Origin of the sequence: Plebeiibacterium sediminum (genome assembly GCF_026013605.1) — a bacterium.
Classification (GTDB): Bacteria; Bacteroidota; Bacteroidia; order Bacteroidales; family Marinilabiliaceae; genus Saccharicrinis; species Saccharicrinis sediminus.
In genome coordinates this window covers 1-57,671 of record NZ_JAPDPJ010000028.1, presented here as the reverse complement: position 1 = coordinate 57,671, position 57,671 = coordinate 1, and the positions used below count along the sequence as shown (strand labels likewise).

Below are 57,671 nucleotides of genomic sequence, written 5' to 3'. Positions count from 1 at the left end.
CATCTACCATTTCGTCAAGACTTTTCCTTCTTAATCTATCACTTTTCATTGCCTTTGTTTTTTTGTTCAAAATATTCTTTTCTAATTTTTCTAGTTTTTTATCAAAGTAACCAACCTTTTACTTTAAAAATATATAGTTCGCCCCTACTCTCCCTTATTGTTTTCAGATAATTTTGGTACTAAATATAACGACAATATGTGACTGTAAAAACAAGCTATTAACAGATTAATAATACGTATATCTATTCTCTCTATTTAATAGTTGAAACCAGCCTTAATAACGGGTTCTTTAAATTGACTTTTAGCAGTAAATGAGTTAAATTTAATTAACATTTTTCAATGCCCGGAATTCAATTATCGCTGACTTATACCTCCCATAAACTTCAACTCATACATCTTTACCACTCCCCCAAAAACCATTCAATAAACTATTAAACTTTATGGTATGAAAAGGTTTTTACTTTTATTTTTGTCACTAATCTTTACTTTTCATTTATTTGGAAAAGAGATTACAATTGAACAAGCCCGACAGTTTGCTGAAAACTACTTACGTACTTCATCCAACCCAATTCTAAAAAGCACTTCTAACCTTCAATTAACAGATGCAGGTGATATATTTAACAGAATAGCCTTCAATGCTTCAATTCTAAAAAGTAGCACTACTGATGCCAACAGGGATATTTATATTTTTAATATTGGTGATGATAATGGATTTATTATGATTTCCGGTGACGATGCTGCTATCCCGGTTCTTGCTTATTCTCTTTCAGGTGAAATAAGTGCTGATAAATCTCCTCAAAATGTTTTGAAATGGCTGGAAGGCTATAGACAACAAATTCGTTATATCAAAACAAATGCAATTCAACAAACCGAAAAAATTAAGTCGCAATGGGAAGGTACTGCTTATACCTTGAAATCAACAGAAGTTACCAGTGCTGTTACCCCTCTGTTATCAACCAAGTGGAACCAGGCGCCCCATGTAAATGATATGTGTCCTTACGACAATACCTATCAGGAATTAACCGTAACAGGTTGTCCGGCAACAGCTATGGCACAAATCATGAAATACTGGAACTATCCGAATAAAGGAATTGGTTTTCATACTTACCAGCACAATAAATACGGATCACTCTCTGCAAATTTTGGTAATACCACATACAATTGGGCTGCCATGCCCAACGAGGTAAATAGTGCAAATGAGGCTGTTGCTACACTCATGTATCATTGTGGTGTGGCTGTTGAAATGAATTATAATGTGGCCTCTGAAGGTGGTAGTGGTAGCTATGTTGTTAAAGATCCTTACACTCGCTATTCCGATAATCAAACCTGTCAAAATGCTTTTGTGCAATTTTTTGGTTACTCTCCTGGTATCGAAGGTCTGTTTCGTGAGAGTTATACCGATGAAGTCTGGATCAGTAAATTAAAACAAGAGCTTGATGCAGGCAGACCAATACAATATGCAGGCTATGGTCAGGGCGGACATACTTTTGTATGCGATGGTTACGATGATAACGACTATTTTCATATGAACTGGGGATGGGGAGGTTATTATGATGGTTACTTTTTAATTGATGCCCTTAACCCCGGCGAAGGTGGAATTGGATCAGGCGCCGGAACATATAATGACGGACAGCAAGCTTTAATAGGAATAAAACCAGCTCAGGAACAAGAAGAAGGTGGTAATACTACTGAAGAATACGGATTAACTTTATATGGAGATGTTATAGCTGATTACAATACCATTGGATATGGAGAAGGTTTTACAATCAGTACCTATATTGCAAACGGTGGAACAACTGACTTTACCGGCGATATTTGTGCTGCTATATTTGATGAAAGCAATACGTTTATAGATTTTGTACAGACTTACGAAGGATTTACCATAGAATTCAATTCCTATTATGGATACTCTTTTACATCGCAAGGATCGCTGGAAATGCTTCCGGGAAAATACAATATCTATATTTTCTCTAAAACAGGTAATGGTGACTGGAGTATTATTTCTGAGAGCTATGGATCAAACACGTATACTTATGCTGTACAAATGAGTGTTGGGAATGATCAGGATATTGCACTATATAATCCTATGATTATTAATACAGAGAACATCATAACAAATGAACCATTGGATGTTACTGTTGATATTGGTAACTGGGGTTATGATTTTGATGGAATTGTTGATATTAACTTGTTTAACCTTAATGGAGAACATGAATTAACCATTGATCAGACAGCCACAAGCCTCAGCTATTACACTTATAATACTTTTAACTTTTATACCAGTAATTTAAATGTTGCCCCGGGTACCTATTTATTAGCTGTATTTCATCAACCTTACTATGGCGATTTTATTTTAACCGGTTCAACAGAAGGTGCTCCTAATCCAATAAAAATTATAGTACAGGCAGCCCCTTATGCTGCAGATATCTATGAAATGAATGATGATGTTGACCATTCATACACATTAACGCCATCGTTTACTGATAACTCCAGTAGCATCACAACAACAAATTCAAACTTCCATGTTGGAAGCGATTGGGATTTCTTCTCAATAAATCTTGAAGATGGATACAATTATGATATAGATATAAGACTACATGATGCATACAATAGTGGAGATGGTAATACCTATACCGTGGATGCTTTATTTTTATATTCATTGGATGGAGAAAACTGGACAGGTACCTACGATGACATCATGCCTTCTACAATTTCAACAGCAGGAAACACAACTCTTTACTGCGTTACATCTCCTTATTTCCTTGGCGAAACAGGAACATATCTTCTTGATATTAATATTGACAGATCAAGTACTACTGCTATTGAAACATCTGAAGTAGGTAATGAAATATCTATATCTCCAAATCCATGTTCTAATTATATTGAAGTACTAGGTACGGTTAACATTGATATGTATTCCATTTATGATATAACAGGTAAACTTCAATTGGAAAGCAATGTGGTTAATAATTATATTGATGTTTCTTCTTTATCAAAAGGAATATATTTTATTAATATTAAAACAAGTAACAAAAACTATATTCGAAAATTCATAAAAGAATAATTTAACAAGTACATTGTAATCTTTTAATTATACAGTTAGCAATGAAATATATAATCACAATAGTAATGGCATTATTGTTTTCTATGTGTAATTCAAATAAACAGATTATGCAAAGTAGTAATATGCAAGCTCCATTGATCATTTATAAAACAACAAAAGATTATTCAAATCATATTCCTATTGTTTTAAATGAATCCAGAGATAGAATTGTTTCATATCCTGCTATGACAGATATATATTTCAATGGAGCCTTTGCAAAACCAACCCGTTTAGCCAGCGGCTTTTTACTGGATAATTTTGGTGTGTCGGCCAATAGTGTATATACATCATTTACCTTTGAAGAATATGCTAAACTTGAAAAAGTTCCATCGCTTCAGGAACTCATGGAAAGTGTTATTGATTATAATCCATTCATAGAAATGTATCATTGTGGAAAAAGAGATGATTTTGAAACTACAAATGATATAAATAATATAATCAGGAGCAAGTTTGAAAACTGTAAAAGGATTAGGTAAGCTTCTTAATTGCTAAATGATCCTTATCCTACAAATTTGGATATGTTAAATCCCCTTTGAATCATATCAAAGGGGATTTAACATGAATGCTTATATCATAAAAAATTAGCTTCACACCCTCAGTTTGTACAGATGTTATTCCTTGTTCGTTACCCTTACAATTTCACCAGCTTTTGCGTAATCTTAGTTTGAGCTGTTGAAATTTGCAATAAGTACACTCCACTCGGCAAATCATTTATTGGCCAATCGATAGCATTCTCACCTGCCACTTTATTTTCAGAAACCAAGGTTTTAACTCTGGTTCCATTTTGATTGAACAATACTAATTCTACTTTTGAGGCTACGGGTATATCAAATAAAATATTTACAGTTGAAGTTGCCGGATTTGGATAAAGGCTAAGCGTTGTATTAGCAGCATATTCATTTGATTGAACAGAAAGAGCAGTAGGAATAAGTGCGGGGTATAAATTGTATTTGATACCACCATTACAATCAGCTATTATATAAGCCCCTCTGGTATAATTAACAATAGGCCTGTCGTATATTACACTTCCATAATATTCATCGTTTTTAAATATACTTCCCTGAGCCATCCAGTTGTAATTTTCAATAACTTCGTTGTAAACACCTTCATAAGCATCTTCATACAGGGAGGTTCCTCCTACCCAGAAGCAATCTACATTGCTATATTGATAGGTTCCGAATGTTCCAGAAGCTGAATTACTATTTTTTATCTGCCTTGATTGCACATAAATTCCCTGGTTACTGTTATGCCCTATCTGGGTAAAGTAACTTTCATTAATATTATAAGTAGTAGTTGATTCCATAACAGTTCCAGATGTTTCATTATAAAAATCACCAAGTGCAATGCCATGTTCATTAACCACATTTTTATATCCATCATTTACAATATTCACTGTAAAGGATGTGTTATCAATCGTTGTGGTTCCGGTTATTACCCTGCTCCATTCTATTCTGTCGTTTTGAGGTCCTGTCTGACTTTGAATACGAAGGTTCATTTGTCCGGAAATGTATGACGTGAAATCCATGGCGTGTGATAGCTTAAAGTCTTCCTCATCTCCATTTACAAAACCATCTATTTCAGTAAAAATAAACTCAATAACATCTCCATTGGCATAGTTTAACACCATTTTATCATTGGGACTTGCCGAATAAGTCCATAAATCATAATTTGAAGTATTTTGGGTTAGCGTTCCTGTGGTAGTTGTATAACCAGTAACACCACTGGCATACCATACAGCATCAACTGATAAAGAAATCAGTTCTTCGGATTGTTTTACTAATTCTTCTGGACCAATAAATAATCGTTTCAGAATATCTGATTCTGCTTGAGAAAAACAAAAAACAGAGGTAAATACCATTAAAAGGACAAGTAAAGATCTTTTCATAGATTATCATGATGGTTTATTATAACAGTTCACACGCAGCGCTATAAATAAGAAAGTCTTTATGTATCCATGATACTAAGAATGATCAAATCATAATAAATAGTTTTTGATTAGGCTGATTTCTTGGAAAAAGCAAAAATCACTGCTTGGGGTTAACAGCTCAATAGCAATAGTTATATAGCCTGAAGTAACTTTGTATTACATAAAAATTGTTACCTCGCAATTATTTAAGTTACGATAATTGTGATTTTTTGTCAACCAATAAAGGAAAACTATTCCTGGGGAGGCAGAGGTACATACATACTATCCCGATCAACTACAAAATCAGTTCTGATTCTTGGTATGCTTTTACAAAAATGTATGGAGTCGTTTACAATGTATTCGGTAGTATAGGTTTCATAATATTTAGTTGTACGCCTAACATCTGCTTTAACTACTTCATTAACCTTTTTATTATTTACTATAATTTGAAACTCTCCAAGATCAATAATCTTACATACCATTTCCTGTATATAAAATCCAATATCATATAATGTGTCCTTTGGCGTATTTTCTTCTTGTATATCTATATCATAGTCAATACTAAAATAAGGAAAAGCTAACTGCTTGTACTTTTTCACAAACTCAAGATATTCTTCTGATCGTTTATGTTCTTCAATTAGCCATTCTTCCGGATTTGTATTTTCTTCAAGTTCTTCTTCAATTAAAGCCAGTTCATTATCCCAAGTTTCAATTAACAGCGCTTTAGTGATATAAATATTTCCATAAGGTATTCCAAAACTTATTTCTTTTGTTGGAATATTTTCTGCCTTAATAACAACTATGGTATCTATATGGATTGTGGTATCTATTTTTTGCCCGTATACACAAACAGAAAAGAGAATTCCTTCCAGAATAAACATTATGATCTTAAACATATGGTTGGCTTAAATTACTGTAAGAGGTGCTATATTATTATATACAATTTACTGTTAGAAATATAAAAACTCCCATATAAATTATGAATGCAGTATAGTCAAGGATACTCAACTTTCTACAGTCAAAATAATCATAATAACTCCCTCTCATGGGTGCTACTAATTCCATTTTAGTTATCTTATAATAAATCACGCGTAAAAGTTGCCATAAAATTAAATATACAATAGTGTATTGCAATCCATTTGCTGAATGACCTCCATGTGTACTTAAACTTTCAAATCCTTGCAATTTATTATACAGTACAAGATGAAATATTGAAATAGTAATCCATATTAAATAAATACGAATATTTCTCAATGACTTATAATTAACTATATATAAAAAAAGTGGTGTACCAAATGAATAAGCAATAAGCCATTTTCCTGTACTTTCACTACTAGATTTATAAACACCCTTATAGGCTATAAATACTATTAATAATATATATACTATAATACTGATGACATCATATAAGGAAAATCTTGTAGTTTTAATTCTTCGTCCTTTTATTTCATAGTTATTAAAATTTCTATACATCCTCTCTTATAATTTTTCTTTTACGGCTTTTCTCCAATAGTATATTCCAAAAACAAAAGTTACAATTGCAAACATAATCCCGTTTTCTCCTATCCAATGTTCTGTTCCCTCATTTTTAATGGTTAACTCCGGTAATATTTTTTGAATATACACATTACTTACTGCGTGAAAAATTACTGCCGGCCATAGGCTTTTTGATTTAAAAGTGTAGTAAGTCATAATAAATGACATGGACACAATAACAACATAAAATGTAGCCAATTCTAATAGTACATTATTGCCGTAATAAACGATTAAAGGCCAATGCCAGGTAGCCCAAATAATTCCGCTAAAAAGTGCGACGCCTGTAAATGAAAGTACTTTCCTTAATTCGTAAATAAAAAACCCTCTCCATCCGATCTCTTCTCCTAAGGTTGTTGCTGCCGCTCTTATTACTTCAATAGTTCCTAATAAGAAAATGGCTACGATTATTATCGATGTTGGATTTAATGATCCTATTCCAACCAAACCTAGTTCTTTTGCCCAATTTGTAATGGCTTCTACATTGGCTAAACTTCCAAAACCAAAAATCCAGATCAGTATATAAGTGATGACGCCATATAAAGCAGGAATAAGATATGATATTCGGATATACCTCCAGTCTCCCCAATTCCAGTTTAAGGAAGAAATTGGTCTTTTCTTCAGTTTTAGGGTTATAATGGCAGCTATGGCAGGACACCACATTAAACCACCAATATAAATGCGTGAAGGATATAGATTAACGATTGCATAATGAAATAAGGAACTTAAAACTGTAACTATCAAAAGGAAAATTATAATTGAATTCCATGCTTCTTTGCGCTCCGATAAATTTGCCGGCATATAGCTTTTATGTTTTGTTTGTTTTTGAAAAATGAAAAGGTATTAATTTTTACTCAATCGGAATATAAAAGTCTACAATTGCTTTGCCATCAGGATGATCATTAAAATTATTATGATATATCTCAAAAGGTTCTCTATCTGCTTTTTTATAGCCGTTCTGGTTCATCCACACAAATAAACCGGTCCATGCTTTTTCAAACTCACTTAAGTCAATTTCAAAGCTTCCTACAATAAATTTTCCTGCCTCTATTGTTGTCAACCCTATTTCGCCTTCTGTTTTAACCGGTTTATTTAATAATAAGCATGCGCTCATTCTTACTTTATCGTGCGCTGTTACTTTAAAACTATCATGATAAATGGTAACTGGTTTTGTTTGCTCTGTCATCAACCCTTGAGGCGTTGCCCATTGAATGAGTTTTCCATAAGCCTGCTCAAGGTTTTGTGGTCCCAAACTTGAAACATATGCCAAATCCATTTTTGGCATTTCTTTAATTTCGATTTTAGCATTCATTTGTATCCAAATTTTAAGATGATTAATGATGCAAATATATTTTTCGTAATCAGGATATTCTTGTCCTATCTTGCTTTTAAGTTGACGAATCTTGCTAAACTTGTTTGGGTTTTGCTTTTTAAACTGAGTAGGACTAATTCCATAGTATTTCTTAAAGGTTCGTGAAAACGAGGAAATATCACTAAAATCAAATTTGTGAGCTATTTCTGTTGTTGTTATATTTTTATGTAACAAGTCCAATGCTGATTTTAGTCTTGTTTATTCTGTTTAAAAATTTTCTTCAATTTGAATAGATGCAACGGTTATTCCTTACTTAAACAATAAATATCCATATCAATCTCAGCATTTATATCCGCTAAAATTTTCACTTGTTTTTTTTCAAATGCAAATCCTGGATTACAGCCTGTATAATAATATTGAACAATTATCAATTGAGTTATATCGCTTTTACGACTAATCTCTTTTATCAATTCAAGTCTTGGTTCAATAATATTTTCAAAGAATTCAGTTATTGTTTCGCCAATGAAAGCATTGGTCTTTGTTTTTAGTTCATAGTCCCAATGATTGTATTCCCAAGTTTTTTTAACCTTCCTTTTCCCGACAAAATAATCTTCTCCTTTCCGTGCTATTGAAAGCGGTTTCAATTGTAACCTTTCTGTAATTTCATTTGGATCAAAATCAAAACCAATAAATCTAAGAATCACATGATTTTGATTAACCTCCAAATCATTATCTGAACCTTGTAGTTTTTTATAATCGTCTTTATCAAGTCTTTTTATATTCATTATTTCAATTTTGCAGGATATTTTAAAAATGAACTACCTGTGGTAAATAATAAACAAAGTACGCTTTTGAAAGCTTCATTATCTAACCAACTGTTGAAATGAAAATGTAATGCTTTTTGGCCAGATTACGCACCTCTTTGTGCATTTTTGCATATTTAGTCTGTCGTATTGACTAATTATTAATAACATTGAAGGGTAAATTCATTCCGTTTAGTTTCTTTGTCATAAAATACGTAGATAAGTCCAGAATCGCCCCACATTATATCAGCGTTTTCTTCTGAATCAATCTGAAATAATAAATCCATTGCTTCTCCATCAGGTTTGTTTGGAGTACTTTCACCCTGAACCCATTTGGGGTACCCACCAATCTGACTTTGAAAGTCCAATTCACCGATCAAATCTTCGCAAACCTTTCTATAATTCTCCCACGGTTTATCTTCATTTAAAATGCAGGAAAGCTTATTAGCATTGAAACTATGAACCTCAATCCCTTCCCAATCAGGTAGTGATTCAATTTGTTGGAATGTTAGATCACAATATTTAGATTTTTCAAGTTCTGATGGTCGAGAAATCATTTTTATGTTTTCTTCATCTATAGCATCATAGGTCTTCAACAACCAACCATCAGAGTCTGAATCCCATGTAAATTCCTCAAAGTCATAATAAAATTGAATCAACTTAAGATTATCAGGAAGACCATTGTCTCCAGTATTAAAAACTTGAAAAATAAAATCTAAGTGCTTTCCCTTTTTATTCTTGGGCCATTCTTCATTTCTCTCAAAGTATGGCTGTCCACCAAAATGTGATTTCAATTGAGAATTTTCTGGTTGTATTGAAGGTTTCTGAACAATCAGTTTTGTTGCTTTCTTAATCAATGGTTTGACTAATATAAGTAAATCATTATATGTCGATAAGTTTTCTGTTATCAATTCTGCTCGATACTTATCAAAATGAGATTCAGCTTTTTTCTTTCCTTTTCCTCCAAATAGATTCTTAAATATATTACTCATGATTTATAATTAGCAGTACGTTCTTGACATGTGCCCATAACATAACGTTAAAAACATTGTCTATATCGTTCTTATATGGTACTGTTTTTATTTCTTTTTAAATATCCGAACGAATATACATCATATTTTAAGGAGTAAAGCAGTACATCCTAAATTCTATGTTATTTCAATGGGCATAAGCATTACTCAACTCCAACAACGAGCAAGAAATTTAATTACAGACTTTATATGTAAAAACCGGAATACAATGTCTTTCATAATACAAAAAGAGCCACAACTTTTTAAATTGAAGCTCTTGTATTTTATTTCCTACTTGTTTAGTGCACGGTTTGCAAAAACTAACGAACAGCTCCGATGAGTAATTCATATTTGCGTGCCTACTGGAGTCTTCCTCCATTATTTATAAAACCAATTAATAAATTATGAATTCTATATATTTCTTTAATAATAGGTAATATACAGATTTGCTTTTCTAAACATATGAATTTGAACTCATTCACCACATACGCTCGAAAAACAAAAGTAACATTATCTAATTCTTGTGCGTCAAAAACAACTCTAGATGGGATAAAATTTCCTTTAATTGGTTTAGATAAAAATATATCAAGCTTTTCATCAAAGTGTTCTGCATAATCTCGCACAAAACGATGTTCCAAAGGACTATTTTCACCAACATGAAGAAATTCTCTTAATTTTTCCCCTCGTAGTTTGTGTATTCTATTTCTTGTTCCTTTGTAACGAGCAGGAAATAGATATCTTGAAATTCCAGCTCCCTGATTAATAATATTTTCAGATAAGTCTATTAGTATATTAGGATTTTCCTCAAATAATGTTGGAGTGGTAATTACTTTATCCAAGAGTTCGTAATCCCCAATAGCAGATTTTGTTTTGGTCAATAAACTTTCAATATAGAATACTTCATATGGTGGCCATATTTTCCATTGTTCTTGTTCTTCCTGTAGCTCACGTATCATAATAAATTTTAATTATAATTATTTACTTGGATTCAATTCATTACTTAATTTAACTGATACTATTTCACCAACCCTCAAATACTGCGACTTATTTAACCTTTGCATTTAGGCTAACGGCTAGCTAAAATAGTTATTATTTTAAACACTGATGTTATATAACGGATTTTTATCTTATTATAAATGAATCCAAATACTAGGATTTATTTTTAAGAAGAAATAGGTAAAGAATGAACTATATGTCATTATACAAAAACAGGAGCAGTATTTCCACTGCTCCTGCTGATGATCTCATATTTATAGGCTGATATAAAACGGATCTCTTTTTATGTCGTAATAAAATCTATACTATCTATTCAACCGGAATTTCATAATAGGGAATTGTATTTTCAGGATTCACGGCTATTTGATCTATGACAATACCTGTTTGATTTACGCCAAGTTTTAAAGTATATTTTCCTGCTTCTATATCTGATAATTTGTAATGTACGGCAGTGTAATTTCTCAAAACATTATCTTTCCAGGCATTGCTTCTCCCTTTTGTATTTAACAGGAAGTTTTGCTTTTCAAAAGTACCTACCTGAACAGATAATTGATGATTGAACTCGTTAGAATGTGTTGGCAAACATCTGATTTCTATATCGTAGTTACCGGTTTCAGGTATTTCTATATCATAGCTTACATAAGCCGCTGAATCATCAAATGTATGGTTGTTGAATGGATAAACTGTAATAGCTTGCTTACTATACCCCAGTCCTTCAACCGAAATCCAATGATATGGTGTTGGAGCCACAGCTTTTGTATATGTTGCCGACTGGATAAACTGAGGCTTTACAGTACGCTTTGGAGCTGCAACATCTTTAGTCAATGATTCTGGTTTTAATGGCATTTTAAAGGCTGGTAAATTTCTGGGTTGCATATCCATCATATTCATCCACTTACCATTTGCAAGTTTCTGATTATAATAGTCGGTAATAACCTTAATTTCATTATATGCATCTGTTGATTTTTGATAATATGCATCCTGAGCCTTTTTTGTATCTGCTTCTGCAGCTAATTGATAATACAGAAACTTTTCATTCATTAACGATGCTGCTTTCACCGGATATTCTACCAACTCAAAAAATGCATCTTGCTTCATTTCCGGAATGTATTGTTTTATCTTATCCACCCCCCTCACTATAGCCGTATAACGATCTATCCTTTTTTGCAACTCGTTTCCGTTTGCCCGGGTATTAAATTGCGATAGATAGGTTTGTGTGGTTGGCTCTGTCCTGCTCCATCCCATAAACTCTGGTCTGCGCAAAAAAGCCAAATGGTAATATTCATCCATAATATGACTAATGGCAGAAGCATTTTCTGCTCCAAACTCACGTTTTGCCCATTGGAACATGTGATCCGACAGGTTATTTTCAGTTACAGAATTGATATCCCAGGCCATGTCTAAAAACAACTCCATATTGTACTCTGTTGGCTTAATATCACCAACATTGGCAATCCATATTTTATCTGCTCCGTTTTGATAGGCACGATTCATTTCGTACCATGTTAAAGCCGGTGATGTTGTGCTTAACCACAAGTAATCATGAGGACGCCCCCAATAACTCAAATGGTAATAAACTCCACTTCCACCACTTCTTTTTTGTTCTTCATCATTACTAAACCTGCGGATATAACCATAATTGTCATCGGTCCACATTAAGGTAACATCATCAGGCACTCGGAATCCTTTATTATACAAATCCAACACTTCCTTGTAAGGAATAAATAACTGAGGAACACTATCTTCTGCACTATTAAAGCTATTCGCCATAATTTTACGCTGTGTATCCACAATTTCACCAAGCATTTCTATTTTCTGTTCTGTGGTGGCATTCCCTTCCATTTTACCATCGTGAACACCACGCATTCCAATAGTTGCAATAAAATGATCTTTGCCTGGAATCAGCTCATCAATACGTTCCTGCCAGTATTGCTTTACATTGTTGCTATTGGTAAAATAATTAAAATCACCTCTTTCATCGTGTTTCCACTCATCCACATTATTTCGCATCATAGGTTCTGCATGCGAAGTACTGACCATAATATGATATTTTCGGGCTATTTCCTTGTTTCCCTCAATGGTGTAAAAAGCTTTAGTGCAAGGATGCATGGCTGGCCAAATGGTATTGGCTTTGAGCTTTAACAACAACTGAAATATCTTTTCATAGGTTTTAGGTCCGATATCATTGGTTTCCGGCTCAAATGTTTTTGCTGCCCAGGGATGCAATCCCCAGTCCTCATCATTTAAAAAGATCCCTCTGTATTGTACCGAAGGTGATTGAGTGATGCCTTCTGCAGGTAATTGAAGCGCTAGTTGTTTTTGAGGCGTTGGTTGAACATCGGCCCACCAGATCCAGGGAGAAATCCCTATTCTTTCGGCCATATCGAAAATACCATATACAACACCTCTCACGTCACTTCCAACAATAAATAGCTGGTTATCTATGTTTTTAATTTGAAATTGTTCCCACTTATTTGTAAAATCCTCTGCTTTATAACAACCTGATTTCTGAATTAATGAATCCGAAAACTGTCCTATAATCAAACATGGTTCATTGTTTTTTTGAGTTGGAATTATGCTGGTTTCAACAAGAGTGATTTCACTTCCTGTAATACTTTTCATAGATGCTGCAACATCTTCAATGGCCCATCCAATAAGAGAATCACATTGATTACTTATTACAATCCTCGTTGATTTTGAAGATTCTGACACCACAAACCCCTCTGATTCTTTTTGCGTACAGGATTGAAATATTACCAATAAGGCTAACGCCCAAAAACATAACTGTCTCATAAAATTCACTTTTCCATTTTAAGCAAAGGTAGTTTGTGTACTGTTTGTGTACCTGTATTTCTGTACAAATACATATAATTATCGGGTAACAGATAAATATATTCCAGACCTTCAGTCTGATATGTGAGGGAGGTAATGCCAAGGGGCGGATGCCCCTTGTTATGATATTAAAGGCCTTCAGCCTTATATTTTTCACATTGTTCTTTTGTCTAGGTTCTTTTAACTAAGTACTTTCTACTTTCCAAAACATATCGGATCCCGTAGTAAAATATTATAAAATGATACTTTTGTCAATTAATTTTGAAATTGCATTTATAAGTTCTTTTGATTTAGGTAATAATCTTAATACGGTATCTTCGTCATAATCAAAAAAATCATTATAGTCTCCTTTATGACGTTTTTCAAATAATTCTGAATAATGCTTTCCTAAGTCTCTATCTATTTCTCCGGTCTTAACAAATAACTGACCTAATTTTTGCCTCATACCTGAATGACTTGCAGTCTCAATGCCATTTAAAACTAATAGTGCTCCAACTGCATAAAAACAGGCATAATACATTCTATTTATAGCTGAATTCCAAAATCTATTTTCGATTAATACTTCAACTTCCTTTATGGTATCATGTGCTCTTTGAAGTCTATACTTTGAATAATCCTCTGGTCTGTAATCCATTATATTTGTTGTCTTTCTCTCATTACATTATGATAAAATGGAGTCACACTGTATTTATTATTCCATTCTTCTTCTGTATAAATCATTGGGCTAATTACTTCTCCCGTATCTATTTCTAAATCATATAGTGGATATGTTATTTCTCTTTCTTCTGTATCTGTTATTTTGGACCTTTTCAATAGAATAAGAATGTCCCAATCTGATTCAGGAGTACTTGTTCCGCGTGCTCTTGAACCATATAAGTAGACTTCCGCCTTTGGAGCTTTTTCTTTTACTATCTGCTTAATCTTCTGTTTTATACTTTCATTCTTGTCCATATTTCAAAATTAAGCATTTTCTATATATTATTTTTTCTTACCTAATATTTTTCTATCGAGGATGACAAATGATTATGTTTCAAACCTTCAGCCTGAAATATGAGGGTGGTAAAGCCAAGGGGCGGATGCCCCTTGTTATGATATTAAAGGTCTTCAGCCTTATATTTTTCACATTGTACTTTTGACTTCATTTAGGAGCTTTCGACAAGACACTTCTACCCTGGCACTTTCTGACCGTATTTTGATGGAGCGCAGCCAAACTGAGCTTTGAAACACTTACTAAAATAGAACGGATCTTCAATACCTACCTTCCAGGATACTTCTGACACATTATATTTTCCTTCGAGCAAATATTCCGCAGCCTTTTTCATCCGTTTCACCTTAATCAATTCATTAGGTGAATAGCCTGTTAGTCCTTTAACTTTTTTATAGAAGATCGTCCTTGATAAATTGGCCTTTTCAGTAAAATCAGCAACTGAGAACTCCGGATTACTTAAATTTTCGTCCACAATAGTATTGATCAACTCATAGAATTGCTGATCTTTCTTATCCTCACTTAAAGCCCCTTTTTTCACTTCTATATCCACAGAGAATCGCTTCTTCAACCTTTCGCGCTGTTCAATGAGTGCATACACTCTCGAAAGTAAAAACTTCATGCTAAAAGGCTTCATGATATAAGCATCAGCACCAACCTCTATCCCCTGAAGTTTAATGGTTTCCGATGACATTGCTGTAAGCAAGACAATAGGAATATGACTGGTTTCAAAGTTATCCTTTAATCGGCGGGTAACCTCTAAACCATCCATCTCTGGCATTTTAACATCACAAATAATCAACGATGGATTCAATTCGATGGCTTTTTCTAAACCCTCTTTACCATCCACAGCTACTTCTATGTTAAAGTGATGTTTCAGTTCATCGCTCAAATACTCTCTGATTTCATAGTTATCATCAACTATTAAAACTTTCCAGTTATGCGGCACGTTTGGGCGTTTTACATCCTCTTCGGCATTTACACCACCATCATCTTTCGATACCACAGTAACCTTTTCTGAGTCCACATAACGAGCATCATTATAAATTTCATCGTTAGTTGGTAACTCAACACTAAAGATAGAGCCTCCATCTTCATTTGCCCTGTAGCTTACCTTACCTTTATGTGCTTCTGCAAATTCTTTCACCAACTCCAACCCTACTCCGGTGCCTTCAGACGAAAAATTAATTTGCATAAACCTGCTGAACAGTAATTCCTGCTTGTCTTTTGGTATTCCTATACCCGTATCTTTAACCTCAATAATACAATTTCCACTTTCTTCATCCTTTTCAATACTAAATACAATCGATCCATTTGCAGGGGTATATTTAAAAGCATTAGATAACAGATTAAACAAGATTTTCTCCACCTTATTTCTATCAATATAAAACTCCCAAGCCTCTTTTATTCCTTCAAAATCATAGGTAATTTTCTTTTGAAAAGCGGCTTCTTTAAAAGTATAGTAAGCATCTAACGCAAAAGATCTAATGTCTGTTTTTTCCAGATTCAGTGTCATAACATTATTCTGTAACTTCCTGAACTCAAGGAGCTGATCAATCAACCTTGACATCTGTTGCGTATTCCTACTTAATAAACTCACATTATGCTCTACTTCCTGAGGAAGCTGCTTAAAGCTATTTAATCGCTCAATAGCACCACGAATCAAGGTTAATGGCGTACGGAACTCATGCGAGATATTGGTGAAAAAGCGCAGTTTATAATCCGTTAATTGTTTTTCCATTTTAACAGCAGAATTCAACCGATGTATCTTCACTGTAAATTGAATGACAACTATTGTTAAAATGATAAATATGATAAAGTATAATATGATGGCATAAACCGTTTTCCACAGTGGAGGCTTTACAATAAACTTACAGGTGGTTACCTCATTGCTCCATTGACCATCCGCATTAGCGCCTTTAACCATAAACTCATACTCTCCGGGAGGCATATTTTTATAGGTTGCCCAATTGTTAGTACCCGGCTGACTCCAATACTGATCATAGTTATCCATTTTATACGAATACTTGTTCTGATCAGCATCGGTTAAATCCAGGCAAGCAAAATTGATGGTAAATGTTCGTTGCTCATATTTAAGGGTAACTTCTTTTGCCTTACTTATAGACTCTTTTAAAGGACTGTTTTCCTGATAGGTTTCAATACGCTGATCGAAAATAAAGAAATCAGTTAATACCACAGGAGGCACATCCTCATTCAGCTTAATTTCGCTGGGATCAAAGGCAATCAACCCATCCAATGTTCCCCATAACATAGAACCATCATCACATAGCAAACTCGCATTCTCGCTATAATAATTAGGATAAGTTTTATCTGTAAAACGGTAGGTTGAAAAGGTATTTTCATCTTCATCAATATGAGCCAGTCCATTTTCTGTACTCACCCATATCACACTATCTTTACTCTCTAAAATGGAGGTTACAATATTTGAAGGCAAACCTTGCTCTTTGGTATATTTTTTAAATTGACCTTGCTTGTCGGGACTATCCTTAACAAACACATTTAATCCACCGCCTGCTGTACCTATCCATAACTGTCCTTTACTATCCTGATATAAAGATTTGATATCATTGCTATTCAATCCATCAGAATGACCTGGATTGTAGGTGTAAATGGTGTATAAATTAGGATCTTGAATAAAGTCATCAGGATTAAAACTAATCAATCCAAAATAACTACCTACCCACATCATGCCTTCATCATCCTGCAACAAACATCTCAGGTAACTTAAGTTTCCTTTATCATTAAAGTAATGCTTAAAGGTTACACCTGAATGGGATTCTTGTACTAATTCCAAACCTCCTGAAAAAGAAGCAATCCAGATACGTTTCTTGTTATCTTCAAGAATATCAAAAATGGAATTATTAATTAAGCTTTCGGGTTTACTATCATGATGGACAAAATGATAAATCTGTTTATGACTTTGTCTGTCCAAAACGTAAATTCCACCACCTTTTGTTCCCACCCAGATTCGTCCTTTAGAATCTTCTAAAATAGTATAAGGATTCATTGTTGGATGAACACAAATTTTATTTTCCAGATTCTTATCAAATACATAAAGACCACCATTTTTAGTACCAACCCATATATTATTATTGGAATCTTTATGAATTACCTTTACGTAATTTGTTGTACCTGGCGATTCCGTATCTTCTGGTTTTATCTTTTTATAATTTAATTTGTCTGTGGATACCTTTACAATTCCGGTGTATTCACAACCAATCCAAATATTACCTACCTGATCTTCAGCTATGGATAACAAATAATCTCCTGCCAAACTATTTTCTCCATTTTCATATTTATAGTTAGTTAGCTTTCCTTTATCGGCATCAAAGCGATATAATCCATTTCCATAGGTAGTAATCCAGTAAAAACCTTTCGAATCTTCAAATATATTATAGCGACAATCATCGATAACATTGGCAATCTTAGGCTGAATAAGTTCAAAATTATGATAAGTTTTATGGTCGGGACTTAAATACTCCACATAACCAGACTGATCATAAATCCATATGGCATTTTTTGAATCTCTGATTAAATGAGGAGCTGAGACATACTTATTTTTAAAAAACTTAATATCAGTACTGTATATTCCTTTTTCTATATTATACTTAAGCAAACCGTTTGACCTGGTAGAAATCAACAGATGATTGTCATCGTATGGTATCATATTTATAATAACATCATCTCCTTTATAAATACTTTTAGGTAAAAAAGCGGACTTACTTTTATCGTAAGTATATATAGTTCCGGTATTAGTTATAAAATAAGTTTTGGTATCCTGTTCCACCATTCTGATAAACTCACCCTGATCATCATCCTGAAAGAACTGCTTTATATTACCTTGATGATCAATCTGGTTTAATCCATTACTCGTTAAAATCCAACTGGATGAATCCTGATCTTCATAAATAGAATTAATATGATAGCTGGTTAGTGGATTTGATTGTTTGGAGACTAACATATCAACCTGAGGAAATAAATCTTTTCCTTTGGATATTTTTACACATCCCGATTGATAATTCCATAACCAAATATTTCCTGATGGTGTTTCTAAAAAATTTTGATAGGGCAAGTGTACACGAACATCATTATAATGAAACGGAATGATTTCTTCCAACTGTTTACTATAACAATTAAAGCTGTTATCGTATTTTCTAATCCATAAAAAACCATCCTTATCCTCAAAAATGCTTCGTATTCTTGGATCTGAAATCTGGTTCTCTGCACCCAGGCGAGGTTTATAGTTGATAAAACGTTTCCCGTCGTAGCGCACCAATCCATCTAAAGTTCCTGCCCATAAAAATCCATCACGATCAATATGTATGGTTCTCACTGTATTTTGAGGTAAACCTTCCTGCGTTCCTATCTGCTGAAATAGTAAATTTTCCTGTGCCTCTAATAAAAATGGAAAAACTAATATGTATAAAAAAAATAATCTCCTGATTCCTCTGTTAATCGTGCTCATGCAATACATAAATTGTTTTAAGATCCTGCCAAAAAAAGCTCTTTTGTCCGTACATAATTTGGCACAATAAATATAGTAAAAATAGGCCTTGAGATACCTTGAATAACTAATTTTACAGGTTTATGTATGATTATCCATTATAAAATGTACAATTGCCAACTATAATTGTAATAGAGTAAATTAAATTAGATTATGCGAAAAAATTATGTTTCGATTGCCTTAATGATAGTATTGTTTACTATTGTTTCTTGTGTTGGACCAAAAAAGTCAGAAAAAGCAAGCAGTGAAAAACCGGGTACAGGTTATTTGTTCAGTTATTTTAATAATAACGGAAAGGATGGACTTCACCTGGCATACAGTATGGATGGATTAAAGTGGGAAGCTTTAAATAACGACATGTCATTACTAAAACCTGTTGTAGGAAAAGATTCTTTAATGCGCGACCCAAGTGTTGCTCAGGGTAAAGATGGCACATTTCATATGGTATGGACAACCAGTTGGTGGGATCATGGAATTGGCTATGCTTCATCAAAGGATTTAATCCACTGGAGTGAGCAAAAATTCCTTCCGGTAATGAAGCATTTAGAAAGCACTAAAAATACCTGGGCTCCTGAAGTTTATTATGACAAGAAAGATGATTTATTCTACATCATTTGGGCTTCTACAGTTCCTGAATTATTTGAAGAAATAGAAACTTCGAAAAGTGAAAAAGGATTGAATCACAGATTGTACTATACCACAACCAAAGATTTTGAGACCTTTGCTCCTACTGAGTTATTTTTTGAACCAGGGTTTAGTGTAATTGATGGTGCCATCATCAAAACAGATTCAGCTTATATGATGGTCATTAAAAATGAAATGTCGGCTCCTGCACAGAAAAACCTGAGAACTACATTTACAAGCGATTTAAAATCAGGATTCCCAACTGAAGTATCTGAAAGTATTTCTGGCAATTCTTGGGCAGAAGGTCCTACCCCTTTAAAAGTTGGAAGATACATTTACATCTACTTTGATAAATATCGTGATAAAAAATACGGAGCCATCAGAACATTGGATGGCAAAAACTGGGAAGACATTTCAGATTCCATCAGTGTTCCTAAAGGAATTCGCCATGGTACTGCATTTCCTGTAAGTACCTCAATCATAGAAAATCTACAACAACTAAAATAAAATCTATAAATCTAAATCTATGAAAAGATTAGCCTTTAAAATGTATATGAACGAAGGTCAGAAAGAAGCATACAAAAAACGACATAATGAAATTTGGCCTGAATTAAAAAAACTATTAAAAGATGCCGGAGTGAGCGAATACTCCATCTTTTTAGACGAGGAAACAAACATTCTATTTGCTTTTCAAAAAGTAAGTGGAGATGGAGGTTCTCAAGACTTAGGACAAACAGAAATAGTACAAAAGTGGTGGAAGTTTATGGCTGATATCATGAAAACAAACCCGGATAATTCACCAGTTTCAATTGAACTAGAGGAACTATTTTATATGGAATAGTGTTTTAGATTTTTTTCATTTAGCATTTTGAGTGTAAGAGGTTGTCTTTTCATAGGGGCAACCTTTTATTTTTACATAATTTAAAATTGAAACCATATAATTCGTTAAATTTGCATTCAATTTTAATACAAACAAATGAATATTACTTTACAACCCATACAAGCAGATGATTTAGCTTTTATTTGCGATGTATATAACTATTATATAAAAAATTCAACTGCAACTTTTCACACCGAACATGTTGGTATTGAAGAGATAAAAACCATCGTTCCATACAACCATCATAAATACGAAACCTTTATTATAAAAAACAAAGAGGGTAAAAACTGTGGTTATGCTTACCTTGGATATTATAAACCACGCCAGGCCTACGACAGAACTGCTGAAGTAACCATTTATCTTAAACCTGAATTGAGTGGTAAAGGTTATGGTAAAGAAGCATTGGATTTAATTGAAACGATTGCTAAAACCAAAGATATAAAAGTGCTGTTAGGTGTTATTACTGCAGAAAATGAAGCGAGTGTTCGTGTGTTTGAGAAATGTGAATACGAAAAGTGTGCTCACTTTAAACAAGTAGGTGAAAAATTTGGCAAGATACTGGATGTTGTTATTTATGAAAAAATACTAGAAGCCGTATAGTTTATAAATTATAAATATGCGATAGTAAAATTTTAACCCCTAATCCTATTAAAACAACTCCACCAAAAACATCAATTCCCACATTGATTTTATTACCTATTTTTCTACCAATAACAACGCCTGATGTTGAAAACATAAAGGTTAGCACTCCAATAATTACCATTGCCAGGTATATATTAATTTCAATAATACCAAAACCAATTCCCACAACTAATGCATCTATACTAGTAGCTATAGCCATACCTATTAATAACAAATTATTAGACGGGTTAAATGAACTGCAATTTTCCTCTGTTTCTGTTATTCCTTCATAAATTAATTTAAAACCGATCAGGAATAATAGAAAAAAGGCAATCCAATGGTCATAATCTTCAATTGCTGATTTAAAACTACTACCTATCAACCAACCTACATATGGCATTACTCCCTGAAAAACAGCCATAAAAACAGCAACCTTAAAAATATGTTTCGTTTTTATTCGTTTACAACAAGCTCCTGTAGTTATACTTGCTGCCAAGCTATCTATTGACAAGCCTATTCCAATAAGTATGAGTGATAGAATATTCATTATTATTTTTTTGGTGGCGCAAAAATACAAAAATATTTATCCCTCAATAATTAATTTAGCTTAGATACAATCTAAAAAGGAGAAACAGAACGAATATATACCTAAAAACAATTCATGATCACAGAAACACATTCAACATCCCCTTCCTGCAATAAATCAACACCTTAAAATAAATAATTTTACCACGATAGAAATGCATTAAATTTCAACTAATTCATAAAATTATCAATCAGATGTTGAGGTATAGGAATTGGCCTGTTACTGGCTTCATTAATCATAACCACTTTCGTATCTCCTACTGCATATATTAAACCTGTATCTTCATTTTTAAATGTGTACTCCACATTAAATTGAACTGCTCGTCTAACTGTAAATACAATTTCGCAGATGACATGATCACCTAAACGCATCGGATTTTTATACTTACATGAAGTTTCTGAAATAACAAAAGTCTTTCCCTCCTTTTTGCACTTTAAAAAGTCATCCATTAATAATTCCGTTCTGGCATTTTCCATATAGGTGAAGTAAACAGAATTATTTACATGCATATTCATATCAATATCAAAAAACCGAATATTTACAGGCTGTATAAATTTCTTCATGTGTTTAAAATTATAAACTATAGAAAAATGAAACATTCAAATTTCGAAACCAAAAATAATAGAAAATAAATATCATTGTCATTGAATTTTGTGTGCAATAGCTTATTCTCGTATCTTCGCACCATAATTAATAAAATTTTATATGAAGCATAAATCAGGATTTGTAAATATTGTTGGAAACCCGAACGTTGGAAAGTCAACATTAACCAATAAACTAGTTGGAGAAAAGTTATCTATAATTACTTCAAAAGCACAAACTACAAGACACAGAATTCTTGGAATTGTAAATGAAGAGGATTATCAGATTGTATTTTCTGACACTCCTGGCGTTCTGAAACCTAACTATAAGTTGCAGGAATCTATGCTTAGATTCTCTAAAACTGCGTTACAAGATGCTGACATAATTATTTATATGACTGATGTTGTTGAAAAAATTGACAAGAACAGTGATTTTTTAAACAGCGTAAAAAAAACAATGTCTCCGGTAATTTTGGTTATTAACAAAATCGATGAATCAAATCCTGAACAACTTGATGATTTAGTATCCATATGGAAGGAAGAATTACCCAATGCTGAGATCTTCCCTATGTCGGCATTACATGGATTTAATACAGATAACCTTTTAAAAAGAATTAAAGAGCTATTACCCGAAGGAGAGCCTTATTACGATAAAGAAGCTTTAACAGATAAACCTACAAGATTCTTCGTTTCTGAAATCATTCGTGAAAAGATATTACTTTATTATCAAAAAGAAATTCCGTACTCAGTTGAAGTTGAGATTGAAGAATTTAAGGAAGCTGAAGATCAGGTTAATATCAGAGCCATTATCCACGTTGCCAGAGAGTCTCAAAAAGGAATTATTATCGGACATAAAGGAAGCGCTTTGAAAAAAACGGGCACTGAAGCCAGAAAAGATATGGAGAAATTTCTGGATAAAAAGGTATTCTTACAGCTTTATGTAAAAGTTAACAAAGACTGGAGAGATAAGGACAAAACACTTCGAAACTTTGGCTACGATCAGAAATAACAACAATTTTTGATCCTAAAAGAAGTTAAACTATCTGTCTAATTTGTAAAAACTTAGTGAATTTATTCAGCTTTATTATATAGTGCTAAATTAATCATTATCTTTGCACGCTTTTTAATTAAGATAAATACACAAAACCAACATATAAAATGGGAAATATAGCAGCCATAGTAGGAAGACCAAATGTAGGTAAATCAACACTTTTCAATAGGTTGACTGAAACTCGTACTGCCATTGTGAATGAGGAAAGTGGCGTAACTCGCGACAGAATTTATGGTAAATGTGTTTGGAACGGATTAGAATTTTCAGTTGTTGACACAGGTGGTTATGCTGTTGGTTCGGATGATATATTTGAAGAAGAAATCCGTAAGCAAGTACTTATTGCAATTGACGAAGCTGATGTTATTCTTTTTATGCTTGATGTAACTACCGGAATCACTGATTACGATGAAATGGTTGCAGATATATTAAGAAGAAGCAACAAAAAAGTTTTGATGGTAGCCAATAAAGTTGATAATGCCGATAGAATTACTGAAGCCAGTTACTTTTATGCTTTGGGTCTTGAAGAACTTTTTACAGTTTCATCTATTAACGGATCTGGAACAGGAGAGCTACTTGACAGACTTATTGAAGTATTTCCAAGTACAGAGAACGTTGAAGAATTAGATATTCCAAGATTTGCAATTGTAGGTAGACCAAATGCCGGTAAATCTTCTATTGTAAATGCTTTTATTGGTGAAGATAGAAATATTGTTACTCCAATCTCAGGTACAACCAGAGATTCGATATATACAAGATACAATAAATATGGTCACGACTTTTATTTAGTTGATACAGCAGGTGTTCGTAAGAAGTCAAAAGTAAATGAAGATCTTGAGTTTTATAGTGTAATGCGAGCCATCAGAGCTATTGAAAATTCAGATGTTTGTTTATTGATGATTGATGCAACCAGAGGTGTTGAAAGTCAGGATCAAAAAATATTTCAGTTAATACAGCGAAATAAAAAGGGAGTTGTTATACTTATCAACAAATGGGATTTGATTGAAAAAGACACAATGACCATGAAGAGATATGAGGATGAGGTAAGATCTAAATTTGCACCTTTTGTCGATTTCCCTATTATCTTTACTTCTGTATTAACAAAACAACGTATTCATAAGGCGCTTGAAATGGCCGTTACGGTTTATGAAAATAAAACCCGTAAAATACCTACTTCAAAGCTGAATGAAGCCATGCAGCAAATTGTGCATGACAACCCACCACCATCAACAAAAGGTAAGTACATTAAAATTAAGTACATTATGCAGTTGCCAACCAACACTCCTGCATTTGCGTTTTTCTGTAATTTACCACAGTATGTTAGGGAGCCTTACAAACGTTTCTTAGAAAATAAACTAAGGAAAATGTGGGATTTCTCAGGAGTTCCTATTCAAATTTTTATGCGTAAAAAATAAAATAATCATATATTTAAATGATTTCAAAGGATTAGTGTTGACTAATCCTTTTTTTATTTTCCTTTTGTTATTTGGAAGTAGTTTAAATAAAAATTATTTTTGAGAAAAAATTAGAACTATGCTCATTACAGCTGATATGAAAATGGCCGATTTGATCCACTTGGATTTTCAATTATTGGCAGTTATTCAAAGAATAGGGATTAATTTAGGTTTTAGAGAAAAAACAATTGATGAAGTGTGTAAAGAGAATGATGTTGATACTGATTTCTTTATACAGATCGCCAGATCTTTTCATGATAAAGATTACTTCCCAAAAGAAAAGTTTTTCACATTTAAAGCAGAATGGCTTATTCATTTTTTACGCCGTACACATCAATGTATTTTAGAGTATAAAATACCAGAGATTGAAGAAAAAATTAAACTCATGGTTGAAGATTTAAAAGAAACAACCAGAAATTATGAGCTGATAAAGAATTTTTTCACTGAATACATCAGAGAGCTTCGTGTACATATGGAGCTAGAAGAAACTCAGGTATTTCCTTATGTTCTGGCACTTTCAGAATGTATAGAATCAAAAACTAAAACAGAAGGATTTGAAAAGTATTTTAACGAATATAACATTCAAAGATACCTTGAGGACCATAATGACATTGAAGAAAAGGTTTTTGACCTGAAAAATATTTTAATCAAATATCTGCCACCACCAACAGATAGCTGCAAATACAATTCCTTATTGTTTGAAATTTTCAAACTGGAAAAAGACCTGCAAGATCATTCCAAACTGGAAGACAAGGTTCTTATTCCTAAGGTGAAATTAATGGAAAACGAATTAGAAAACCTTTAAATTTATAAAAATGGTAAGGATTTTAGTTGCAGAGCCATCATACCTGGTAAGAAAAGGACTATCTACTATTTTAAATGAGTTAAAAACGGTAACTCAAATAGAAGAAATATCCAGCGCTGATGAAATCAGGGAGGCTTTGACTTCAATAATACCCAATATGATTATAATAAATACTACAATAAGTAGTATGCCACAAGTTGAAGAAGATATACGTAAACATACTCCGGATGCTGCAGTAATATCAATATTTAATACCCCCATTCCCAAAAACACAAACGAAAAAACGTTGTCTGTTTTTGATGATAAGTCGGTATTAATCAATAAACTTCGAAGTCAGGTAAAAAGCGTACAACAGACTTATATTCAACAAGAAAACTCTGAAGAATTAAGTGAACGCGAAAGAGAAGTTTTACAAAAAATTGCACTTGGAAAAACCAACAAAGAGGTAGCTAATGAATTATTTATCAGTACACATACTGTAATTTCTCACAGAAAAAATATTACAAGAAAGCTTGGAATCAAAACAGTTTCAGGATTAACCGTATATGCCATATTAAATCAAATCATTAGTATGGAGGATATTTCGTAGCTATTCATCATAGCGAGGAAATTCAACAAAAAACGAAGTTCCTTTATCCAACTGTGTTTTAAACCAAATCTTACCTTTACTATTTACCACAATATTTTTTACAATAGCCAAACCAAGCCCCATACCACCACTCTTGGTTGTAAAGTTTGGTGAAAACAATTTTCCTTGTATTTCTTCATCAATCCCTAAACCATTATCGGTTATTTTAATAACAATACGATCGTTTTCACTTTGAATATCTACGGTTATTATTCCTTTTCTTTTCGAAGGAATAGACTGAATCGCATTTTTTAATAGGTTATTAAAAACACTATTCATTTGCTCAGGATCAGCAAATATCCAATACCTTTCTATATTATTTTGATTTACATTTATTTCTAAGTTACTCGATTTATCAAATAAGGACACGCATTGCAACAGCACCTCAACCACATCAATTCTTTTTCGTTTGGCAATAGGCATTTTTGCAAAATTTGAAAATTCTGATGCTATGGATGATAAATTATCAATCTGATCTATCAAGGTAGCTGAAACTTTTTTCAATTTTCCATCAAAATCACTGGCTTTATCTTTATTGGCCCTTTCAAGATATTGAATACTCAACTTCATAGGGGTTAATGGATTTTTGATTTCATGTGCAATTTGTCGAGCCATTTCACGCCAGGCCATTTCCCGTTCTGATTTAGCGAGCTTTTCAGCACTTTCCGAGAGCTCATCAACCATCCGGTTGTATTCAATAACCAACTGGCCAATTTCATCTCTGCCTTTATATTCTATCTTCTCGTTTCTTTTATCTAAACTTAAATTTCCCATTTTAGACTGAATCACTTTCAGTGGATGGGTAATTTTGCGGGAAACAACAACAGTTAGTCCAATTACAATAATCAGGAAAATCAAATAAAAATTTACGATTCCCATTACAAGAGAAGAGATTTCGTCTCTCAATTCACTGGTTCCTACAAAATAAGGCATGTTTAAATAAGCCAACACCTTATTATCCTCATTAATAAAAGGTACATAAACCGAAAGATAACGCAAACTACCGATGGCTTCCTCATGTATAAACTCTATTTCTCCCTTCCTATTCAGTTCTATATATCCCCTGCTGTTCATTAAATGACCATATAATCCTTTATCAAACAGCTCTGGTCGTGAAGTTGCAATTAATCTTCCATCTGTTCCATACATATTCAAATCGGTATAAAACACACTCGAAAACTTCTTTAACAGATATTCCAGATACTCTTCCATATCAGGAGTCAGTTCATCTTCACTACCAATTTTATGTTCCAACTCCATCAATACAGATCGAATCTTTTCTGACAAAATCTGATTATTCTTAACCTCGAAACGCCTTATGGTTTGCCATACCGATCCACTGGCTATTATCAACAGCAATGCCATCATCAATCCAATAAAAGCAATTTGAATACGTTCCTGAACTGTAAAATCATACATTAATCTACCTCTCCGTAATCGAGTAAGGAGAATAAGGAATGATCCGAAAATAAAGAATGCGACAAACAGTATGGAGAATGCAATCAAAATCATGGAAAAATTAACGATCGGTAGCGATAAAACCACACAAACATTTTCCTGCGGCTGATAAACTAAATGTGAAAAATCAGCTGCTTTAAAAAATCTAAAGTTCTTTACTTTAGTGGTTAGTCGGCTTAGTTGAATTGGATAAGCAAACTCACCTACTTGCTTTGCTAACTGTCCATCAATATACTTAGCATAAGAATAATTGGTTAATGGTTCTTTTAGTTTACTCTCTCTTTCTGAAAGTAGTAATTCCGGATACCCTGGTCCTTCAAAAAATGGTTTGGAAACCATCTCTAAATATAAACAGGTTTCCTTAACTGGATCTCCCTCGTTAAACTCAAAGACTCCAAAATAAGTCACCAGACCAGCCTGGTTTTTCAAAAAGTGAAAATGCTTACTACCCAATACCCATGAACCATCCTTTTGAAGCATATTGTCAAAATACTCATAACAGTTATACTTCTGATTTTCACTATCAATAAATACATCTCCTCCTGGCCAGCAAGGAATAACCTGAAGTTCATATCGCTCCAGATAACCTTGAAAATAGTTCATCCTAAGATATTTTGTGATACCTTCAATATCTAAATCCTTTTTAAGTATTTCCTCTTTTATAATTGAATCAGTACTTAGGGCATCTTCTAACTCTTTCAGTAATAACTCCGACAGAGGATCTTCCTCCTGAGAAAGACGAAACGAAAGGTTTTCAATAAGTAACTTACGTTCTTCACGTTCTTTATTGTAGTTGTGAAAATAAAATGAATAAACTGAGAAAACAGAAAATACGGCAACAAACCATACAAATGTTGAATAGGCATGATAACTCTTTCGCCGGGTAACCCATATAAGCATATTGGCGACCACCAAAAACATAAAGGAATAAACCCAAAATATGGTACTAAAACTGTATAATGCCAATACTATTGCTACAATAAATACGATTACGGATAGTGTATTTTTGCTTACCTGTTTAAGAAAAACAATAAACACTTTTTCCATTACTAAAACTGCAGACAATAACAATAAACTAATGATAAAAAAGCGTACAATATCTAAGAAATGAATATCGGAAACTTTAAATAAGATGGGCGCAGATAAAGAGTTAGAAACTAATATTTTAACAATATAGTTTTGCATGTGCCAGAAGCCAAAAATAGCAGCTATAGCTCCTGCAATTATTAAATTTCGGTAAAACTTCTTTTGGTTCAGTTTTAATAAATATCCTGGAAATAATACATATTTATAGAATATAAAGGCTTCAGAAAAAACAAGGATAGCAAATAACAAAACACTACCCAAATTTGGAAATAGCTCAGTAGCACCAAAATATACCGGAGAAAACAGGTAGGTATCAAATAAAAAATGTGGAACTTGAAAATGAATATGTATCCAATAGAATACAGCACTTATTATAATCGTAGCAAGAAAAAACAAACGACTGTATAAACTTTCTTTTTGAAGTTTAATTAAAACAATACATACCTGAATATAAAGAATAATACTTAATAAAAGGAAAACAATACCCCAGTTAGCATACGTAGGATTCGACTGGTCACAATCCTGAGCTGTAAATAAATAGTTTCCATCAATATCGTAAACCTTTTCACCTTTTGCATCCGGATAAACACTAATCTTTTTACAAAAAGCTACAGGAATATCAATGGCAAACTCTTCTTTTAAAAACTCATTGTTATAGGAATATTCAGTCTTTATGGCCACCAGACAAAAAACATCCCATTGTTTATATTTTTTTTGTTTAATTAAGTACCACGTATTGGCCAGTTGAGCCACCTTATTTTTTAATATAGAAACATCTTCATTCCTAAAAGGCAATACCTGATTGGTCCAGCAACAAAGTGAATCATTTTTATAAACTAAAATCTCAATCCCTTTGGGTTTGGAAGCCATTGTTGTATCCACAGCTTTCCACTCATCGCCTTCAATTAAATATGATTTAAATTGTTTTACATATTGCTCAGACTCCACAACCTGTTGCTGCAATATATTCTGAAATCGTAATGAACTGAACGAATTATTGTTGTAATTATAATAAGCCCACGAAAAAAGCATTGTAACAACAATAGTTACAACCAATAACAGCACCTGCCATGTTGAAACAAAACGTAATAAACGATTTCGCATATTTAAATTTTTCTAATCATGATGATATGGTTGGTTCTTCAAAATAGTCATTGCCCTGTACAATTGCTCTGTAAAGATTAATCGAACCATTTGATGAGAAAAAGTCATTTTTGACAAAGATACTTTTCCGTTACTTCGTGCGTATACCTCATCTGAAAATCCATACGGACCTCCAACCACAAACACTAAACGTTTAAGCCCTCTCAACAATTTTTGTTCCATAAACCCGGCAAATCCGCGACTCGACATTAATTTACCTCCTTCATCCAATAAAATCACCTCATCTCCAGGCTGAAACTGCTGCATAATTAATTCACCCTCTTTTTCCTTCTGCTGACTTTCTGATAGATTCTTAGTGTTTTTAATATCTTGAATAATCTTAATTTCAAAAGGAATATAATGCTTCAATCTATCCACATATTTGGCGATTCCTGTCTCTAAATATTTCTCGTCAGTTTTTCCTATTAAAACTAAAACAACTTTCATTTCCTTATTTATTTTTTCCAGATGATCCTTTCTCTTTACAATAAGTGTTTATCCACCATATAGAATAACAATCATCTATTTTATAACATCCTCTTTATTTAATAAATAGCAAAAATATAAAATTATAGAACCAATTACAGATACCTCCGTATAAAATGCATTAGAGGGGGATTTTCATTATAAATACACAAATTCATATCAAATTAATGGTTTGGTATTTGTATTACTATTATTTTTGTTTCACCAAAAAACGTAAAATGAAAAGTTCAGGAACTACAACACATTTGGGACTTTTAATAATAATCTTATTATTTGGAGTGATTACTGATTCCAGTGGGCAACTTCCGGATTCTATTATTAAAGCAACCCAAGATGCCAATGCTAAGGAACTATCAAATTACTTTAACGGAAAAATTGAACTGGTATTACCGCAAAAATCAGGAGTTTTCAGTGAATCGCAAGCCAAACTTGTACTGGATGACTTTTTTAAACACAATCCCATAAAGAGTTTTAAAATCATTCATCAGGGGAAACGTGAAAATTCTGCTTTTGCTATCGGTAAATACCAAAGTACAAACAGTGTTTATAGATTTTATTTCTTAACCAAAAACAAGGAAGATAAAACCTATATACATCAATTAAGAATAGAAAAAGAAGATGATTAACGAAACTACACTTAATGCCATTATTGATAATGCTATTCGTGAAGATGTAGGTGATGGCGACCATTCCTCTCAATCATGCATTCCGGAAACTGCAATTGGAAAAGCTCAACTTTTAGTTAAAGAAGATGGAATTATTGCAGGAGTAGAAATTGCAAAAAAAGTTTTTAAAAAGTTTGACCCGGAAATAAAAATTGAATCTTTTATTAACGATGGTGCTGAAGTAAAGGTTGGAGATATTGTTTTTATCGTAGAAGGAAGAACACTTGATTTACTTAAAGCTGAACGTTTGGTATTAAACATTATGCAGCGCATGAGTGGAATTGCCACAAACACTAATGTTTATATTAAAAAACTGGAAGGCCTGCACACAAAAGTACTGGATACCAGAAAAACCACTCCAGGATTACGTGAAATTGAAAAACTGGCAGTTAAAATTGGCGGTGGCGTAAATCATAGAATTGGCTTATACGATATGATTATGCTAAAAGACAATCATATTGACTTTGCCGGAGGAATTGAAAAGGCTGTAAATTCTGTTCACAAATACCTTAAAGAAAAAAATAAAGACTTAAAAATTGAAGTTGAAGTCCGTGACTTTGATGAATTAAACGAAGTACTTAAAGTTGGAGGTATTCACAGAATCATGTTAGATAACTTCACTCCTGCTGACACAAAAAAAGCAGTAGATTTAATAGCAGGTAAGTACGAAACAGAATCTTCTGGTGGCATTACTTTAGATACACTTAGAGATTATGCGGAATGTGGCGTAGATTATATTTCGGTAGGAGCACTTACCCACCATATTAAAAGTATGGATTTAAGCTTAAAAGCGATATAAAAACTAAAGTAAAACATGCAATAAAAGTTGGTTAATCATTTAGCCAACTTTTATTTTTTATAGCTACCATAATTCATTTTAAGTTTGATTGCAGATAAATAGTTTTTTCTGTGGATTATTAAATCTTTATTTCTTAATTTTAATATAAAGCATTTACCTCACTCTTAAAACGACAGTAAAATGAAGAATGGCTCAATACAATTAATGGACATCGAGTTGGAACATATTTTATGGAAAAAGAGACTTGATTTGTTTGTTAGCGAAGTGAATTTGATGATTTCTCATAATCAAAAACTTCCTGAAGAAAGAAAAAAAGATGCGCTTAACTCCATTGAACTTCTGGCTTTAGAAGAACATAAAGACAATTTGATTAAACTTAAAAGCAGAATAGATATTAAAGAACAGGAACTTAAGTTTTATAATAAGGATTTTCCAATCACCGAAGATCATGAGTATCTCAAAGACCATCTTGAACTAAGACAAAAGAACCATCAGCTTTTAGATATTCATCTTGACAGAATAAGAGATATTATTAAGGAAATAGGTGTTTAACCCTTTCAATACCTAAATAAAATGTATATTTTGCATCATTATTTAATTATAGTGATGGCTTATACTTTGCGTATTAAAGCTACATCTAATCTTATAACAACTTTAATAGATGAATACAAGAATATTTGCGATAATATGCTTATTATCAATTGTTTTTTTTCAATGTACCAACCAACCTGCTCAAAAACGAATCGTTGCGTTTTATAATCTCGAAAATTTATTTGATACCATAAATGATCCAAACATCAGAGATGGAGAATTTACACCTGATGGTTCTAAAAATTGGGATACTGAAAAATACAATACCAAGATTAATAACATGAGTCAGGTTATTGCAAAACTTGGTGAAGATCAAAGCTTAATCGCTCCTGATATTATTGGTGTATGTGAGGTAGAAAACAAAAAGGTACTTGAAGATTTAATATCAAGTACGAACCTTAGTAAATTCAATTATCAGATTGTACATCAGGATTCTCCGGATAAAAGGGGTATTGATGTGGCACTTTTATACAAAGCTGAATCATTTCAGGTGATTGACAAGAAGTATTTCCCTTTATTAATTCATGATATAGATTCAGGTAACAGAATTTTTACCCGTGATCAATTATTGGTAAAAGGAATACTAAACTCCGATACTTTAAATATTATTGTTAATCACTGGCCCAGCAGATATGGAGGAACTGAAAGAAGTATTCCTTTAAGAAAAGCAGCTGCTGAGCTTAACAGACACATTATTGATTCATTACTGAATCAGAACATCCATTCTAAAATCATTACAATGGGGGATCTTAATGACAATCCAACAGATGTATCTGTTACAAAATATCTTTTAAAAGAAGATGAAAATCTAGCTCAGCCATTTAAGCTACACAACACCATGGCAGATATTTATAAATCAGGTAAAGGAACTTTATATTACAAAGGAGAATGGGATTTATTTGATCAGATCATTGTTTCTGATCCATTAATTCAAAGTACTTCTGGATTATCATTAGATACTGCAGTTGTGTTTAACAAACCATTTTTATTTCAGCAAGATGGGAAATACAAGGGATATTTATTAAGAACTTTTGGTGGAAGAACTTATTTAAAAGGTTACAGCGACCATTTACCTGTATACATCGTTTTAAAATAGCAGTGTAAATCTACGATTTGGAGCTTTTTAATGCTAATTATTATATTTGCCACAAACATAAGATATGGCGAGAGGAAATAAAAAACAAAAATTAGGTGGGTCAGCAGGTCAAAACAGAAAGAACTCTGATGACTTTCTGGCTCTAAACATTAAAAAGCCCAATATCAAAGAAACAGCTTCCGGTCTTCAATACGAAATTATAAAAGAAGGTGAAGGCGATTCTCCGGATGAAAACAGCATTGTGATTGTACATCAACGCGCTATGCTTTTAGGTGGTAAAGTATTAGATGACACCTATAAAGAAAATTCAACCATGGAGTTTAAACTGAATGAAACCATTGAAGGTTATCAGGAAGGCTTAATGATGATGAAACCAGGTGCCCGCTATAAGTTTTTTGTACCTCCTGAATTAGGCTGGGGTAAAAAAGGTTCTGGTGGTAGAATTGGTCCTTACGCTGTGGTTATTTTTGATGTAAATCTGGTTGAATTCTATTGATGTGAATTCAACTTTTACATGTCAGATTCTCAATACAAACCTTGCTCTAATATGTTTCTACAACCTTTTCCATTAGAGTCTGTATTTTATTGCATTCAATCATAAGTTTGTCGTTTTCATAGAAACTATATAGATTGTCACCATTTGAGACAACATTAATCTTATATTCACAGCTATCCGATACAGGATTATAGCCCAATCGATAAAGAGCTCTTCCAACCCATTTTGAGGCCACACTATCCCCCTCTAAAGCAACCGGCTTACTATTAATTCTGTGATACTTAAACGAACCTGAATTATTATCAAACACCACTCCTTCCCGCTCGAAAAAAGTTTTAAAATCATTTGACAAAATAAGATCTTCAGGAATTCCAACTTTTAATTCTTTACCCTGAGCTAACAACCAAATTTTATCTGCTATTTGAAGTGCCATTTCCAAATCATGCGTAGACAATAAAATACCTCTCTTCTTTTCGCAGGACAACCTCTTGAGAAGTTGCATAATTTCTAGTTTAGCCGGAAGATCTAAAAACGCTGTTGGTTCATCCAAAATGATAAAAGGAGTTTCCTGTACAAGCGCTTTAGCAATCATGGCCTTTTGACGCTCTCCATCACTCATTTTATCAATGGTTTTGTAAGTATAGCCTTTTAAACCAACTTCATCTATAGCCTTATGAACCAACTGCACATCGTCAGGAGTTAATTTACCAAAGAATCCGGTATAAGGTGTTCTTCCCAGAGCAACCAGCTCAAAAACAGTAAGATTTTGTATTTGAATACGGTCCGTAAGAACAACACTTACCATTTTCGAAATTTGAGATTCAGGTAGTGTATTTAAATCTTGCTCTCCATATAAAACAGTCCCATGTATTGGTTGTAAAAAACCAGACAAGGTTTTAATTAGTGTAGATTTTCCTGCTCCATTAGGTCCTAACAAACAAATAAACTCACCCTCCAATACCTCAACATTGATATTTGAGTGCAAAGGAGCTGATCCGCTATTGTAGCCTACAGAGAGTTGATTTACTTTTAATAATTCCTTCATCATAATCCAAACTACACAACTTATTGCGATAAATTTCTTCTTTTTAAAATTACAGATACAACAATTGGTGCACCAATTAATGAAGTAACTGCATTTATAGGTAAGGCTCCATCAAATCCGGGCAATCGGGCTATTACATTACAAAACAAAGCAAGAGAAGCCCCTAAAACCATGACTGCAGGTATCAATACTGAATGATCAGCCGTTTTAAATAATCCTTTACATAAATGAGGAACGGCTAAACCTAAAAAGGCAATAGGACCACAAAAAGCAGTTACTGTGGCAGTTAATAAACCGGTAACAACCAAAATTCCCAATCTGGATCGCTTTATATTCAATCCCAGATTTGAAGCATAGTTTTCACCCAACAATAAAACATTTAATGATTTGATCAAAAATAAAGAACCTATAAGTCCAATGATTAACAAAGGAATAAATATTAAATGTTTATCCCATGATATATTATTAAAGGAGCCCAACTCCCATACTACATAACTTTTTATATCTTCCTTTGCACTAAAAAACTGCAATAATCCAACTATGGCACTCGAAGCGTAACCAACCATAATACCTACGATCAAAAGCATGGCATTATTTTTAAGTTTTCTGGCTAAAAATAAAACCATAAACAAAACACCAAACGCACCTATAAAAGCAGCAAATGATATAGTTATCACTCCAAAAGAACTAGCAACTAATGTGGATAAACCTCCAAAAATACCGAATGATAATACAACTATAGCAACACCAAGTCCGGCTCCTGAACTAATTCCTAAAATGGACGGACCTGCCAGAGGGTTTCTAAATAAAGTTTGCATTTGTAATCCTCCTACAGCTAAAGCAGCTCCGGCTAATAAGGCTGTTATCGTTTGCGGAAATCTTGACTTCAGAAGAATATTTCCCCATATCTCATTTTCAGTTCCCTGCCCTGCAATCCATTTGAAGATTACACTAAATGGAATATATACTGATCCCAACGAGATATTCATAATAAGCAACAGTAATAACAACACCCCTAAACCGGCAAAAGCCAATTTCTTTCTGCTTTTTGCAACTTCTCCCTGCATACTTTACTCTTTAGTCAGCTTTTTATAAAATACAGGTTCATAGCCTTGTAATAACTCAGGATGAAACAGCTTAACCATATCCGACAGTATCAAATCCGGTCTTAACAAACCCTCCTCATAATATTTTGAAGTTGATGTATTTGAATATATTATACTCCTGTTTTTATATGCGTTAAAATCCTCATATCTCGCATCTTCCTTACTCAATGCAGCATAACTATATTCTCCGGGATAATTCACCAACAATGACCAATAATCACAATTACCTGCAGCCTCATATACTGTTTCAAAATCATAAGTTAAAGAACCTACTCCATCTTTGTCTTTAAAAATATACTCCACACCAGCATCTTTAAAAAAGTTTGCTTTATAACTCTGCGCTGCCGGAGCATACCATATGCCCTGAAATATTTTTCCTGAAAATACACTCGGGCGGGAAGAAGCTTTTGTAGCTTCTAATTTTACTTGCTCATATTTAGCAGCTAATTGATCCACTTTTTCCAGGGCCTCTTTTTCTTTATTAAAAAAGGCAGAGAAATAAACTAACCATTCTACTCTTCCCAGTGGTGTATTTTCAAGATAACTGCTATTTGTTACCACCTTAATCCCGGCTTCTCGCAAAGGTCCATAGTAATCATCCTTAAACGGAGATACCATCATCATATCCGGATTTAAAGATAAAACAACTTCCATATCAGGTGAATAGGCTGTTCCTATATTTCTGATAGAACCATTATTTAATCCATCCTGAACATATTCATTGGAAACATATTCGGGCTCTGCTATTCCCACAAGGGTGCTTAGAGCATCTAACTCATTTGCATAACATATTTGGGTAGAAGCCACCGAAATCCATCTCCTTATAGGCAATTTAATCGCTTGAGGATGATCTTTTAAGAAAAGAGAATCTGATGATAATACAATACTTATTGGCGCAGCTGTGGAGTCCCAGGGATGTACAACCTGTATTTCCTTATACTTATTAAAGTATTTAATTGTAAACCTGTTAGCATAAACAGAATTATAAACTGAATCCGGCATTACCTGTTCTGTTGCAGCAATTCTATCAGATTTCTTCTGACCACAAGACACCAGAAATCCTGCAACAACAATACCTATAAAAATGAAATTTCTCATCATAACTTTTATCTCCCGAAAGGATAATGAAACATGATCTTATGGCAGGTTTTCCGACTTTCTTTTTTGAGTACCTTCCCATTATAAAAACAGTGGTATTAATCTCACCTAAATAGGTAGAATACGGCTGCGGGTACAGTTCCTGAATCCTTAAATAATGCTAAGTAACAGGATTCCCTTTTAAATACTTTAAGTATTACCACAAGAGGACACAAAAGTACATAAAAAAAGGCTGTGTTATAAATAAATAACACAACCTTTTAATTGATTTTTTCCTGATTCTTTTATGCTTCGAATATCAGCAATGCGGAATAAGTATTAACCCCCTGACTTGAATGGGCTGAATACTTAACATCAATCAGCTTATCAGAATCTATATTTTTTTCTTGTATATAATCATTTATCTGCTGGTCGATAACTTTATCAAAATCATCTAATCCTGTATATTGAAAATGTTTTGTTTTAATTTTTGACATAACTTATAATGTTTAATAGTTAATATTCTTCTTCATCGAAGTTATGTTACGTATGAGATTGATTTTGGATTCAAAAAACACTCACAATATTGACAAATAAATAGTTTTTGTTTATTAATACACTTCCATCCATGCCGTAAATCTCTGAAAATCTTTATGATGTTCAGAAAGCCACAATAATACATCTTCGTTATGTTTACAGCTACTTATAAAGTAACTAAAGGGCTCTGAAAGATTATTTTCTTCTATTTTAGTAAAAAAGTCAACATAAAAATCCCACCAAAATCCTTCTTTCTCTATTGCTGCCTCTGATAAAAGTTTAAATAAGGTCTGATTGTTTTGGGCAAAATTGATGAGTTTATTTTGCAATCCGTCCATTTCATTACTCTTTTCTGCAGCTTTCATTAAACTAATAGCCAATTCGGCAGAACCAAAGTCACTATACTTATAGCCAGCATTGACCAACATAATTTCTCTTTGCCCTTTCATCGTAACTCCTTGCTCCCATAATGAAGTGAGCAAATCATATGCTGTAGTACTTCGATCACTATCTTGTTCAATTAACAAAAAATAGTACAATGGTAACATACTCTTTACTCGCTCACCCTTATCAAACATTATATAAGCCAGCAATAAATGACTGCTACCATGATCCGGAGCCAGTTCTACTGCGGAGATGGCATATTTTTGAGCCTCATCATATTCTTTGCTATTAAATAAAGACAATGCAAGGTTATATCGTAACAAGTAATTGCCAGGAAATTTTTTAATTCCTTCTTTATAGATCTTTCGGGCTCTGTGTTCTCTTCCTAAATTCTCCCAGGCCGATCCATTTATTAAATAAGCATCTTCCTGATATTCTGCATTTTTACGAGTAATTAATTTACCACTAAAAAGAGCAGCATTTTCGTTATCTTTTAACGCCAAATGAGTTAGTGCCAACTCATAACAAGCAACACTTGACGATTTATCATATTTATAAGCCTGTTTAAAGAAATTCAATGCATCTTCATAATTTCCTAACTCATACTCTGCAACACCTCTTGAGATTATTGTTTCTAAATCTTTAGTTTGAGCATCTAAACCACCAATAATACTAAAAATAATAGATGCAATAATCAATACCTGTTTCAACATAATAATTCCTCGTATTTTATTAACCGCAAATAAAGTAATTATTATCCAAAGACTCCATTCTTCGTTTAAAAAAAATGTTAACTATGAGCGATTTAACTAAACTTTAACGAATGCAAAATAGATTCAACCTGACGCACATAATAGGCCTTATTTTGTTTTTTTGGTGCATAGACAAAACCTTCTATCATGATTAGTTTATGATTCGCTTCATCTTTAATAAAATAATTTACAAATGGACCTCCCATAAAATAACCATCAACCTTCCATAAGCCTCGCATTTCAATAATATCCATATCCTGGTTCATAATTTGCTGGGTCACTACTGGCAAGCGATCTTCTGTGGTCATAAATGATTTTGAATTAGGTCCCGGAACGAATTTTTTAGATACCCTATTTCTAAGTGCCACTAAATCTGAAGTACTCAAAGATTGTATGCTATCCAGATTAAACTCATGAAAGATAACTGATTGTATGGTTTCTAATTTATCATATCTAAACCATGTAAAACCTAAAGTATCTTTTACCAGACGATAGCCTTGTGGTATCACAATATCCAAATTATACTTATTTTTAATGTAACGTGCTGTGGCTGCATCTGCTCCTTTTTTATTGGCGTTAGCTAAAGTATTTATATCTCCATAGTACAAGTGATTAAATATTTGGGTTTGATTATCCTCAAACATATTCACAAAATTTTCAGCTCCGGAAAAATCCACCTCAACTACCTGTTGACCATTTGCCCATACATTTCTCTTATATTTTACTTGTGCTTTTTGAATAATACTCTGATTTATGATTAAAATATTCCGATAAGTTTTAAAATGACCTTCAAAATCGCCGGGAGTAATTGTTGTAATTCTAAATGTAGGTTCAGGCTGGGGTATGCAAGGAAACTCCTGAGTTGCAAATTCAATTACTTTTTCTTTTACTATAGTGTTTTCAAAGGAAGGATCTATAACAATTAATAATTCACCTGGCGCACCAATAGAACGAATATTATTTTCACTACTCTGTGTTTTACATGCTGCAATTAACATTACTCCTAAAAACGCGATAAATAGCATTTTTCTAAAAGCACTAATATTCTGATATGTATATAGTAAAGTTTTCATATGTTTATTTTTTCTTTTAATTGCCAAATGGAACTCGCCAATTATATCATCCTCATGAGTTAAAATTCGTTCTCATGGCTCGTTTCATCTTATTTAATTTTAGAAGGACAAAAGGAACTCGCGAGTAAAAACAGTTATCATCGTATATAAAAATCCTTTTGATTTTCCAAGATGAACTGATTCTTTTCGGGTGTTTCAAATGTTATAGTTAAGATATGTACTCAACTACCCCGAAAAGGGAAAAACGGGGTAGTTAATTATTTCATTATTAACTTTGTATTTGAGAATACATTAACAAGTTATAGTATCAACGATTATAATTATTGTAATGTAAAATTGATAGGCACTTGGTAGGAAACAGATACAAATTTATTTCTTTGTTTTCCTGGTTTCCAGTCAGGCATTGACGAAACTACTCGAATTGCTTCTTTATCTAATGATGGATCAGCCCCACGAAGAATTTTTACGTCTCTTACTTTACCAGTTTTACCAATCACAAAGCTTAAATAAACTTTACCCTGAATTCCGTTTTCCTGGGCTATAACCGGATAATTTACGGATTTAGCTAAGTATCTCAATAAAGCTCTTTCTCCACCTGGAAATTCTGGTTTATCTTCTAAAATTACAAATGGAATTGCTTCGTCACCAGCATCATCCTCCATTGCAAAATCGTCCAGGGCCAGCGTTAAATCTTCTGTAGATTCTGAAGTAAAATCTATTTCCTCTTCAATGGGAGTATCATCTTCTACAATAACAATTTCTTCAACAGAAACTTTAGGAGGAACGGGCTTAGCCTGTTCTGGTTCTTTTTCTCTTACAATAGGAGGCAATTCCAATTCATCAACCGGTCCATCATTAATAACAAATTGTTTAATTGTATTTGTGGTCGTTTTCCATTCAAAAGCAACCAACGAAACCCCTAAGGCAATAACAAATCCAATTTGCAAAAACATATTGCGTTTTCGCTCCAGATCAAACTTTTTGTTTTTTTTAACTTCCATAACTCAAATTTTATATGGTCATACAACTGAAATATTCAGTCATGCCATATTAAAATCAAGCTATATACCAAAAACCACTCTTTGGGTCCAACTAAATCATATCCCATTAATTATCAATATAATAAAAGACATAAACAGAAGAAATTGTATTTTTTACTTCTGCGCATAATCGCCCAGCCGGGCGAAATTATTGCGGGCGATTACGCCCACCAACAAAAAATGCCACACTGTAAAACAATGCGGCATTTTAATTTTTAATGGTATTTTATCAATCCATAATAGAAATTAGTTCCCTGTTATGGTCATATCATTTTTCATAACCATAGGTATTGACATGCCATTAGGCATTTGGGCATTTCCTTTTATTTCTGTGTTTCCTTTTAATTCCTGATCTATTTTAGCTTCCATAATCCAACCACTTGATTTGTCAATTTTAATTTTAGAAACCAAACTTCCACTTAAGTTATACTTCATCTGCATACCATTATTTTCAACGTAAGTATCTGTATCTTCTGTTTTAATTGAAGAATCACCTCCAATTAAATAAAAATCGGAACCTTCTTCTAAATATTTATACGTTGAATTCATAAGAGCAGAGAAACCTGAATTCATGTTTGTACTAACATTCCATGTATCTCCTAATTTAACTGGTTGGTCAGGAAAAATTGAAGTAACCATCTCAAGGTTTCCTTTTAAAGCATCACCTCCATAAGCATCTTGCAGTTGTTTTTTAACTTGTGCTACCTGAGCCTCCGGAGCATTAGGAAGTTTATCATAAATAGAAGCAAATAAAACATCAGTGTTTCTTACTTCTTTAATTTTCCCATTTTTCAGCATGGTGATATAAAATGTTTTACCAACCATTTCTCCTAATATCGTTGAGAACATATCTGTTTCGTCTATTTTATCCGAACTAAATTCCATTGACCCTTGTGGCATTTGCATATTCATTTTCAAGCTCTTATACTTTACAGATAAATCATAGGAATCACTATTAACTTTATCAACGTTATAAGACATCACACCATAAATATTCATCACAATATTTATAGTCATTCCACTTAAATTCTGTTCAATATTAATTTTAGAATCTTGTTTTTGCAGGTATTCCTGTCCTTGTTTTAAGTTTAGTTGCAGGGTTGACTTTTGAGCAAAACAGGCAAATGAAACTACCCATAGTAACGTTAGAATTTGATATTTTTTCATCACAAATTAAGTTTAATAAGTTTTTAAAATCTTAATAAACCTACTAAAATTTATTATTACTTTAACTCTTGCATTAAAATATTTAGCTTTGCAGCGCAGCTTCAAATAAAATGAAATGGTTACGTTAAACGCTCACAACATTACAAATCATATCAAACGATTTATTTTACACGAACTAAGTGAAATAATTCTGGAGCCACTTACTATTTTCATTTTTGATGAAAACCAACAATTGCTTATTCATCATTCAACTGATAACCATAAAATTTTACCAGATACCTCAGCACACAAAACAATAACTGAGGTTAATAATGAAATCCTGAACAAGAAGGATTTTTCATTTTATTCTAATCAATTTTTTATCCATGCTGATTTAGCATACCACATTGGTATATTAATAAAAGGAGAGATTAATACCGCAAAAACTTACATTCATTTGCTTACTGAAATCATCTCCCAATCCATTAAGGATATTAAACAGCAAAACCAATTAGATAAAACAGAACAATTTACCTTTGCCATAATGAATGCAGTAAACTTTGCTGTTTTGTCTACAAACTCATCTGGAAAAATTATTTACGCCAACGATCATTGCTGTAGAATACTTGATATACGCCGAACTGAATTATTGGATTATTCAATAGAGAAACTTATTCCCACCTGGAACGACATCATTAAAATGGTAAATCAGGGGAATGATGTCTCAAACAAAGAAACGACCATTAGTACTCCATCCGATTCATTAAAATTTAATTTAAACTGTTCTCCGATTATTGATACCGATGGTATTAAAATAGGCTTTGTTTTGGCATTTCGCTCCATTGAAAAGGTTTACCAATTGGTTAACAAGTACACAGGAATGGAGGCCAGATACACTTTTGATGATATTATTGGCAAAAGTAAAATAATGCGTCAGGCCATTGATTATGCTGAGACCATAGCCAACAGTCCTTCAACTATTTTAATTGAAGGCGAAAGTGGAACAGGTAAAGAGGTTTTTGCCCAAAGTATTCACAATGCAAGCAATAGAAAAAATGGCGCCTTTGTTGCCATTAACTGCGCTGCCATATCTGAAAACCTGATAGAAAGTGAATTATTTGGATACGAACACGGCGCCTTTACCGGAGCTAAAAAAGGTGGTCATCCGGGTAAATTTGAGCTGGCCAACAACGGAACACTATTCTTAGATGAAATTGGAGATATGAAACCTGATATGCAGGTTAAATTATTAAGAGCCATACAAGAAAGTAGTATAACCAGAGTTGGTGGCGATAAAGTCATTCCTATTGATGTGCGAATTATTGCAGCTACAAACAAAAACCTTCAGAATGAGGTTGAAAAGGGAAATTTCAGAATGGATCTTTTCTACAGAATCAGCGTAATCCCATTATACATTCCATCTTTAAAAGAACGAAAAGGAGATATTCCCTCATTGATAAAATTCTTTCTAAATCAAAAAAGTCTTAAGTTACATAAGGATATTCCCCATATGGGATATTCAGATTTACAGCAATTGTTGGATTACGACTGGCCTGGAAATGTAAGAGAATTGGAAAACTATATTGAACAATTGGTCAATTTTAATGGCAAAATATCTTTAGATAGTTTCCACATTTTAAAACACGAAAAAGATAAGGTTCAATACGAAAACAACAATGTCAATATTGAAGCAATTCCTGATTTAACACTGCAGGAAATTGAAAAAAGACATATCTTTATGGCCATCAAAAAACACAGTGGTAACATGACTAAAGTTGCTAAGATTCTGGGAATTGGAAGAAATACTTTATATCAAAAACTTAAAAAATACAATATTAATCATTCCGATTAACACACTCAATATCGATCGTCCTATTTTCGAACACCGTTCCGTTTATGAACACAACTAAATATAATAGATGTCCTATTATGGGACATATTAATTTAACTAATCCTCACCCGACACTACATAAAGCTATATTTCAACAACATAACAACTTTGGCACAAAAATAGATATTAACAGGTCAAACTATGGCAATTATGGATACACAAAAAAAGCAAAACGTAATTAGAATATGCCTGGGAAGCTCATGCTACACACGTGGAAACGCAGAGAACCTAAAAATTATTCAGCAATACGTTGAAGGGAAAAAAGAAATTGCTGCTACACTTGATTTTAGAGGGCATCTATGTACTGAGAATTGCAGTAGAGGTCCGGTAATCACAATTAATGATGAAACCTTTGAAGAAGTTCAAACTTTTCAGGTAGAAAAAATACTGATGGAAAAATTAGGCTAATTCAAACACCAAAATTTGCATTAATCATCATTCTTTATGAATACAAAACCCATTTACACCATTGAAAATGATTGTATGGACTGTTATAAATGCATTAGAAACTGCCCTTCTAAAGCAATTAAAATAACAGAACAAAAAGCATCTATAATAGATGAACTTTGCATATACTGTGGACGATGTGTATCTGTATGTCCGGCAAATGCCAAGCAAATCAGAGATGGTGTATCAAGGGTTAAACAATTAATCAAGTCAGGTACCACAACAATAGCTTCTGTGGCACCATCTTTTCGTTCGGAATTCCCTCATTTTACCGACGAAGAGTTTATTACCCAATTAACTAATTTAGGTTTTAACTACATTTCAGAGACTGCCTTAGGTGCCCAGATTGTAACAGGGCACACTGAGCAGTTTTTAAAGGCTCGTAACAAAGGTGTTTATATTTCATCTGCTTGTCCGGGTGTAGTTGAACTCATCAAAAAATATTACCCACAACACGTTGTAAATATTATTCCGTTCCTCTCTCCCATGCTGGCTCATGCTAAAAGCCTGAAAGCTAACGGAGGAAAAGATACTAAAATAGTATTTATAGGCCCTTGTATTGCTAAAAAAGCAGAAGCTGATAACTGGCCATCATTAGTTGATACCGCTATTACTTTTAATGAATTAAAAGAATGGATCAACGAATCAGATAAACCAGAAACTAACAGCAAGGGTAAAACGATAGATTTTTATCCGGAAAGAGCTACAAATGGAAACATCTACCCCATTGAAGGAGGAATGATTAACACCTTTGGTAAGGGAACAAACAACTTGTTAAAACTATCTTTTGCAGGTATTGATGAAGTGAAAAAGGTTTTAAATACATTAAACACCATTCAACATGATGGTCCTGTATTTTTAGAACTTTTACTTTGTGAAGGAGGATGTATAAACGGACCAGGTTGTAGTGAAGACAATAATCCAGTTCAGCGAAAAATTGAAATTTTAAACAGTAAGCCTAAAGAAAACACTACAAAAAAAGAAAATCCTATTCTATTAAATATTGAGTGCGATTACTTTGGTCAGAATGCAGTTATTTTACCCGACTACAAACCTGAAGATATACAAGAAGCTTTATATAGTATTGGTAAACATTCTCCTAAAGACGAGTTAAATTGCGGCAGTTGTGGATATAATACTTGCCGCGAATTTGCTATGGCTACTCTTAGCGGGATGGCTGAAACAAATATGTGCGTTTCGCATTTGAAGAAAATTGCACACCATCAGGCTACATTATTACTAAAGAAAATACCTTCTGGTGTAATTTTAGTAGACTCTGATTTAAATATTAAAGAAATTAATCAAAGTTGTTTGAATATGCTCCAATTGCAAAACAATTTTGATTCTCAGCATATCAATTCAGATTTGGTTAATAAATCCATTAATGAACTCGGTTATTTTACGGAACATTTTACCACAGCAATTCACACAGGTAAAGAGTACAATCAATTACCCGTAGTTCAAAATGGAAAGAGCTTTCAGTTGAGTATTTTCAATATTCAAAAGTACAAACTGGTTGCCGGAATTATTCAGAATTTTGAAAACAAAGAATTCAGAAGCGACATCATTGAAAAAAGAACACGGATTGTAATCAAAAAGAACATGGAAACTGTACAAAAGATAGCTGCTTTACTTGGTGAGAACGCTTCTTTTACTGATTCTTTATTGAACTCAATTCTAACCGATTATTCCGAAGAAAATTCTAATCATTTAAACACTGATAGCGAATCGCATGCATAATCCATTTGTAATAGAAGCAGAAAATTTATGTTATGCAAAGGCTGGCGAGTCAATTTGCGGCGATGCGGTACTCTTTAGTAAAGTAAAAGAGGAAAACCGCTTTGTTGCGGTGATGTCTGATGGATTAGGAAGCGGAGCAAAAGCCAACGTATCAGCTACAATGACCAGCACAATGGCTCTTCAGTTTACTCTTGCCGGAGAACCGATTGAGCGCACTGCTGAATTTATCACAAAAACACTTCCTGAGGATTCTTTACGCAAAGTAAGCTATTCTACATTTTCAATCATTGATATAAATTATCGTGGTGAAGTAAACATCATGGAATATGATAACCCATCTGTACTATTGTTAAGAGATGGTGACTTTATTGATTTACAAAAAAATGAAAAAACGCTAACCCACATCAAAACAAATAGAAATAAACTCTACCACTACAATTTTAGTCTTAAAAAAGAGGATAGAATTATTTTAGTGAGTGACGGAATAACCCAATGTGGTATGGGAAGCGATGAAATGCATTTTGGCTGGCAAATTTCAGGACTAAAAAATTATATTAAAAATACAGTAAGCGAAACGCCAAAAATATCGGCTAAAAGCCTTTGTCAAAGCATTATTTCCAGAGCTGTTTCTATTGATAATGGATCTTTAAAAGATGATGCCTCATGTTGTGTATTATATTATCGCAAGCCGCGGAAATTATTAATTGTATCCGGACCTCCGTATCATAAACACAATGATGTAACACTGGCTAACAGCATTAAGCAATTCAAAGGACACACAATTGTTTGCGGCGGAACAACAGCCAAGATTGTTGCAAGAGAATTAGATACTGAAGTTGAAATTGATTTGAATCATTACCAACCCGGACTACCCCCGCAAGCACAAATGAAAGGTGTTGATCTGGTTACCGAAGGAGTGATAACCCTGGCTAAAGTATCTGAAGAAATGCAACATTACGAAAGTAAAGCTGATGTACCGGATGGCGTATCTGGAAAAATTATAAAAATGATGCTCGAAAGTGATGAAATTGAGTTCATATCAGGAACAAGAATCAATAATGCACATCAGGATCCCAATTTACCTGTTGAGCTTGAAATAAGAAGAAACGTAATTAAACGAATAACCGAAATATTAGAAAATAAATTTTATAAGAAGACAAGTACGACCTATTTATAAATAAACCCAAATACAAAGTATCACTCTATTGGAGTGATGAACATGGAAAACTTTATTGAGAAAACTATTTTAGAAAATAAATAACTTAAAAATAATATGACCTATTTTAACAATGCGATTCAAACACGAAGGGAATTATTAACCCGAATAATTAAGCTATTAAAGGAAGATGAATTGTTTGAAAAGATTGATAGAATCCCTCTTGAGATGAGACCCAAATCCAAGACTCCTATTCGTTGTTGCGTGCATAAAGACCGTGCAGTTATAAAATACAAAGCAATGGCGATGATGGGTTTTTGTATTGCTGATGAAGAAGATGAACTTACACCATTAAGAGATTACGCAGAAAAGTCTGTACAGAAAAAGGGAATTCCTGACGAGCACCTTACTGTAATTGATGAAGCATGTAGTTCTTGTGTTCAGGTAAATTATACAGTAAGTAACTTATGCCAGGGATGTGAAGCTAGAGCTTGTCAGGTAAACTGTCCTAAAGATGCCATCAGAGTATTAAACGGTAAGGCGATTATTGACCACCAGAAATGCGTAAACTGTGGATTATGTCAAAAAGCATGTCCATTCCATGCTATTGCTTACCTGCCTGTTCCATGCGAAGAAGCTTGTCCTGTAAATGCCATTAAAAAAGATGAAAATGGTATTGAGGTAATAGACAAATCGAAATGTATATATTGTGGGAAATGTATGACAGCATGTCCTTTTGGTGCAATCATGGAAAAATCACAGGTAATTCAGCTTACTTATAACCTGAAGCAAAAAGAGGAAATGGTAGCCATGGTAGCGCCTGCAATTTTTGGTCAGTTTAAAGCTAAACCAGAAAATCTTTTGGGTGCCTTAAAAGAAATTGGTTTTACTCATGTGATTGAAGTTGCTGAAGGTGCTGATGTTACTGCACAAAATGAAACTGCAGAATGGATTGAGAATGTACAAAACAACAACTTGTTTATGACTTCATCTTGTTGTCCGGCACATACACTTTTAAGCGAAAAGCATATCCCCAAAATTCAACCTCATGTTTCGCATACAAAATCGCCAATGTATTATACTGCTGAAATTGCAAAGGAACGTTTCCCTAATGCAAAAAGAGTATTTATTGGCCCTTGTTTAGCTAAACGTAGCGAAGCTCAACATGCAAAAAATGTTGATTATGTATTAACTTTTGAGGAATTAAGCGTGATCTTTTTAGCTTACAACATTCAGTTCCCGGAAGCAGATGAAGTAAATCTTAAATTAAATATCTCAAACGAAGCCCGTGGTTTTGCTTTAAGCGGCGGTGTTGCCAATGCAATTAAAGCTTCAATTCCTAACGGATACGCTTTTAAAGAATTTTTAGTTGATGGTCTTACCAGAAAAAACATTAAACTATTGAAAGCCTTTACGGCAAAAGCTCCTGATTATAATTTTATTGAAGTAATGGGATGTGAAGGTGGTTGTATCAATGGTCCGGGCTCAGTTTCTACCAGCAAAGCAAGTCAGGCTGCAATGAAAAAGTTTTTAAGTGAACTTGAAACTGTTACTACCGATAAATAGCAAAATATTGCAATAGAATCTGAATTCTATTGTTTTCTGAATACACTAATGTTTCTTAATCCCATGTTAGCTTTTATGCCGACATGGGAATTTTATTTTAATGGCAATTTTACTTTACCAAGTATGCTCAGCTTATTATTTACTGATAAGCTCTAATAATTCAGGGCATATAGGTTCCAATAGTTCATCCGGAACATTTAAATCCCCGGAACCTACGCCTATTTTTACATGTGCTCTGGTGGCTCCATGAAAATCAGATCCTCCCGACTTTATAAAATCAAATTCATCTACATATGCTAAACATCGCTGTTTATCTTCCTCTGTAAATGATGGATAATAACATTCCATTCCATCCAAACCAAACTCTTTTAGTTGTTTCAGATAAGAACGAGCTTCTTCATCAGAATAGCCTTTCAGACCAATATTTAAATGATAATGAGCCAAAAATGCCTTACCCCCTCCATCATGAATGGCTTTAAATGCATCCGCAGGTTTAATAAGTTCCCCTTCAAAATAATCAACCTTATCCAGAAAGTTGATCCAGGACTCTTTTACATTCTTAGTATATCCTTTATGAACCAAACATTTTGCTATGGCCTGACGATCCATTAAACCACCACAAATAAATGGCTCTGCATCTTTACGCTCTATTTCAACACCCATAGAACGAAGTTTTTCAAAAACCTTTGTTAACAGATCTGATCTCTCCTGACGATATTTATTATAAACACGCAAGAATCCTTCACTTTGAGGATCTATCCCAAGTCCTAATATATGAAGTAGACGATTTTTGCCAAAGGCAGTGCTAAATTCTATTCCATTTATCAGATTAACACCAAGTTTATCCGCCTCTTGTTGCGCCTCTCCCAGACCTGCAATGGTATCATGATCTGTAATTGCAATAGCAGATACTCCGGCTTTTTTTGCCTCCAGCATCAGCTCTTTCGGCGTTAATGTTCCATCTGAAATTGTTGTATGTGTATGTAAATCTATCATATTATCTCCTCATCATGCTTTATAATAAAAGCATCTTACATGGCATTAAGTTCATATATTTGGGATTATTTTAAACTTCTTTAAAAATGAGTTTATGCCATTCTCAGTACTCAAAAAAACAAGAATACGCAATTTTTGCAAAAGCTGGTTTAAGTTACTGTTAAGTAACTGTATTATTCTGAATACCCACTTTTACCATGAGATTTGATTCAATAAGTGAGTATTCAGCGGTGTGAATTATAATCTTACAATCCTAAGTTTGGCAATACAAAAGATTTAGTGTTGGAATGCAATCTGATCCACAGACCTGGGTTTGCATTTAATTGCTGCTCCAACTCTTCTTTATCTGAACTTAGTTGAGTATTCAGCACATTGGCATAAGTTTGCACTTTTGCAGGAGCTGTTTCTGCATCTACTACTGACTGAACAATCTTTTTAGCCTGTAATATTGCAGCAGGTCCTAATGTAAGAATATACTCCGCAGAGCGACATTCTTTCTCATCCTTTTCATTCACAACGCTACCACCAGCCTTAAATTTACTGATATGATGTTCTAAAATACTGCTGGATATTGGAATTAAACCAGCCACATGATGATATTTAGCTCCTGAAAATGGTTTAATATATGCAAGGTGCGATGCATGATTTTTTTCTGGTCCGTGACCAATAAAAAAGATATCCAAACCTCCTAATTCTTCCATTTTAGTAAGATATCCAATTAGTGCAGCTTCCAAATCATCTGTATCTGTTTGCATTGGAGTGAAGCTTTTAATTTTTTTGAAAAAAGCGTCGCCTAAAATTCTCTCAAAATCACGAACAAAGCTTAAGCTATTACCCATACCCATTGGAGCCAGAGCATCCTGAGTAAAAACATTTAATCTGGCAAGCAATGCATCCTGTTCATCAGTTTTAGCTATTTCACCCAACAGGCGATGTAATTCCTGTGCCCCTCTACCTCCAAGAAGCGCAATATTTATATCTCCTTCTTTTAATTCAGCTGTGCTATAAAGCTCGTTTAACATTGCTTTACCAACTTCGGCTTCAGTTTCTAATACGGTGGGTTTTATACCATAATCTGTAAAACTAAATTCCTGAATTTCAGATTTTGACAACCACGTATTATTGCTGTCTACATATTTTGTGAATTGCGATTTATTTATATTCATGCTTTTTACTTTTTTGAGTGCATATACTGATGCACATGGAAGAATCTGATATTATTCTAAATCATAAAAGAATGGCAAAAATACATGTTTTAAAGATAATAGCCCTAATATCAATTACATTTCTTCGAGTATAAAGTGATCTGGAGTAAAGTGTTGATAAAAAATTCAGGGTTTAAGGATATTTTCATCAATAAGGTAAGATTAATTTATTTTTCACAAAGATTCAACAAGGTTCACTGAATGTCAATTCGTTGAATAGTTCTGACAGAATCCTTTTCGAATTCTATTTTTTTGTAATCAACAACAGTCCATTTACATATACACGAATCTCGTATTAATTCATAATATTCTTGAAAATAATCCCCCATAGATTCGGTAATAGTTACAGTAGTTATTGTATCATTATTTATCGATGATTCACTACTTAAAATCCCATCAGGATAGTTACACTTTCGGGCAAGTATTCCAACTATATTATCTTCACATTTATTTACTAAATAAATTATAGAATCATTTAAGTCAACTTGTTCTATTTCATGTTTTGCCAATAAACAACAATCAATATCTTGAAATAATTGATCATTTAAAACACTGCTAACTGTTACTATTTTAACTTTAGTATTTGATCTTACATCTTCCTTATTTATAATTGAATTAGCAAAAAACAAACTACTTAAAACGCCCAATATGAGGCAAAACAAAAACTTCATGGAGCTATAAAAGATTTTTCTTATTTAAATCAATTCATTCAAATCATTACCAGTCAGATTCTGTACATTTTTAGTTATTTTCTCTTTTTTCCAATCCCACCATTTAATTTCCAATAATTTTTCAATCTTATCTTCTGAGAATCGTTTTCTTATTTCTTGTGCCGGATTTCCTCCTACTATAGCGTAGGGTTCTACATCCTTAACAACAGTTGAATTTGCAGCAATAATTGCCCCATCGCCAATAGTTACGCCAGCCATTATTGTAGCATTATGGCCAATCCAAACATCATTCCCTATGTTTATATCACCTTTTTGAGGGTATGATTTTTTGTCCATTGCTTTTTCCCAACCATTTCCAAAAATAGCAAACGGATAAGCAGTAATTGCATTTGTTAAATGATTGGCTCCATTCATAATAAAATTTACACCTGAAGCAATCATACAAAACTTACCAATTATTAATTTATCACCTATAAAATCAAAATGATACTTTACATTTTTCTCAAAATTTTCAACATCATCAAAGTCATCGTAATAGGTGTAGTCTCCAACAATAATATTCGGATTCTTCACAACATTTTTCAAAAAACAAAGTCGATTATAATTCTCTAACGGAAATCTGGTGTCTTTATCTGGCCCTGACATAATTTTTTAGTGTATTAATTTCTTGATTACGAATTTAATTTGAACCTGCAGTAGCTGTAACTGTTGATGCCATAACAGCAGCTATCACTACTGTCTGCATTTCTTTAATAACTTTATCTACACCCTCTGAAATTAAATTCAACTCTACAATCTCTTTCAACCTCTTTCTGCACAGCTTAATTTCTTTCCTATCCTTACAAATAATTTTATACATTTTACAAGCATCAACTAAACTTAGCATCAAAGCATCTTCGTTTGTAATATCCTTATTGCTAAACACCAAGGCTCTTAAATCTTCTATTAAACCATTACGCATTGAAGCATTTACCAAACTACATTTATAATACCTGATACCTAAAAACTTTTTGTGTTCTAACGAAACAAATTCCTTTCTTTCAAGCTCTATCAGCAGTTCTTTTTGATACTTTCGTACTTTTCTTATAAATCTGTTAATCCAGTTTTTTATCTTTCTAATTCTGGATGAATTTCTTAACTCTTCCAGAATTTTATTGTGCGTTTCAGACAGTCTAGTGTGATTAGATTTAACGATAAGTTTTCCATTTTCAATCTCAATACATTTCTCATAAGCCAGATCAAGTAAAATTGCACCAATTAAACCTACATTTTTTATTTGTTCAGAAACAAGAAACCTCGCCTTTTCAGGATGCTGAATTAAAATTAAAAATTTGTTTGCTGTGGTATTTTCCATAGTTTATTGGTTTATGCATTATCTTATTAACTAGCTAATTAGAACTTACTAATTTATTGACATTTAGCTAAACTATAAAATTCCTTCAATATTTGTTCAAATTCAGTTAAATTTTAGTCCCAGGGAATATGCCCGCATTGAGAAATAGTCACAAAAAATAGCATTTGAAAACCTTTCAGAAAGCGCATCTTTACTTTCTCTATAAATCTAGTGATCTCCATAAGGATATCAAAACCGGAAATTCAGGATCATTAAGCTGTCTCCAAGGTTTATATTTCCTAACCTCTTTTCTGGTGCTATTTATAGGCTAGGCATGTATTTTACTATAAAAATCACTTTCTAACTTCAATTCTGCATAGCGTTTCTTTAATTAGTAGAGTCTTTTATTATGACTACTATAACCCTTTTCCTGCTACATATTTAATAAAATAAATTTCTTTTCTTAAAAACCATAATTGCAACTATAACAATCAATTATAATAAACATCTCACCTTCAAAGCAAAATATTTGTAGCTCTTTTTTATCGAAACTTTAAACAAAAAATATAAATGGTTGTTATGCTTGTATTAAAATTAAACATATAAAATTAATATTATGGAAAATTTAAAATTGGATATTGAAGCCCTAAAAGATGGACCATATGCAGTAAAAGGCGTAGTAACTATTACAACAAGTGATGGTACAACAAAAGAATATACCAACCCATATTTATGCCGATGTGGAGCATCAAAAAACAAACCTTTTTGCGATGGATCACACCGAAAGGTAGGATTTACTGAATAACATTCTTTTATGAAAAAAGCTACCAAAATTAAGACTTCTTACAGTTTTAGTTTTAGTAGCTTTTGTTTTGTATCACACTAAATATTTTGGCGTTAACAATCACTCATCTGCATACTTTAATTCTACTGCTGTATCAACTCCCGACTTTGTAATAAATATGTAATCTGCAGCATCATTTTCTCTTGAATAAATAAGATTATTATTGTAGAAAACCTTTGCTATTTCTGCACAATAATTTCTTCCCAAACATTCTGTAGTAAATAAATATTGTACTAAAATAGTATCCACTGAATTATCCTGAAAATGCACATAGGTTTCATAGTTTGATATATTATCAAATCCATATACAATGGTTTCCCAAACATTTTTATTGATGTATGAATCATGTGACAAAACATTAGCATTCCCATTAAAATACACTTCATTCTGATATTTGGTTAAATCATCATTCGATATTTCGGAATAACTATCCTTAAAGGTTATTGGATAAGATTTAAAATTTGCTTCTTCTATTAAGTCCTGATTAAGCTCATTTAAGAAAACAAATTTTAAGCCTAAATTGCATACGAATTCAGTCTCTTCTTTTTCTACATTTAAGCTCTCTTTTGCACAACTTGTAAATAAAGCAACGGCAACTAATAATAAAATACTTTTTTTCATAATTTCTGAATGATTTGTATTAATGCTTAGTTGATGATTTTTATTGTTAACGGTTGCGTTATCGTATATTCTAATACCAAAAACCTAACAAATATGCCATTAAGCGTAAATGGGAATGCTATATCCTCTTGTTAAAACAGTGGTTAAAAAACAGTATTACTATCAAGTGCAACAAATTAATAAAAGGATTCATTATTAGCTGAAATATCACAAAAATGACAACGATAAAACCATATAAAAAGCTTTAAAAATGCCATTTAAAACACTATAAGTAAAAATCACATGATTAACACCTTACAGATTAGTTGCTGGAATATTGTTTAGTTCAACAAACCCTACAATTTATAGGGTATGCAAGCAACCCTACATTAGAGGCTAAGTGTTAGCATATTTGTCAAGAACTAGTATCTATTTTCTTAATTTCATAGGTTAGATAATCTTTGTATAATTTTGAAATAGATTTAGCTTCGCCAAGTATTGTTAGAATATCATTATTCATCAAAATTGTAGAACCATTAGGTGCAAAAGTTTTATTATCCCTTTCTACTAATACTATTAAAACATCTTTAGGTAACTTAATCTCTTTTAATTGACGACCAACCATCTCTTCTTGCGGGGTTCCCTTTAATAGTTTTATGCTTACAAAACGTTCATTCTGCAACAAATATTCCTTAATTTCACGATGACTATCCATATTTAGCAGGGCTTTCACAATATCCTCTCTCTCTAAAATATCAAGAAGCCTTGACAACATGCGCAATTGTTGCTTTGGCTTTTCAACAGAATTAACTAAAAACACGCAGATTTGAACCGGCATTTTTATTCCATAGTCTTTAAATGGAAGTTTACCATCTATTGGTGTTTTGCAAATAACTATTTGCATTGAAGGATATATAACACCCTTGAACTTCGCATTAAAAACCACCACATTTGGTATGGCTATATATGAGTCATCGGAAGCAGAATTAATAAATTTTTCAATAGCATTTTCTTTACAAAGATTAAAATTAGCGCAAAAAACATCAGAGACTTTATTTAAAATAGCCTCAAAATCGGTCTTTTTTTTGATAATTGAAATTTTAGATTTAATGATCGTTTCATCAAAAGGATCGCCTTCGCGAAGACCTTTTTCTTTTAATATTTCCATCAACTCATTTTCTAACTCATCGTACCTATTTTCACCCAAAAGTGCAAACCAATGATATATAGCGCCCTCCCGTTTAACTTTCCCCCGTGAATAGAAATAATACCAAAGTAAACCCATTATTATTATTCCAGAAGTAAAAAGAAAGGGCATCCACCCAAGATAAATAATGAGCACACAAGAAATTATTATGCCTACAATTTGCATATACGGATAATAAGGCGATAAATAACCAGGATCATATGATTCTATTTTGCTTTTTCTAAATACTATAACCGAGAAATTGACAAAAATAAAAATAAGCAGTTGAAAGGTGCTGGCAAGCTTTACTATTCCTTCTTCGGATAAAACAAGTATAAATAATATGATTACTGCAGTTGTTAGCAATATGGCAACAATCGGGCTTCCATTACTCCCTATTTTGGAAAAAACAGCAGGAAATAATTTATCACGCCCCATGGCAAAGGGGTAACGTGATGATGATAGAAGACCTGCATTTCCTGTTGATGCAAAAGCAGCAAGAGCAGCTATTGACATTACCATTACTCCCACATTTTCTGGCAACCATTTAAAAATATGTTTGGCAGCAGTAGCTGCTGGAGCCATGTCGTTGGCTAATTCTGATGGTTGAATTACTGCAACCATAATAAAAACACCTAAGCCATAAATAAGACTTGTTACAACTAAAGAGAGTATCATTCCTAAAGGAATGTTTCTTTCGGGTTTTTTAATTTCTTCAGCAACACTTGCTATTTTTGTTAATCCAAGGTAAGACACAAAAACAAAACCTACTGTTGCAAACAAGCCTTCTATTCCATTGGAAAAGAATGGCGTAAACTGGTTACCAACAGAATCCTTATTAACGAATTCCATCCTTAAAATGGATAGCATACCATTGAAAATAAAAATTACTAAAATTACGATTAGGAATACTACAAACACTTTTTGGAATGCAGATGTTTTTTTTGCCCCTACAAGATTTAAAATCATGAATAAAAGGGTTACAACAATGGCAACCATTTTTACCGGTACTTCCCAAAAAATTGCGGCATAAGCACCTATACCAATAATCGCAAAAGCCGTTTTTAGCATCAATGCAAAGTAAGTCCCCAAACCTCCAATTGCTCCCATTACAGGACCTAAACTTCTGTCCAGAAAGAAATATGCACCACCTGATTTCGGTAAAGCTGTTGATATTTCAGCAATACTAAACATAGATGGCAATATTAAAACTCCAGCTAATAAATACGCTAAAAATACGGATGGACCAGTATAATGAGAGGCAATACCTGGCAATAAAAAAAATCCAGAACTAAACATTGCACCTGTGCTAATGGCAAAAACATCGAACAATCCTAAGTCTTTTTTTAGTTTATCTTTTACAGCCATACATTAATGATTTAAATGATCTATTGTATACAAGATAAGAATAAAACACATCTTTTTATCTTGTACTTTTGTAGAATATTAAATTCACAACCCAATCAATAAGCCTTTTTATTAATGGATATGTTTATTTTATTATTTATTACAATGGCTTTCGGAGGTGGATTCGTCATTATGCGGCACCACGTTTGCTGGATGAAGTCGTGGCGCGTTAGTCGTGGTGTCGTGTCACCCGCCAGGGGGACTAAGACGGTATGACTAAGATGTCTGGACGAGCGAACCCAGCCATGCTTTATTCCAGCGTGTTGAACTAAACCCGCAGAGCGGGAGCTTAGGCTAAAACTAACAAAATTCGTATGATAACTACATCTTCTACCATTATTAATTTTTAAATACAATTGTAATGAGTAGAGAATCTTACCTACAACAAGCTTGTAAAGCAGTTCCTGAATTTAAACT

Annotated in this window: 51 protein-coding genes, 1 pseudogene and 1 riboswitch (1 of these 53 running past the window's edge); of the genes and pseudogenes, 20 read left to right on the top strand and 32 right to left on the bottom strand. The window is 33.1% G+C overall.

Going from position 1 to position 57,671, the window contains the following annotated elements; genetic code table 11:
- Positions 1 to 49 carry the 5' portion of a helix-turn-helix transcriptional regulator gene (locus tag OM075_RS12975; protein WP_301190950.1) on the bottom strand. Its footprint begins 254 nt before the window's first position, so 49 of the gene's 303 nt are visible here — the first part of the coding sequence; it begins with the start codon at positions 47 to 49; its stop codon lies off the left edge, out of view.
- A gap of 396 nt (positions 50 to 445) precedes the next feature.
- Here OM075_RS12975 and OM075_RS12970 point away from each other — a divergent pair, with 396 nt between their 5' ends.
- A complete protein-coding gene (locus tag OM075_RS12970; RefSeq protein ID WP_301190949.1) occupies positions 446 to 3,064 on the top strand; it encodes a C10 family peptidase in 2,619 nt (872 codons plus the stop codon).
- A gap of 107 nt (positions 3,065 to 3,171) precedes the next feature.
- Positions 3,172 to 3,579, top strand: coding sequence for a hypothetical protein (locus tag OM075_RS12965; protein ID WP_301190948.1), 408 nt, complete (start codon positions 3,172 to 3,174; stop codon positions 3,577 to 3,579).
- Between the two features lie 155 nt (positions 3,580 to 3,734).
- On the opposite strand, the gene OM075_RS12960 is transcribed toward OM075_RS12965, so the two are convergent.
- The 12 genes and pseudogenes from OM075_RS12960 to OM075_RS12905 all read right to left on the bottom strand — a co-directional run bounded on the left by OM075_RS12960 (position 3,735) and on the right by OM075_RS12905 (position 18,966).
- Complete coding sequence (locus OM075_RS12960; RefSeq protein WP_301190947.1) at positions 3,735 to 4,988, bottom strand: T9SS type A sorting domain-containing protein; 1,254 nt, start codon at positions 4,986 to 4,988, stop codon at positions 3,735 to 3,737.
- A 272-nt stretch (positions 4,989 to 5,260) separates the two neighbouring features.
- Entirely contained in the window at positions 5,261 to 5,905 is a 645-nt protein-coding gene (locus tag OM075_RS12955) for a hypothetical protein (protein ID WP_301190946.1), read from the bottom strand.
- Between the two features lie 583 nt (positions 5,906 to 6,488).
- Positions 6,489 to 7,343: a CPBP family intramembrane glutamic endopeptidase gene (locus OM075_RS12950; RefSeq protein WP_301190945.1), complete on the bottom strand. Its 855-nt coding sequence runs from the start codon at positions 7,341 to 7,343 to the stop codon at positions 6,489 to 6,491.
- A gap of 49 nt (positions 7,344 to 7,392) precedes the next feature.
- Entirely contained in the window at positions 7,393 to 7,881 is a 489-nt protein-coding gene (locus tag OM075_RS12945; protein WP_363321610.1) for an AraC family transcriptional regulator, read from the bottom strand.
- A 96-nt stretch (positions 7,882 to 7,977) separates the two neighbouring features.
- Positions 7,978 to 8,097 (bottom strand): annotated as a pseudogene (locus tag OM075_RS12940) (helix-turn-helix domain-containing protein); the annotation flags it as partial.
- Between the two features lie 59 nt (positions 8,098 to 8,156).
- Complete coding sequence (locus OM075_RS12935) at positions 8,157 to 8,639, bottom strand: DUF4279 domain-containing protein (RefSeq protein WP_301190944.1); 483 nt, start codon at positions 8,637 to 8,639, stop codon at positions 8,157 to 8,159.
- A 179-nt stretch (positions 8,640 to 8,818) separates the two neighbouring features.
- On the bottom strand, positions 8,819 to 9,649 hold the full coding sequence (locus tag OM075_RS12930) for a DUF1963 domain-containing protein (RefSeq protein WP_301190943.1): 831 nt from the start codon (positions 9,647 to 9,649) through the stop codon (positions 8,819 to 8,821).
- Between the two features lie 377 nt (positions 9,650 to 10,026).
- Complete coding sequence (locus OM075_RS12925; protein ID WP_301190942.1) at positions 10,027 to 10,623, bottom strand: hypothetical protein; 597 nt, start codon at positions 10,621 to 10,623, stop codon at positions 10,027 to 10,029.
- Between the two features lie 349 nt (positions 10,624 to 10,972).
- The gene (locus tag OM075_RS12920; RefSeq protein WP_301190941.1) at positions 10,973 to 13,456 is read right to left on the bottom strand and encodes a glycosyl hydrolase 115 family protein; all 2,484 of its coding nucleotides are present in this window, start codon (positions 13,454 to 13,456) and stop codon (positions 10,973 to 10,975) included.
- Positions 13,457 to 13,727: 271 nt separating this feature from the next.
- A complete protein-coding gene (locus OM075_RS12915; RefSeq protein WP_301190940.1) occupies positions 13,728 to 14,129 on the bottom strand; it encodes a HEPN domain-containing protein in 402 nt (133 codons plus the stop codon).
- Positions 14,129 to 14,446 carry a nucleotidyltransferase domain-containing protein gene (locus OM075_RS12910; protein ID WP_301190939.1) on the bottom strand — a complete coding sequence of 106 codons (318 nt, stop codon included), beginning with the start codon at positions 14,444 to 14,446 and terminating at the stop codon, positions 14,129 to 14,131. Before OM075_RS12910 ends, OM075_RS12915 begins: the two co-directional genes overlap by 1 nt.
- A gap of 215 nt (positions 14,447 to 14,661) precedes the next feature.
- Positions 14,662 to 18,966, bottom strand: a complete 4,305-nt coding sequence (locus OM075_RS12905; RefSeq protein WP_301190938.1) for a hybrid sensor histidine kinase/response regulator — start codon at positions 18,964 to 18,966, stop codon at positions 14,662 to 14,664.
- 192 nt (positions 18,967 to 19,158) lie between these two features.
- On the opposite strand from OM075_RS12905, the gene OM075_RS12900 reads away from it, so the two are divergent.
- From OM075_RS12900 to OM075_RS12890, 3 genes are all read left to right on the top strand, one after another.
- Entirely contained in the window at positions 19,159 to 20,136 is a 978-nt protein-coding gene (locus OM075_RS12900) for a glycoside hydrolase family 43 protein (protein ID WP_301190937.1), read from the top strand.
- Positions 20,137 to 20,155: 19 nt separating this feature from the next.
- Positions 20,156 to 20,470: an L-rhamnose mutarotase gene (rhaM, locus tag OM075_RS12895; RefSeq protein WP_301190936.1), complete on the top strand. Its 315-nt coding sequence runs from the start codon at positions 20,156 to 20,158 to the stop codon at positions 20,468 to 20,470.
- A gap of 135 nt (positions 20,471 to 20,605) precedes the next feature.
- Positions 20,606 to 21,109 carry a GNAT family N-acetyltransferase gene (locus tag OM075_RS12890; RefSeq protein ID WP_301190935.1) on the top strand — a complete coding sequence of 168 codons (504 nt, stop codon included), beginning with the start codon at positions 20,606 to 20,608 and terminating at the stop codon, positions 21,107 to 21,109.
- Position 21,110: 1 nt separating this feature from the next.
- On the opposite strand, the gene OM075_RS12885 is transcribed toward OM075_RS12890, so the two are convergent.
- Positions 21,111 to 21,677, bottom strand: a complete 567-nt coding sequence (locus tag OM075_RS12885) for a manganese efflux pump MntP (RefSeq protein ID WP_301190934.1) — start codon at positions 21,675 to 21,677, stop codon at positions 21,111 to 21,113.
- A gap of 209 nt (positions 21,678 to 21,886) precedes the next feature.
- Positions 21,887 to 22,279 (bottom strand): acyl-CoA thioesterase, encoded by a 393-nt coding sequence (locus OM075_RS12880; protein WP_301190933.1) that lies wholly within the window; start codon positions 22,277 to 22,279, stop codon positions 21,887 to 21,889.
- Between the two features lie 142 nt (positions 22,280 to 22,421).
- On the opposite strand from OM075_RS12880, the gene era reads away from it, so the two are divergent.
- From era to OM075_RS12860, 4 genes are all read left to right on the top strand, one after another.
- Positions 22,422 to 23,306: a GTPase Era gene (gene era / locus OM075_RS12875; RefSeq protein WP_301190932.1), complete on the top strand. Its 885-nt coding sequence runs from the start codon at positions 22,422 to 22,424 to the stop codon at positions 23,304 to 23,306.
- 149 nt (positions 23,307 to 23,455) lie between these two features.
- A complete protein-coding gene (der, locus tag OM075_RS12870) occupies positions 23,456 to 24,760 on the top strand; it encodes a ribosome biogenesis GTPase Der (RefSeq protein ID WP_301190931.1) in 1,305 nt (434 codons plus the stop codon).
- A gap of 118 nt (positions 24,761 to 24,878) precedes the next feature.
- Positions 24,879 to 25,604, top strand: a complete 726-nt coding sequence (locus tag OM075_RS12865; protein WP_301190930.1) for a hemerythrin domain-containing protein — start codon at positions 24,879 to 24,881, stop codon at positions 25,602 to 25,604.
- Positions 25,605 to 25,614: 10 nt separating this feature from the next.
- Positions 25,615 to 26,193, top strand: coding sequence for a response regulator transcription factor (locus tag OM075_RS12860; RefSeq protein ID WP_301190929.1), 579 nt, complete (start codon positions 25,615 to 25,617; stop codon positions 26,191 to 26,193).
- On the opposite strand, the gene OM075_RS12855 is transcribed toward OM075_RS12860, so the two are convergent.
- A complete protein-coding gene (locus OM075_RS12855; RefSeq protein ID WP_301190928.1) occupies positions 26,194 to 29,880 on the bottom strand; it encodes a sensor histidine kinase in 3,687 nt (1,228 codons plus the stop codon).
- 12 nt (positions 29,881 to 29,892) lie between these two features.
- Positions 29,893 to 30,366, bottom strand: coding sequence for a 23S rRNA (pseudouridine(1915)-N(3))-methyltransferase RlmH (gene rlmH / locus OM075_RS12850; RefSeq protein ID WP_301190927.1), 474 nt, complete (start codon positions 30,364 to 30,366; stop codon positions 29,893 to 29,895).
- Between the two features lie 257 nt (positions 30,367 to 30,623).
- Between rlmH and OM075_RS12845 the strand changes: the two genes are divergently transcribed.
- The 5 genes from OM075_RS12845 to OM075_RS12825 all read left to right on the top strand — a co-directional run bounded on the left by OM075_RS12845 (position 30,624) and on the right by OM075_RS12825 (position 34,052).
- On the top strand, positions 30,624 to 31,031 hold the full coding sequence (locus tag OM075_RS12845; protein ID WP_301190926.1) for a DUF4783 domain-containing protein: 408 nt from the start codon (positions 30,624 to 30,626) through the stop codon (positions 31,029 to 31,031).
- Complete coding sequence (nadC, locus tag OM075_RS12840) at positions 31,024 to 31,869, top strand: carboxylating nicotinate-nucleotide diphosphorylase (protein ID WP_301190925.1); 846 nt, start codon at positions 31,024 to 31,026, stop codon at positions 31,867 to 31,869. The genes OM075_RS12845 and nadC overlap by 8 nt, the downstream gene beginning before the upstream one ends.
- 180 nt (positions 31,870 to 32,049) lie before the next feature.
- The gene (locus OM075_RS12835) at positions 32,050 to 32,421 is read left to right on the top strand and encodes a hypothetical protein (RefSeq protein ID WP_301190924.1); all 372 of its coding nucleotides are present in this window, start codon (positions 32,050 to 32,052) and stop codon (positions 32,419 to 32,421) included.
- Positions 32,422 to 32,530: 109 nt separating this feature from the next.
- Positions 32,531 to 33,556 (top strand): endonuclease/exonuclease/phosphatase family protein, encoded by a 1,026-nt coding sequence (locus OM075_RS12830; protein WP_301190923.1) that lies wholly within the window; start codon positions 32,531 to 32,533, stop codon positions 33,554 to 33,556.
- A 64-nt stretch (positions 33,557 to 33,620) separates the two neighbouring features.
- The gene (locus tag OM075_RS12825; protein ID WP_301190922.1) at positions 33,621 to 34,052 is read left to right on the top strand and encodes an FKBP-type peptidyl-prolyl cis-trans isomerase; all 432 of its coding nucleotides are present in this window, start codon (positions 33,621 to 33,623) and stop codon (positions 34,050 to 34,052) included.
- 46 nt (positions 34,053 to 34,098) lie between these two features.
- On the opposite strand, the gene OM075_RS12820 is transcribed toward OM075_RS12825, so the two are convergent.
- From OM075_RS12820 to OM075_RS12785, 8 genes are all read right to left on the bottom strand, one after another.
- Positions 34,099 to 35,100 carry an ABC transporter ATP-binding protein gene (locus tag OM075_RS12820; protein WP_301190921.1) on the bottom strand — a complete coding sequence of 334 codons (1,002 nt, stop codon included), beginning with the start codon at positions 35,098 to 35,100 and terminating at the stop codon, positions 34,099 to 34,101.
- Positions 35,101 to 35,117: 17 nt separating this feature from the next.
- On the bottom strand, positions 35,118 to 36,164 hold the full coding sequence (locus OM075_RS12815) for an iron chelate uptake ABC transporter family permease subunit (RefSeq protein ID WP_301190920.1): 1,047 nt from the start codon (positions 36,162 to 36,164) through the stop codon (positions 35,118 to 35,120).
- Between the two features lie 3 nt (positions 36,165 to 36,167).
- The gene (locus OM075_RS12810; protein WP_301190919.1) at positions 36,168 to 37,304 is read right to left on the bottom strand and encodes an ABC transporter substrate-binding protein; all 1,137 of its coding nucleotides are present in this window, start codon (positions 37,302 to 37,304) and stop codon (positions 36,168 to 36,170) included.
- A gap of 23 nt (positions 37,305 to 37,327) precedes the next feature.
- Positions 37,328 to 37,520, bottom strand: a riboswitch (cobalamin riboswitch).
- A 65-nt stretch (positions 37,521 to 37,585) separates the two neighbouring features.
- Positions 37,586 to 37,777, bottom strand: a complete 192-nt coding sequence (locus OM075_RS12805; protein WP_301190918.1) for a sporulation protein Cse60 — start codon at positions 37,775 to 37,777, stop codon at positions 37,586 to 37,588.
- A 114-nt stretch (positions 37,778 to 37,891) separates the two neighbouring features.
- Positions 37,892 to 38,914, bottom strand: coding sequence for a tetratricopeptide repeat protein (locus OM075_RS12800; RefSeq protein ID WP_301190917.1), 1,023 nt, complete (start codon positions 38,912 to 38,914; stop codon positions 37,892 to 37,894).
- Between the two features lie 92 nt (positions 38,915 to 39,006).
- On the bottom strand, positions 39,007 to 40,026 hold the full coding sequence (locus tag OM075_RS12795; protein WP_301190916.1) for a DUF4837 family protein: 1,020 nt from the start codon (positions 40,024 to 40,026) through the stop codon (positions 39,007 to 39,009).
- Positions 40,027 to 40,346: 320 nt separating this feature from the next.
- Positions 40,347 to 41,027 carry an energy transducer TonB gene (locus tag OM075_RS12790; RefSeq protein WP_301190915.1) on the bottom strand — a complete coding sequence of 227 codons (681 nt, stop codon included), beginning with the start codon at positions 41,025 to 41,027 and terminating at the stop codon, positions 40,347 to 40,349.
- A gap of 285 nt (positions 41,028 to 41,312) precedes the next feature.
- Positions 41,313 to 42,233 carry a DUF6263 family protein gene (locus OM075_RS12785; RefSeq protein ID WP_301190914.1) on the bottom strand — a complete coding sequence of 307 codons (921 nt, stop codon included), beginning with the start codon at positions 42,231 to 42,233 and terminating at the stop codon, positions 41,313 to 41,315.
- Positions 42,234 to 42,348: 115 nt separating this feature from the next.
- Between OM075_RS12785 and OM075_RS12780 the strand changes: the two genes are divergently transcribed.
- The 5 genes from OM075_RS12780 (at position 42,349) to OM075_RS12760 (ending at position 49,012) form a co-directional block, all read left to right on the top strand.
- A complete protein-coding gene (locus OM075_RS12780) occupies positions 42,349 to 44,064 on the top strand; it encodes a sigma-54 interaction domain-containing protein (RefSeq protein WP_301190913.1) in 1,716 nt (571 codons plus the stop codon).
- A 189-nt stretch (positions 44,065 to 44,253) separates the two neighbouring features.
- On the top strand, positions 44,254 to 44,511 hold the full coding sequence (locus OM075_RS12775; protein WP_301190912.1) for an NAD(P)H-dependent oxidoreductase subunit E: 258 nt from the start codon (positions 44,254 to 44,256) through the stop codon (positions 44,509 to 44,511).
- Positions 44,512 to 44,547: 36 nt separating this feature from the next.
- Positions 44,548 to 46,290, top strand: a complete 1,743-nt coding sequence (locus tag OM075_RS12770; RefSeq protein WP_301190911.1) for a [Fe-Fe] hydrogenase large subunit C-terminal domain-containing protein — start codon at positions 44,548 to 44,550, stop codon at positions 46,288 to 46,290.
- On the top strand, positions 46,283 to 47,467 hold the full coding sequence (locus OM075_RS12765) for a SpoIIE family protein phosphatase (protein ID WP_301190910.1): 1,185 nt from the start codon (positions 46,283 to 46,285) through the stop codon (positions 47,465 to 47,467). The genes OM075_RS12770 and OM075_RS12765 overlap by 8 nt, the downstream gene beginning before the upstream one ends.
- Positions 47,468 to 47,563: 96 nt before the next feature.
- A complete protein-coding gene (locus OM075_RS12760; protein ID WP_301190909.1) occupies positions 47,564 to 49,012 on the top strand; it encodes a monomeric [FeFe] hydrogenase in 1,449 nt (482 codons plus the stop codon).
- A gap of 135 nt (positions 49,013 to 49,147) precedes the next feature.
- Here OM075_RS12760 and OM075_RS12755 read toward each other — a convergent pair whose 3' ends face one another.
- The 5 genes from OM075_RS12755 to OM075_RS12735 form a co-directional block, all read right to left on the bottom strand.
- Positions 49,148 to 50,008 (bottom strand): PHP domain-containing protein, encoded by an 861-nt coding sequence (locus OM075_RS12755; RefSeq protein ID WP_301190908.1) that lies wholly within the window; start codon positions 50,006 to 50,008, stop codon positions 49,148 to 49,150.
- Between the two features lie 245 nt (positions 50,009 to 50,253).
- Complete coding sequence (locus OM075_RS12750) at positions 50,254 to 51,174, bottom strand: sugar phosphate isomerase family (RefSeq protein WP_301190907.1); 921 nt, start codon at positions 51,172 to 51,174, stop codon at positions 50,254 to 50,256.
- Positions 51,175 to 51,407: 233 nt separating this feature from the next.
- Positions 51,408 to 51,884, bottom strand: coding sequence for a hypothetical protein (locus OM075_RS12745; protein WP_301190906.1), 477 nt, complete (start codon positions 51,882 to 51,884; stop codon positions 51,408 to 51,410).
- Positions 51,885 to 51,908: 24 nt separating this feature from the next.
- Positions 51,909 to 52,529, bottom strand: a complete 621-nt coding sequence (locus tag OM075_RS12740; RefSeq protein WP_301190905.1) for a CatB-related O-acetyltransferase — start codon at positions 52,527 to 52,529, stop codon at positions 51,909 to 51,911.
- A gap of 34 nt (positions 52,530 to 52,563) precedes the next feature.
- Positions 52,564 to 53,238, bottom strand: a complete 675-nt coding sequence (locus OM075_RS12735) for a GOLPH3/VPS74 family protein (RefSeq protein WP_301190904.1) — start codon at positions 53,236 to 53,238, stop codon at positions 52,564 to 52,566.
- 595 nt (positions 53,239 to 53,833) lie between these two features.
- On the opposite strand from OM075_RS12735, the gene OM075_RS12730 reads away from it, so the two are divergent.
- Positions 53,834 to 54,022, top strand: a complete 189-nt coding sequence (locus tag OM075_RS12730) for a CDGSH iron-sulfur domain-containing protein (RefSeq protein ID WP_301190903.1) — start codon at positions 53,834 to 53,836, stop codon at positions 54,020 to 54,022.
- Between the two features lie 99 nt (positions 54,023 to 54,121).
- Here OM075_RS12730 and OM075_RS12725 read toward each other — a convergent pair whose 3' ends face one another.
- Positions 54,122 to 54,682, bottom strand: coding sequence for a hypothetical protein (locus OM075_RS12725; protein ID WP_301190902.1), 561 nt, complete (start codon positions 54,680 to 54,682; stop codon positions 54,122 to 54,124).
- Positions 54,683 to 55,076: 394 nt separating this feature from the next.
- Positions 55,077 to 57,215: an amino acid permease gene (locus OM075_RS12720; protein WP_301190901.1), complete on the bottom strand. Its 2,139-nt coding sequence runs from the start codon at positions 57,213 to 57,215 to the stop codon at positions 55,077 to 55,079.
- Positions 57,216 to 57,671: the final 456 nt, after the last annotated feature.

Coding starts and splice junctions, on each gene's coding strand:
- OM075_RS12970 (WP_301190949.1), top strand. CDS start 446: ATGAAAAGGTTTTTACTTTTATTTTTGTCACTAATCTTTACTTTTCAT.
- OM075_RS12965 (WP_301190948.1), top strand. CDS start 3,172: ATGCAAAGTAGTAATATGCAAGCTCCATTGATCATTTATAAAACAACA.
- OM075_RS12960 (WP_301190947.1), bottom strand. CDS start 4,988: ATGAAAAGATCTTTACTTGTCCTTTTAATGGTATTTACCTCTGTTTTT.
- OM075_RS12955 (WP_301190946.1), bottom strand. CDS start 5,905: ATGTTTAAGATCATAATGTTTATTCTGGAAGGAATTCTCTTTTCTGTT.
- OM075_RS12950 (WP_301190945.1), bottom strand. CDS start 7,343: ATGCCGGCAAATTTATCGGAGCGCAAAGAAGCATGGAATTCAATTATA.
- OM075_RS12935 (WP_301190944.1), bottom strand. CDS start 8,639: ATGAATATAAAAAGACTTGATAAAGACGATTATAAAAAACTACAAGGT.
- OM075_RS12930 (WP_301190943.1), bottom strand. CDS start 9,649: ATGAGTAATATATTTAAGAATCTATTTGGAGGAAAAGGAAAGAAAAAA.
- OM075_RS12925 (WP_301190942.1), bottom strand. CDS start 10,623: ATGATACGTGAGCTACAGGAAGAACAAGAACAATGGAAAATATGGCCA.
- OM075_RS12920 (WP_301190941.1), bottom strand. CDS start 13,456: ATGAGACAGTTATGTTTTTGGGCGTTAGCCTTATTGGTAATATTTCAA.
- OM075_RS12915 (WP_301190940.1), bottom strand. CDS start 14,129: ATGGATTACAGACCAGAGGATTATTCAAAGTATAGACTTCAAAGAGCA.
- OM075_RS12910 (WP_301190939.1), bottom strand. CDS start 14,446: ATGGACAAGAATGAAAGTATAAAACAGAAGATTAAGCAGATAGTAAAA.
- OM075_RS12905 (WP_301190938.1), bottom strand. CDS start 18,966: ATGAGCACGATTAACAGAGGAATCAGGAGATTATTTTTTTTATACATA.
- OM075_RS12900 (WP_301190937.1), top strand. CDS start 19,159: ATGCGAAAAAATTATGTTTCGATTGCCTTAATGATAGTATTGTTTACT.
- rhaM (WP_301190936.1), top strand. CDS start 20,156: ATGAAAAGATTAGCCTTTAAAATGTATATGAACGAAGGTCAGAAAGAA.
- OM075_RS12890 (WP_301190935.1), top strand. CDS start 20,606: ATGAATATTACTTTACAACCCATACAAGCAGATGATTTAGCTTTTATT.
- OM075_RS12885 (WP_301190934.1), bottom strand. CDS start 21,677: ATGAATATTCTATCACTCATACTTATTGGAATAGGCTTGTCAATAGAT.
- OM075_RS12880 (WP_301190933.1), bottom strand. CDS start 22,279: ATGAAGAAATTTATACAGCCTGTAAATATTCGGTTTTTTGATATTGAT.
- era (WP_301190932.1), top strand. CDS start 22,422: ATGAAGCATAAATCAGGATTTGTAAATATTGTTGGAAACCCGAACGTT.
- der (WP_301190931.1), top strand. CDS start 23,456: ATGGGAAATATAGCAGCCATAGTAGGAAGACCAAATGTAGGTAAATCA.
- OM075_RS12865 (WP_301190930.1), top strand. CDS start 24,879: ATGCTCATTACAGCTGATATGAAAATGGCCGATTTGATCCACTTGGAT.
- OM075_RS12860 (WP_301190929.1), top strand. CDS start 25,615: ATGGTAAGGATTTTAGTTGCAGAGCCATCATACCTGGTAAGAAAAGGA.
- OM075_RS12855 (WP_301190928.1), bottom strand. CDS start 29,880: ATGCGAAATCGTTTATTACGTTTTGTTTCAACATGGCAGGTGCTGTTA.
- rlmH (WP_301190927.1), bottom strand. CDS start 30,366: ATGAAAGTTGTTTTAGTTTTAATAGGAAAAACTGACGAGAAATATTTA.
- OM075_RS12845 (WP_301190926.1), top strand. CDS start 30,624: ATGAAAAGTTCAGGAACTACAACACATTTGGGACTTTTAATAATAATC.
- nadC (WP_301190925.1), top strand. CDS start 31,024: ATGATTAACGAAACTACACTTAATGCCATTATTGATAATGCTATTCGT.
- OM075_RS12835 (WP_301190924.1), top strand. CDS start 32,050: ATGAAGAATGGCTCAATACAATTAATGGACATCGAGTTGGAACATATT.
- OM075_RS12830 (WP_301190923.1), top strand. CDS start 32,531: ATGAATACAAGAATATTTGCGATAATATGCTTATTATCAATTGTTTTT.
- OM075_RS12825 (WP_301190922.1), top strand. CDS start 33,621: ATGGCGAGAGGAAATAAAAAACAAAAATTAGGTGGGTCAGCAGGTCAA.
- OM075_RS12820 (WP_301190921.1), bottom strand. CDS start 35,100: ATGATGAAGGAATTATTAAAAGTAAATCAACTCTCTGTAGGCTACAAT.
- OM075_RS12815 (WP_301190920.1), bottom strand. CDS start 36,164: ATGCAGGGAGAAGTTGCAAAAAGCAGAAAGAAATTGGCTTTTGCCGGT.
- OM075_RS12810 (WP_301190919.1), bottom strand. CDS start 37,304: ATGATGAGAAATTTCATTTTTATAGGTATTGTTGTTGCAGGATTTCTG.
- OM075_RS12805 (WP_301190918.1), bottom strand. CDS start 37,777: ATGTCAAAAATTAAAACAAAACATTTTCAATATACAGGATTAGATGAT.
- OM075_RS12800 (WP_301190917.1), bottom strand. CDS start 38,914: ATGTTGAAACAGGTATTGATTATTGCATCTATTATTTTTAGTATTATT.
- OM075_RS12795 (WP_301190916.1), bottom strand. CDS start 40,026: ATGAAAACTTTACTATATACATATCAGAATATTAGTGCTTTTAGAAAA.
- OM075_RS12790 (WP_301190915.1), bottom strand. CDS start 41,027: ATGGAAGTTAAAAAAAACAAAAAGTTTGATCTGGAGCGAAAACGCAAT.
- OM075_RS12785 (WP_301190914.1), bottom strand. CDS start 42,233: ATGAAAAAATATCAAATTCTAACGTTACTATGGGTAGTTTCATTTGCC.
- OM075_RS12780 (WP_301190913.1), top strand. CDS start 42,349: ATGGTTACGTTAAACGCTCACAACATTACAAATCATATCAAACGATTT.
- OM075_RS12775 (WP_301190912.1), top strand. CDS start 44,254: ATGGATACACAAAAAAAGCAAAACGTAATTAGAATATGCCTGGGAAGC.
- OM075_RS12770 (WP_301190911.1), top strand. CDS start 44,548: ATGAATACAAAACCCATTTACACCATTGAAAATGATTGTATGGACTGT.
- OM075_RS12765 (WP_301190910.1), top strand. CDS start 46,283: ATGCATAATCCATTTGTAATAGAAGCAGAAAATTTATGTTATGCAAAG.
- OM075_RS12760 (WP_301190909.1), top strand. CDS start 47,564: ATGACCTATTTTAACAATGCGATTCAAACACGAAGGGAATTATTAACC.
- OM075_RS12755 (WP_301190908.1), bottom strand. CDS start 50,008: ATGATAGATTTACATACACATACAACAATTTCAGATGGAACATTAACG.
- OM075_RS12750 (WP_301190907.1), bottom strand. CDS start 51,174: ATGAATATAAATAAATCGCAATTCACAAAATATGTAGACAGCAATAAT.
- OM075_RS12745 (WP_301190906.1), bottom strand. CDS start 51,884: ATGAAGTTTTTGTTTTGCCTCATATTGGGCGTTTTAAGTAGTTTGTTT.
- OM075_RS12740 (WP_301190905.1), bottom strand. CDS start 52,529: ATGTCAGGGCCAGATAAAGACACCAGATTTCCGTTAGAGAATTATAAT.
- OM075_RS12735 (WP_301190904.1), bottom strand. CDS start 53,238: ATGGAAAATACCACAGCAAACAAATTTTTAATTTTAATTCAGCATCCT.
- OM075_RS12730 (WP_301190903.1), top strand. CDS start 53,834: ATGGAAAATTTAAAATTGGATATTGAAGCCCTAAAAGATGGACCATAT.
- OM075_RS12725 (WP_301190902.1), bottom strand. CDS start 54,682: ATGAAAAAAAGTATTTTATTATTAGTTGCCGTTGCTTTATTTACAAGT.
- OM075_RS12720 (WP_301190901.1), bottom strand. CDS start 57,215: ATGGCTGTAAAAGATAAACTAAAAAAAGACTTAGGATTGTTCGATGTT.